Source organism: Rothia mucilaginosa, from assembly GCF_001061665.1.
Classification (GTDB): Bacteria; Actinomycetota; Actinomycetes; order Actinomycetales; family Micrococcaceae; genus Rothia; species Rothia mucilaginosa_A.
In genome coordinates this window covers 264,191-321,861 of the sequence record NZ_JVSP01000002.1, presented here as the reverse complement: position 1 = coordinate 321,861, position 57,671 = coordinate 264,191, and the positions used below count along the sequence as shown (strand labels likewise).

Here is a 57,671-nt window from a genome sequence, read left to right as displayed (position 1 = left end):
AGCCGCGATGAATTCGCCGCTTACCTGGACTCCGCCCGCATTACCGGCGAGGTGGCAACCCCCCGCGAAAACAACCTGGACCATATTCAGGGTTTCCTTGACGGCAACGAGCACCTCGAGTTTGGCGTGCAGTGGACCCGCGATTGGGACTACGACTCTGTGTTTGAGGTGATGGTTCGCCGCGCCGGTCTGAACCCCGACCGCTCCCACACACACGGCCAGGACACGATCGGTGCGGAGCAGTGCATCAGCGCCCTGGAGGAGTACGCCCGTATCTTCGGTGATGCGGTGCGCTCCGGCTCCCGTATCCTGTTTGCGACCGGTCACCCGGCGGGACTCTTCCCAATTTATGCGGTGCTGGCCGCGGCGGCCCGTGCCGCGGGTGCCGAGGTCCTTCAGATTGAGGAGGGCGAGCGTTTTCTGGACGGCGATGTCCGCCAGATTATGGACGTCGTGATGTTCGAGCAGTACGGCAATCTGCAGCACACGCACTTCCCCGGCCCGATGCGCATCGCCCTGGATCAGTTGCAGGCCCGCGGCGTGGTCCCCGATCTGGTGGTTTCCGATCACGGCATGGCCGGCTACGCCTCGTCGACTCGCAAGCTGCTGACGATTGGTATCGCCGATTGTAACGATCCGGGCCTGTTCGTGGCCGCGGAGCAGGGGGATCTGCCGGTGTGCGTGCCGATGGACGATAACGTCCCGCCGCGCCGTTACGAGCCGATGATTGATTTCATCCTAGACCGCGCGGGCCTCGAGCGCCCCTAGTAGGTTCTCGCCGTTTTCATCATGGTTTACCCCGCTGATCGGGCTGCCGTGTGTAACTCGATACCCCGGATTCGCAGGTTCCCGCCTCGCGAGGTCCGGGGTATCGTTTATTGTCACTATTCCTCGTACCCGACCTACCGCGGACGGGCTTTTACGCTGTTCTGAGACCCCCCGGAAAGATGCACGCGGGTGCCAAATATAGCGCCCATCATTCGGTTATCTCCTAGTCGAGAAAGCTTATACATCTTTCACCCTCTGTGATTGATTTCATCACTATAGGCGACAGATATCGCTATCGTTCTTCGGGACGGAAGACCCATAAACCCGTAGAATAGTTTACGGAACACGTTATTGTGCTTCTTGCTCGATATAACGCTCCATTAGGCGCCTCACCAGCGCCTTTACCGTAATCCCTGCCATTGTTTACTCAGCACGGTTACTGTTCACTCATTCAACAGACAAAGATAAGAATACGGCTCCTTGCACCGATATTTAGGGGTAAATGTGCCTATTCGCCGCTCTCTGTCCGCAGCACAGGACAAATTTCCGGGGAAGATTACACCGTTGAAAGTACAAGATCGTCTCAAAAAAATGTGGGGTGCGGACTTCGTTGTTAAGCGAAGCTGGCACCCAAAGGTTCAGCGTGCCCTCTACCTGGGTGATTTTGCATCCATCACCCTGGCGGTTCTCGCTGCCCACCTTATTCGCTTCGGCCTAGAAAACGCAGACCTGCCCTACGTGAATGTCTGGCCCATTAACGTTCTGGACGGCCGAGTGCCCGCTCTGGATTACATTTTCCTGGGCGTCGGCATGATTCTCGGCTGGTGGGTTATCCTCCAGCTCAATGGCTCTCGTAGCCTGCGCATCATGGGCTTCGGCACCGAGGAGTACCGCCTCATCACTCGCGGTACTACCTATTTCTTCTGCGGGCTTATTATTCTGGCGTTCTTCCTCAAGGTTGACGTCACCCGCATGTACTTGCTGATTGCTTACCCGCTGGGCCTTCTCTTCCTGCTCATCGAACGTTGGATGATTCGTCAGGGCCTGGTGCGTTCCCGTATCCGCGGTCGCGCGCTAACCCGCGTCATGATTATTTCCGATGTGACGACCGGTCAGCACCTGTATAAGAACCTGGAGGGCGTGGTTGCTTCCGGCCTCTCCCCCGCAGCGTTCTATCTGCCCGGTTTCACCCCCGGCACCACCGTGGCCGGCGCTCCGATTCCGGTGCTCGGTTACAGCACCTCCCCGGCCGATATTATGGATGCTATCCGCGAGAACGATATTCACATGGTTGCTGTTACGAATGGTCACCACTTGAGCCCGGATCAGGTTCGCCTGCTGGGTTGGAAGCTCGCGGACGCCCACATCTCACTGATTATGGCTCCCGCTACGACCGATATCGCCGGCCCCCGTATGCACATGCAGCCGCTGAACGGCCTGCCGCTGGTGCACGTGTCGACCCCGCGCATCACCGGCTTGTCGGCCTTCTTCAAGCGCTCCGTGGACGTCATTGCTTCGGGCCTGGGTCTGATTCTGCTGTCCCCGCTGTTCCTGGTGGTTGCTCTGCTGGTTAAGCGTGATGGTGGCCCGGTCTTCTTCCTGCAGAGTCGTGTGGGTCTGAACGGTGAGCTGTTCAAGATGGTGAAGTTCCGTTCCATGCGCACCGATGCGGAAGAGGTTAAGAAGCGTCTCATGGCGCAAAACGAGGGTAACGGCGTGCTCTTCAAGATGAAGGATGACCCGCGTATTACCCCTATTGGTAAGTTCATCCGCAAGTACTCGATTGACGAGCTGCCCCAGCTGTGGAACGTGTTCATCGGCGATATGTCGCTGGTGGGCCCCCGCCCGCCGCTGGTGGAAGAGGTCGAGCAGTACGAGGACATTGCGTACCGTCGCCTGCTGGTGAAGCCCGGTATTACGGGCCTGTGGCAGGTGTCGGGTCGTAGCGACCTCTCTTGGGAAGAGTCGGTTCGCCTGGACCTCTACTACGTTGAGAACTGGTCGCTGACCGGCGACTTCATCATTCTCCTGCGCACCGTTCGTGCGGTCTTTGCGAAGGAGGGCGCGTACTAAGATACGCCGGGGTTTTCCCACCGGCGTGTATGCCGCTCTAGAAAGGTTGTCCCGGCACAGGCATCTCGAGCATCGCACGCCGATACGTAAATGCGTCGAAGGGGCGTGAACCCGTTGGGTTCACGCCCCTTCTGCGTTTATCTGCCGTATTCATGCTGCGATTGAAAGCCTCAATCGTTTAGGCAGTGGGCCGCGCGGGAGATTCTTTCCCTAATCCGCGAGGAGTCGTGCGATTACCTCCGGCAACATCTGAGCCACTCGAGTGGCAGGTGCGGGCCCATCCAGGGGGTCTGCGGTATTTCCGGTGACGCTGGCTCGGGCGGCCTGACCGTGCAGGTAGACGGCGAGGGCGCCCACTGCAGAGTAGGTGCACACCTCGATGGGCTCGTCGCCGGCGTTGAGCACTGCAATGGTTTGGGCCAGCAGAGCGCCGTAGATACCGGTTAGGGTATCTCCGCTACCGGCGGTGGCCAGCCAGGGGGTTCCGCCGGCCACGCTGTAGGTGGCGCCGTTGGGGGCCGCGATAATCGTGTATCCGCCCTTGAGCATGACGGTTGCGCCGGAGAGCTCGGAGGCGGCACGCGCCCAGCGGAAGGGTTCAGCGTCGATATCGCGGCGGCTGGGCACGATGGCATCCCCCAGATGAGCTTCCCAATCGCTGGGAGCAACCTCGTGCACGATGCGCAGGAAGCGTTCAAGCTCGCCGGCGTGCGGGGTCAGAATCTTGTGGGGTCCGAGGCGCTTACCGGTGGCCAGGTATTCAGCGGCCAGGTCGCAGGCACCTGCATCCAGGATGGCCGGCTCCGGCGCGTGCAGTAGGTAGCGGTTCTTATCCAGCGAGTCGTGGCCGGATCCGGAGCCACCGGCCCATACGGTCACCCGCTGCACTGCGGGGGTTCCGGAGAAGTAGACGGCCTCGGGGTTGTGGGCAATCATGAGCTGGCGTAGCTCGTGGGAGTTCGCGCCAAAACGTACCATACCCACGCCGCAATTGAGCGCGGCGCGCACGCTCATCAGGGCCGCCCCCGGGTACTCGAGGCTTCCGGTGAGCATACCGAGCACCCCGCGGGTGTACTTATGAGAGTGGGCGTTGGGGACCTCGAGGGTATCGCGGAAGTCTTGTCGTTCCATGACGCGCATGGCGGGCTTGAAGCGGTTGAGGGCTTCCGGCACACCCAGGGTGTAGAGCTTAACGTCGCCGGCGTGCTCGCTGTGAACGGTTCCGAGCGGTAGCTTACGGCCGATGAAGGTGACGGTGCGGTCAGCGCGCAGAACGGGTTCGTGAACGGTCCCTCGGTTGTTGTCGATACCAGAGGGGGTGTCAACGGCAAGCACTCGGCCGAGGCGGCCCTTCTTCTGGGTTGCGCACAGGGTACGCAGGAACTCCCCCGCTTCTCCTCGCACGGCCCCGCTCGAGCCAGTTCCGAGGATGCCGTCAATGATGAGGTCGTATTCCTTCACCTGTTCCAGGGCTTTGGCGGGGTCGAGCACCCGCGTGCCTTCGCCGCCCTCACGGGCGATAAGCTCTAGGTTCTTTTCGCTGGGTTCGAAGACCACGGCGTCCACACGGTGCCCGTTAGCGCTCAGCCGAGCGCCGGCGTAAACGGTGTCAGATCCGTTGTTGCCCGGGCCAACGAGCAGGAGTACGGAGGCTCCCTGTCGGCCATCGAGCAGGCCAATGGCTTCGGTAGCGACCGCGTCGGCGGCACGCTGCATGAGGTAGCCGTCGTAGTCGGGTGCCTCGATGTAGAGCTTTTCCGCTTCGCGAATCTGGGATGCGGTGTAGATAAGCTTCATTGCTGTCTCCTTAGTGGCGGCGGATGGACCGGGGTGTCGCGGGGCGCGGCGGGTGGGACCTGCGGCTAAACGATGGCGCGAAGAATCCTCTTCTACCCCTCGTCAGCGGAGGTTTCGGTGATGACGCTGAGCCGGTAGCTTTCGGGGTTGAACTTCCGCAGGTGCTCCAGCTCGGCGTCGCTCAGATACTCTGCGGTAGCGATGGCAATAGCCATGGGCTCATCGTGGGTGAGTGAAAGGTGGATGCGGTTAATCCCGAGCTTTCGAGCGCGGTCGGCGATAGTACCGCGAATGATGAGGTAGGGCTGCCCGCTTTCGGCGGTGGCGACCTCGCAGTCCTGCCAGTTGAGCCCGGCGGGCGCTCCGAGAACCTTGGCGACGGCTTCCTTGGCGGCGAATCGCACAGCTTGGGAACGCACGTTACGGCTTCGCTCGTTGGGGGTGAAAATGCGGCGTACGAAGGCCGGCGTTTCGGTGATGATCCGTTCGAAACGCTCAATATTGACGGTATCTACGCCGATTCCCATGATCATGAGGTACACCTTCCCTTGGCGGGTACTACGGCCGCGGTCGTTGCGGCTTCTCTTGTTTTAAGTCTAGCGAGCTTCCACGCTTCTGTACGGCTAAGCGTCAAATATGACGCGTTTCAAATCTCCTGATGTTCCTGTTCGGTTGCTCTGTGCGTTGTCTTGTACTCGTCTTTCGGATAAACGCAAAGGGCGGTGGTTGAGTTCCCTAGGGAACTCAACCACCGCCCAAGCGTTACAGCGTTCGAACCGTGTGATTACTCCACGGTCACTGACTTTGCGAGGTTACGCGGCTGGTCAACGTCCAGGCCCTTGGCTTCAGCCAGTGCGCATGCGAAGATCTGCAGGGGCACGGTTGCCAGCAGGGGCTGCAGCAGCGAGGGGCATGCCGGGACGGTGATGAGGCGGTCTGCGTAGGGCTTGACTGCCTCGTCGCCTTCCTCAGCAATGACGATGGTGAAGGCGCCACGAGCGCGCACCTCCTGGATGTTGGAGACGACCTTGCCGTGCAGGGAGTCGCGTCCGCTTGCGGAGGGAACCACAATAATCACGGGCTGACCCTCGTCAATCAGAGCGATCGGGCCGTGCTTGAGCTCGCCAGCGGCGAAGCCTTCAGCGTGGATGTAGGTGATCTCCTTGAGCTTGAGTGCACCCTCCATAGCAACGGGGAAGCCCACGTGGCGGCCGAGGAAGATGACGGAGGAGGCATCCTTCATCTCGACGCCCAGTTCCTTAACCGGTGCGTCGTTGTCGATGACCTTCTGAATCTTCTCGGGCATCTGCTGCAGCTCAGAGAGGATCGAAGCAATCTCGTCCTTGTACTTGTTGCCGCGCAACTGTGCCAGGTACAGGCCGAGCAGGTATGCTGCGGTAATCTGTGCCAGGAACGCCTTGGTCGAGGCCACTGCGATTTCGGGGCCGGCGTGGGTGTACAGCGCGGCGTCGGATTCGCGGGGCAGGGTCGAACCGTGGGTGTTGCAGATGGAGATAACCTTTGCGCCCTGTTCGCGTGCGTGGCGCACGGCCATCAGGGTGTCCATGGTTTCGCCAGACTGCGAGAGGGCCACAATCAGGGTCTTCTCGTTCACGATCGGGTCGCGGTAGCGGAACTCGTGGGCGAGCTCAACCTCGGTGGGGATACGGCACCAGTGTTCGATGGCGTAGCGTGCCACCTGGCCCGCGTATGCGGCGGTACCGCAAGCAACCACGATGATCTTGTCAATCGAGCGCAGCACCGAGTCGTCGATGTTCAGCTCGTCGAGGGTCAGATTACCATTCTCGTCGAGGCGGCCCATGAGGGTCTGCTCAACGGCGGTCGGCTGCTCGTGGATTTCCTTCTCCATGAAGGAGTTGTAGCCGCCCTTTTCGGCTGCGGCTGCGTCCCACTCGATGTGGAAGGGCTTACCCTCTGCGGGATTGCCCTCGAAGTCGATAATCGAGTAGTCGGTTGCGGTGATGGTCACGATCTGGTCCTGACCCATCTCCACGGCTTCCTTGGTGTAGTCGATGAACGCGGAGACGTCCGAACCGAGGAAGTTCTCGTTGCGGCCCAGGCCAATCACCAGCGGAGAGTTGCGGCGGGTTGCCACAACACGGTCCGGGTGGTCGGCGTGGATAGCCAGGATGGTGAAGGCACCCTCGAGGCGGTTGGAGGCGATACGCACGGCCTCGGTGAGGTCACCGGTACCGAGCTTGTTGTAGATGCTTGCGATAGTTGCGGCGGCTACCTCAGTGTCAGTCTGAGAAGTGAACTCCACGCCCTCGGCGAGCAGCTCAGCACGCAGTTCTGCAAAGTTTTCGATAATACCGTTGTGGACGACGGCGAGGCGGCCGTTGTCAACAACGTGGGGGTGAGCGTTGACGTCGGTGGGTCCACCGTGGGTTGCCCAACGGGTGTGACCGATACCAATCTGGGATTCCGGCAGGGGGTGTTCCTTAACCTCGTTCTCGAGGTTCAGGAGCTTGCCTGCCTTCTTACGGAATTCGATACCGTCGGGGCACACCAGTGCCACGCCGGCAGAGTCGTAGCCGCGGTATTCCTGGCGGCGCAGACCTTCGAGGACCACATCGTATGCGTTGTGGTCAAACTTGTTACCGTCCGGAGCAGTGTCCAGACCTACATATCCTACGATTCCACACATGCTATAAGTTTATCTCATGGTCCAGGTTATCCGCGCAGGGTGAAAATCTGTTATTCGTCACGCTGGGAGCCATTTTTCTAACGCATCTTTTATTCTCTTTTGCTGCGTCCTCCCTTATTTCTTTACGCTTCTCTTTTGCCGGGTTTTATCCGATTGTATTTTCCCCGTGGACGTAAAGTTCGTACACTTGTATAAATGAGCTCCGCACCGTATTTTTCCGGCGATGACCGCTTTATGCGTCTCGACCGCTCTCGCTGGTCGCACCTGGCCGATGAGATTTCCGTTCCCCTCAGCGCAGAGGAGATTGAGTCCCTGCGCGGCCTGGGCGAAACAGTTGACCTCGAGGAGGTTCGGCGTATCTATCTACCTATTTCACGTCTTCTGAACCTCTACGTCACCGCGGCGTCTTCCCTAAACCACATGACGAACGATTTTCTGCATCTGTCCCAGCGCAGGGTACCGTTTATTATCGGCGTGGCGGGCTCGGTCGCCGTGGGAAAATCAACCACGGCACGCATCCTACAAGCGCTTTTGAGCCGCTGGCCCTCCACTCCAAACGTTCAGCTGGTGACGACGGACGGATTTCTATACCCCAAGGCGGAGTTGCAGCGACGCGGCATCATGCACCGCAAGGGATTCCCGGAGTCCTACGATCGTCGAGCCCTGCTGGAGTTCGTTTCTAGGGTCAAGGCGGGCGCTGAGCGTGTCACGGCACCGAAGTATTCGCATCTGTACTACGACATCATCCCCGACGAGCGCATTGAGGTAACCGCCCCGGATGTCCTTATCCTCGAGGGTCTGAATGTCCTGGCTCCTTCGCACGCGGAGGGCCCCGAAACCTCCGATCTGACCCTCAGCGATTTCTTTGATTTTTCCATTTACGTGGATGCGCGCACCGAGGATATTGAGCGCTGGTACGTCGACCGTTTTCTGGCCTTGCGTTCTTCCGCTTTTACGAATCCCGAGTCTTATTTCAAGCGATATGCCGAGCTTAATGATGAGCAGGCCGTTGAGGTAGCAACGGGTATTTGGAAAAGCGTGAACGAGCCAAACCTCGTACAAAATATATTGCCCACCCGTGCTCGCGCCCACCTTATTCTTCAGAAAGGTCCGGAGCATACGGTGGATCAGGTTCTTTTGCGCAAGAATTAGTCCACCCCGCCTAACACAATACGTACGAATAGTTATCTTCAGGAGCTACCGTGGGACCGCACCCGCATCATCACCACTCTTCGCCTTTTCACAACAGCATCATGACCCGCCGCGCCGCTCTGAGCGTGGCGTTGGGGTCTGCCGGTGCGGCCCTGCTGGCCGCCTGTGGCACCCGGGGCTCCGAGGGCTCTTCTGCGTCTTCTACGGGTTCTTCCCCTGCCTCGTCGCCGAGCGTTTCTCCCCTTGCCTCTTCTGCACCTGCTGAAGGCTCCGCTACCCCAACCGAGAGCGCCACGCTGTCGGATTCTCCGAGCGCAACGCCGAGCGGTTCTCCGTCAGAATCGCAGACTGCCTCTGCCTCTCTGGCGGCTGCTCGTCCGAGCGTGGAGTCATCGCCCGAGTCTTTGCGTTGCATGGTGAATAAGATGCGCCCCTTCGCCCAGATAGATTGGGAGCCGAACGACCTCGTGGATTTCGAGGGTCAACAATTGCGGGCAGAGGCCGCGCGGGCCGCGCGCACCATGATGGATGCGGCCAAGGCCGAGGGCGTCACCCTCACGGTCTCGAGCGCGTACCGCTCCTACGCGGTGCAGCAACAGACCTATCAGCACTGGGTTTCGGTCAACGGCCAGCGGTTGGCGGATCAGCTTTCGGCCCGTCCCGGTTATTCGGAGCACCAGACGGGCCTTGCCATCGATTTTTCTTCCCCCGAGGGTTGCCGTCTGGAGGAGTGTTACCGCGATACGCTGGCTGGTCAGTGGTTGGTGAAGAATGCTCCGCGTTACGGATATATTTTGCGTTTCCCTGATGGTCGTCAGTCGGTGACCGGTTATCGTTTTGAGCCGTGGCATTACCGTTATGTGGGTGTGCAGATTGCTCAGGAGTATGTGTCTTCGGGTGCGAAGACTTTTGAGGAGTTTATCGGTACGGGTGCGGCACCCAATTATGCAAGTGCGAGCTAGGGTCTGGGCTAATCTTTCGGCTTTGGTCGGTGCGCCAAGTGGTGATGCGTGTCGTATTTCTGGCTTCCGTGTCAGAAATAAATAGGCACAGTAGATGCATATTTTTTCGCGTACACGCCGCGTAAATCCGCGATTTTTCGCAGGTTTCAGAGATTTTTACTCACCTTTATGTGACCTAGACCTTAAGTATTGGGTACCACAGAACCACTGTGAAGAAAAACACATGCTTTACAACGAAAATTTTCTCAGAATATGGCATTTTCTGAGGCGAAAAGGCGCTATTCTATATCTCATGCTTAAGGGTTTTAAAGATTTTGTAATCCGCGGTAACGTCATCGATCTCGCAGTTGGTCTGATTATGGGTACCGCCTTCACCGCTGTGGTGACCTCGCTTGTCCAGGCCGTCCTGATGCCGGCTATCTCCATGCTGGTTGGCTCCCCCAACTTCGACAACTTCCTGGTCTTCGGCCAGATCAAGGTTGGCGTGTTCCTGACCGCTATTGTCAACTTCATCCTGATTGCAGTTGCTGTGTACTTCGCAGTTGTTGTGCCCACTCAGAAGCTGACTGAACTCGCGCTGGCTAAGAAGAAGGCTGAAGACGAGGCTATTGAAAAGGAAGAGACCGAGCTTGACCTCCTGAAGGAGATCCGCGACGCTCTGGCAAAGAAGTAATTTCTCTGCTCTCTACCACTAATTTTTTAGACCCCCGTATCCCCTGTGGATACGGGGGTTTTCCGTATCCTCGTCCCCCCTCCCCCGCCCAAGATAACGAAGAAGGGCTGGGAAGGTGTTACCTTCCCAGCCCTTTCTCTATCCTCCATTCCGGTCTTCGCGCCGGAAGAGAATACGTTTAGAGTGCCAGTTCCTTAGCCACGACGTCAGCCAGCTGCTGAGCAACCTCATCGGCCTGTTCCTGGGTTGCAGCTTCAACCATCACGCGAACCAGAGGCTCGGTGCCGGATGCACGCAGCAGCACGCGGCCGCTCTCACCCAGTACGCCTTCAGCCTCGCTCACGGCGGTGGCGAGTGCCTCGTTGGTCTTGACCGCCGCACGGTCAACGCCCTTGACGTTGATCAGGCGCTGCGGGGTGGGCTGCATGCGGGCTGCCAGCTCGGAAAGAGTCTGGCCGCTACGAGCCACCTCTGCGGCCAGCTGAATACCGGTCAGCACGCCGTCACCGGTGGTGGCGTAGTCGCTCATGATGACGTGGCCGGACTGCTCGCCGCCCAGGTTGTAGCCGTGCTCGCGCATCGACTCGAGGACGTAGCGGTCACCCACGGCGGTGCGCTCAAGGTTAATGCCGTGCTCGCGCAGGTACAGTTCCAGGCCCAGGCTACTCATCACGGTTGCAACCAGGGTGTCCTTGGCGAGCTTGCCTTCGCGCTTGGCGGCAACGGCAAGAATTGCCATAATCTGGTCGCCATCCACCAGGTTGCCCTTCTCGTCCACTGCCTGGCAGCGGTCGGAGTCGCCGTCGTGCGCAATACCGAGGTTCGCGCTGTGCTCAACCACGGCTGCCTGCAGCTTCTCGGGGTGGGTGGAGCCCACGCCGTCGTTGATGTTGGTACCGTCGGGATTAACAGCCAGGGCAATGACCTCGGCGCCCAGTGCTTCAAAAGCAGCCGGAGATGCCGCGTAGGCCGCACCGTTTGCGCAGTCCAGAACAATCTTCTGACCGGCCAGGGGCTTGTCCTCAGAGAGGGTAGAGACCAGGTGCTTCACGTAGGCCTCGGTACCGTTTTCCAGGGGCTTGACGGTGCCCACAGCGCCACCGGTCGGGTAGCGGAAGGCCTTCTCGCGGTAGACGCGCTCGATAGCGTCCTCAACGGAGTCCTCCAGCTTCTGACCGCCACGGGCCAGGAACTTAATGCCGTTGTCCGCTGCGGGATTGTGCGATGCAGAAATCATCACGCCGAAGTCGGCACCGGTGTGCGCCACCAGGTAGGCTGCTGCGGGGGTGGGGACGATACCGGCATCCAGCACGTCAACGCCTGCGCTAGCGAAACCAGCCTTCATCGCAGAGACGATAAAGTCTGCAGAGGATCGGGAGTCATTTGCAATCACGGCACGGGGACGTACGCCCTCTTCTACCGTGTCAAAACCCAGCACAATAGAGGCCGCCTGAGCGAGCTCCATAGCGAGGGCGGGGGTAATTACATCGTTTGCCAGACCGCGTACGCCGTCGGTTCCAAAAAGTCGTTCAGTCACCCTTTTATTTTACGATGCGCGTAAGTTTCTCCGCGCCCATACACCGCATTTTTTCGAGATGAGATAGTGATTTTCAGTGCGTTCGTAGTTGCTTCTCAGCCCCAAACTAGAGCGGAAGTTCCTTTCGTCATCTCGATAGATGCTTAAGAGCTACTTCCTCTCCTCGCACAACAGAATGTCCGTTCACGACCCATAAGGGAACGGGAACGGACATTCTATGTGCAGTATGGTACGGATTGCGGCTAAAGGCTTTCCCGAAGGTTCGCACCGATGAGGGCAACACCTCAGCCTTTTAGACCGATGTGCCGGTTACTTGACGACGGGGAAGCCGTCGGGCGAGTCGCCAGACTCATCCTCAAAAACGTCGGATGCGGAGCGAACGATCAGCGAGTCGAGCTCGCCCACGACTGCCTCGTCCTTGGAGGGGTAGTCGAACTGGGAGAGCACGTAACGCATTGCTTCCAGACGTGCGCGCTTCTTGTCGTTGGACTTGATAACGGTCCAGGGGGCGTCACCGGTGTGGGTGTAGAAGAACATTGCTTCCTTTGCCGCGGTGTAGTCGTCCCACTTGTCCAGGGATGCCAGGTCGGTGGGGGAAAGCTTCCACTGGCGAACCGGGTCGGTACGGCGGGAGGTGAAGCGTGCGAGCTGCTCTTCGCGGGTGACGGAGAACCAGAACTTGATGATGTGGATACCGGAGTTCACCAGCATGCGCTCCAGGTCCGGAACTTCGCGCATAAACTCGAAGTACTGTGCCTGGGTGCAGTAACCCATCACGCGCTCAACACCGGCACGGTTGTACCAGGAGCGGTCCATCAGGACGATTTCGCCGCCGGAGGGCAGGTGCTTGATGTAACGCTGGAAGTACCACTGGGTCTGCTCGATGTCGGTCGGCTTCTCCAGCGCCACAACGCGAGCGCCACGGGGGTTCAGGTGCTCGGTGAAGCGCTTGATGGAGCCGCCCTTACCTGCTGCGTCGCGGCCTTCGAAGATAATCAGAATCTTTTGACCGGTGGACTTCGCCCAGAGCTGCAGCTTCAGCAGCTCAATCTGCAGGGCGCGCTTTTCCTTCTCGTATGCCTTACGGCTGAGCTTGGTGTCGTAGGGGTAGCCCTTCTTCCATGCCTGCGAGGTTTCGTCGTCCTTCTTGTCCTTGCCGAGGGCGCGGGTAAGGGAAGCCATTTCGTCCAGCTCTGCCGAGTAGTCCTCGACAACGGAGGTGCGGCGTGCCTGGGGCTTCAGGGCTTCCTTGATGGCTTGTTTCTTCTCAGAACCGGTGTGTGCGTGTGCGCCTTCAGCGGCATGGTGGTGGGATTCAGTCTGAGGAGCCTCCACTGCCTTCTCTTCGGGCTGGGTGGAGGGATTCTGCTCTGCCATGAGTACTCTTTTCTTCCTGTCTGCTTTGACTCTTTAACTCTACCGGTGTGCTCTTCGATGAACAAACGTAACAGTTAGGGGCACCCTATACCCTAGAGAGGAAATCGTCCGAGAGCTCTCGGTGGAGCAGACGAGACCCCAGTTCCTCCCCCAGTTCTCAGAGTTCAATCCGGGTACGCAAAACGCCCCGCTCTCTAGGGAGAGACGGGGCGTAACGCTTCGTGAAAACCAGCGATTAACGCTTGGAGAACTGCGAAGCCTTGCGTGCCTTCTTAAGACCAGCCTTCTTACGCTCAATGACGCGTGCGTCACGGGTCAGGTAGCCAGCCTTCTTCAGTGCGGGGCGGTTGTTCTCGCGGTCGATCTCGTTCAGTGCACGAGCGATACCCAGGCGCAGAGCACCTGCCTGGCCGGAGGGGCCACCACCGTTGATGCGTGCGATGACGTCGTATGCGCCCTCAAGCTCGAGGAGCTTGAAGGGCTGGTTGACGTCCTGCTGGTGCAGCTTGTTGGGGAAGTAGTCGTCCAGGCTACGGCCGTTGATGGTCCAGTTGCCGGAACCGGGCACAACGCGAACGCGTGCCACTGCTTCCTTGCGGCGACCAACTGCTGCGCCTGCAACAGTCAGGGCCGGGCGTGCTGCCTTAGCCGCTGCGGGAGCAGCGGACTCCGAGGTGTAGCTGGTCAGCTCTTCCTCGACTACGATCAGCTCTTCGTTCTGAGCCACGATTTCTCCTATTGTTTCTCGTAGGCCCGAATTACTGGGCGACCTGGTTGAATTCGTAGGTCTTGGGCTGCTGTGCCGCGTGCGGGTGCTCGGGGCCAGCGTAGACCTTCAGCTTCTTGAGCTGCTGTGCAGCAAGCTTGTTCTTGGGCAGCATGCCCTTGACAGCCTTCTCAACCGCGCGAACGGGGTTGGTCTCAAGCAGCTCTGCGTAGTTCACGGACTTCAGACCGCCGGGGTAACCCGAGTGGCGGTATGCACGCTTCTGCTCGAGCTTTGCACCGGTCAGGGCGACCTTCTCAGCGTTCACGATGATAACGAAGTCACCGGTGTCAACGTGGGGAGCAAAAGTCGGCTTGTGCTTACCGCGCAGCAGGATAGCGGTCTGGCTTGCGAGGCGGCCGAGAACAACGTCGGTGGCGTCAATGACGTGCCACTGGCGCTCGACTTCGCCGGGCTTAGGAGTATAAGTGCGCAAAATATTGGCCTTTGTCTCGAAATGTACATACGGCGCTTAGTTGGGTATCGCGCCTTTTACTTACGTGCATGACGAACACCCGGGTGAGGACCGAGCTGCCGCCCGTTCTGCCCGTACTCTAGACCGCCTTAACGTCCTGCAACTAGACAGCGGTTAGAGCGCGCTCGGGTAGAACACGCACAACATATCAAGACTATACAGGACGGGACGGCCTTAATCCACCGCCTTCACCTTAAAAATCGGGGTTTTTGGCTTAAAACACGTTTTAAATTCCATCCGTGTAATTCGAATGGAGGAGCTTAGGGCCCGGCGGCCAGGTGAAGGTCCCTCTCCCTCTCTTTCCCTCCCCTGCGTTGAACGTCATTGCTAGGTCAGCTCACTTTCCTCACGACGAGAGCGAGCCCTCTCTGCCTGCGTTCCGTAAAGCTCGGGATGCGGGTAGTAAATCTCCGCCAGAGCCAAGGCATGCGGAGGTGCCAGAGTCAGCGATGCCTCGCGCCCGGGATTCTCAATCCGCTCACGCAGCCAAGCCGCATCGCGCCTACCCGTACCGTACAGTACCAGGGCGCCAACGAGGGAACGCACCATGTGGTGGCAAAAAGCGTCGGCAACTACCCGCACCTCGATGATCCCGCTATCGTTGCGGCTAAAGCTCAGCTCCCGTAGCTCACGAATCGTGGTCGCGCCCTCGCGCGGTTTGCAGAAAGAAAGGAAATCTCGCAGGCCCAGTAGCTGGGTTGCGGCCTCGTTGAGCTGCCTACAATCCAGCGGCTCGGCAACAGCCCAGGTGTAGGTGCGGTGCAGGGGGTTCACGCCGTTAGCGCTCCCGTCAGCAATGCGGTACACGTAGCAGCGGCCCGTGGCTGAAAAACGTGCGTCAAATTCGAAAGGCACCTCGCTTACCGAGTGCACCTGAATCGCCCCCTGCAGAATACCGGCCAGGTTTTTTGGAAGGCCGAGGCGTTCCTCCGCGTCGTAGAGGCAACGCCTCAGAGCACCCTGCAGGCGGCGTGCCAGCGCGGGGGCAGGGTCGTCATCCCCGGTACGTCCCTTCAGACGATCCCAATCAGCCTCGGTCAAGTCGCAGTGTACGGTCTGCTCCTCGGCATGCACTCCGGCGTCAGTACGACCTGCAACCACCACACGATGCGGGCTACGCAGAATAAGCTCCAGCGCGCTCTCGAGCACACCCTGTACAGTAACCAGGTGTGGCTGAGCCGCCCAGCCGCTGAAGAGCGAACCGTCGTAGGCACAATCAATGCGCACGCGATGTGCAGCCACCAGGGGCCTTTCGACGGAACTATTTTCGGGTACGCCCTCTGATACGTTGAGCATAAATGCCTTTCGACGGTCGGTACGTTCGTGGAAGTAGCTCCATGATGCTTCGGTCAGATGTAGATACGCCGACCCGCCGCCCGCAGAAGCGGACGGCGGATCGGCAATATTTAGGCTAGGCCTACGTCAGAGGAATCCGAATTACTCGGACACCTTCTGAGCTGCTGCGCCACCGGCGGGGGCGTAACCTGCAGCCTCTGCAGACTCAGCGGAGTCGAACCAGATCTCAGCCTTGGTGCTGGAGTACCAGCGGGAACCGGGCACGTGGTACTTCATGGAGTCGGCGTTACCCTTAACCTCGAAGCCCTCGGGAGCCTCGCCGGACTCCAGGGGTGCGTGGGAACCGGCGGGCTGACCCTCAGCAGCCTCAGCCTTGGGGGCCTCAGCCTTGGGAGCCTCTGCTGCCTTCTCAGCAACCTTGGTTGCCTCGGCAACGGCGCCCTTGGATGCTACGGGCTCCATCACGAGCTCGATGACAGCCATGGGAGCGTTGTCACCCTTGCGGTTACCGATCTTGATGATGCGGGTGTAACCACCGGGGCGCTCTGCCATTGCGGGAGCAATGACGGTGAAGAGCTCGTGCACGACGGACTTGTCGGCAATCGAACGCAGCACGCGACGGCGAGCAGCCAGGTCGCCCTTCTTACCGAAGGTGATGAAGCGCTCAGCCACCGGACGCAGGCGCTTTGCCTTGGTCAGGGTGGTGGTGATGCGCTTGTGCTGGAACAGCTGCGCCGACAGGTTGTTGAGCATGTGGCGCTCGTGGGTCGGGGAACCGCCGAGGCGGGGACCCTTAGTGGGAGTAGGCATAGTTATTTCTCCATAGTTGCGTTCCCTAACGCCCCAGCAGCGGAGCCTCTTAGGGAATCAAGTTTGACTGATCCCGGGAGAACCGGGTGAACTATTCGGCCGAAATTATTCGCCGGAACCGTCTTCGTCATCAAGCGGGCGTGCGGCGGGCTCAAAGCCGGGAGGGGAATCCTTCAGGGCCAGGCCGAGCTCGGTGAGCTTTGCCTTAACCTCGTCAATGGACTTAGCACCGAAGTTACGGATGTCCATCAGGTCAGCTTCGCTGCGGGTCACGAGCTCACCCACGGTGTGGATGCCCTCGCGCTTGAGGCAGTTGTAGGAGCGGACGGACATGTTCAGGTCCTCGATCGGCAGGGCCAGATCGGCGGCCATGGACTCGTCGGCGGGCGACGGGCCAACTTCGATACCCTCAGCTGCAATGTTCAGCTCGCGGGCCAGGCCGAAGAGCTCGACCAGGGTGCTGCCTGCAGAAGCAACGGCGTCACGCGGTGCGATGGCTTCCTTGGTTTCGACGTCCAGGGTCAGGCTGTCGAAGTCGGTGCGCTGCTCAACACGGGTCGCGTTCACGCTGAAGGTAACCTTCAGAACCGGGGAGTAGATGGAGTCAACCGGGATACGGCCAATCTCGCCATCGCCGACCTTGTTCTGAGCTGCAGTCACGTAGCCGCGACCGCGCTCGATAACCAGCTCAGCGTTGAAGTTTGCCGAGGCGTTCAGGGTTGCCAGGTGCAGTTCCGGGTTGTGGATCTCCACGCCAGCGGGAACCTCGATGTCGCCTGCGGTCAGTTCACCTTCGCCCTGCTTGCGCAGGTAGGCCACGACGGGCTCGTCGTTCTCAGAAGAGATGGAGAGCTTCTTGATGTTCAAGATGATCTCGGTGACGTCCTCGGTCACGCCGGGAACGGTGCTGAACTCGTGCAGTACACCATCAATGCGGACGCTGGTAACAGCGGCGCCAGGGATGGAGGACAGCAGAGTACGGCGGAGGGAGTTACCCATGGTGTAGCCGAAACCGGGCTCCAGAGGCTCGATGGTGAAGCGCGAGCGGTTGGGCGCTACGACCTCTTCAGTCAGAGTGGGGCGCTGTGCAATGAGCACTTTGTTTCCTTTCGGTGAGCTCCGCTATATGAGCCCACAGGTTGGGGAAAACATATCTTAGGAAGCAGACGGGTGTCTGTGCTCTCCGGGTACGCTCCGTGGAGTGTACCCGTCGAGGGATTAGGCCGAAACCTAATTAGACGCGGCGACGCTTCGGAGGACGGCAACCGTTGTGTGCAACGGGGGTAACGTCCTGAATCGAACCGACCTCGAGGCCTGCAGCCTGCAGGGAACGGATTGCGGTTTCGCGACCGGAACCGGGGCCCTTGACGAAGACGTCGACCTTGCGGACGCCGTGCTCCTTGGCGCGGTTTGCAGCGGCCTCGGCAGCCAGCTGAGCGGCGTAGGGGGTGGACTTACGGGAGCCCTTGAAGCCCATGTCGCCAGCGGAGGACCAGGAAATCACTGCACCGGTGGGATCGGTGATGGAGACGATGGTGTTGTTGAAGGTCGACTTGATGTGAGCCTGACCAGCAACGATGTTCTTGCTAACCTTGCGGCGGTTGGTCTTACGAGCTGCCGCAGCGCGAGTCTTGGGAGGCATTTTTGATTCTCCTACAAAGGTTTACTAATACGTTGGTCGGGTAGAGATACCCAACAGAGCAACGTGTCTTACTTCTTCTTACCTGCGACGGTACGCTTCGGGCCCTTACGGGTACGTGCGTTGGTCTTGGTGCGCTGACCGTGAACCGGCAGGCCGCGGCGGTGGCGCAGGCCCTGGTAGGAGCCGATTTCGACCTTGCGGCGAATGTCAGCTGCAACCTCGCGGCGAAGATCACCTTCAACCTTGTAGTTGCCTTCGATGAAGTCACGAAGTGCCACGAGCTCCTGGTCGGTCAGGTCCTTGACGCGGGTGTCAGGGTTGACGCCGGTAGCAGCGAGGGTTTCGTGTGCACGGGTCTTACCCACGCCGTAGATGTAGGTGAGAGCAACTTCCACGCGCTTTTCGCGGGGAATATCAACTCCAGCGAGACGTGCCATACTGGCTTCTCCTTGTTGTTTTCCAGAGGTCTTTAGCATCACTGCCCGGGTTGTTCTGTCCCGGTCCCCGGCCTCTGAGTCCGGAGGTATCCGAAGTCGCCACATTGGACGCTACTTCGGAGCGGTGCCTATGACAATTCCGCCCGTAGGCGGTTATGAAGTCAGCTGCTAGGGATTAGCCCTGGCGCTGCTTGTGGCGCGGGTTTTCGCAGATCACCATGACCACACCGTGACGGCGGATCACCTTGCACTTATCGCAGATCGGCTTAACGCTCGGCTTGACCTTCATCGCATTCCTTTTGATTGCAACTTGATTACTGGCGAGATAAGAGGTTCCCTCACTTACGTTGGGGAACTATTTATCCCTTTGAACACGATTTAAACGCCGCCGGTGGGCGACGTTTATCTCGGGTTTACTTGTAACGGTAGACGATACGACCTCGGGAAAGGTCGTAGGGGCTCAGTTCCACTACCACTCGGTCCTCAGGCAGGATTCGAATATAGTGCTGACGCATCTTGCCCGAGATGTGTGCGAGAACCTTGTGGCCGTTGTCCAGCTCAACACGGAACATCGCGTTGGGCAGAGCTTCAACCACAGAGCCTTCGATCTCGATGACGCCGTCTTTCTTAGCCATATCCTCCGCTAACGTCGGTGCCCGGCGCAGTTGCGTCGGACAAATGTATCTTCTGTTTATGAGCTCACCGAGGTGAGGTGCAGGCGTTTTAAGGCGCACTTAACACCGGCATAAACAACCAACTCATAACTCTACGGCAAATCATCTTTAAAAACAACCGTGATATTTATGACATCTGGCACTTAACCCGCAATGCCAAGAGGTAAAGCATCCCGCATATCACGACTCCGCGGAAGACAGAAGGGCGGCCCCCTCACCCGGCTCATTCCCGAGCAAGTCCCCGAAAAACGCCTTGACATTTTTCAAGGAGGAGGGGCACCGCCCCGTCCACACGTCTGCTACTCTTCCTCTTCCTTAGCAGCAAGCTGGCCGCATGCACCGTCAATATCGGAACCGCGAGTATCGCGAATCGTCGTCGGAATACCGTGGGTACGCAGGCGCTCCACGAAGTTCTGCTCCACGCCCTTGCGAGAAGCCGTCCACTTCGAACCCGGGGTCGGGTTCAACGGAATCGGGTTCACGTGTACCCAACCGCGGCCGCGCTGCGCCAGTTTCTTGCCCAGCAGATCAGCGCGCCAGCCCTGATCGTTAATATCGCGAATCAGCGCGTACTCAATCGAGATGCGACGACCGGTCGTGCGGTAGTAGTCGTAGGCGGCGTCCAGAGTCTCGTCGACCTTCCAGCGCTGGTTAATCGGAATCAGCTCGTCACGCAGCTCATCATCCGGCGCGTGCAGAGACAGCGCCAGAGTGATGGGCAGCTTCTCCATCTCGAACTTGCGGATACCCGGCACCAGGCCCACGGTCGACATGGTCAGACCGCGCGCCGAGATACCCAGGCCCTCCGGAGCCGGATCAATCAGGCGGTGAATGGCGCCCATCGTCGACTTGTAGTTAGCGAGCGCCTCACCCATACCCATGAACACGATATTGGAAACGCGCAACGGACGGGTGTCTTCGCTACCGCCCTCGGCCTCCTCAAGGCCCTTCATCTGCTTCAGGTAGCGGGCGCCGGCCACCACCTGCTCCACAATTTCGGCGGTGGAGAGGTTACGGGTCAGGCCCTGCTGGCCGGTGGCGCAGAAGGGGCAGTTCATGCCGCATCCGGCCTGCGAGGAGATGCACATGGTCACGCGGTTGTCGTAGCGCATAATGACCGACTCAATCAGGGCACCGTCAAAGAGGCGGTGCACGACCTTGATGGTATCCCCACCGTCTGCTTCCAGCGTGCGTACCGGAGTCAGCAGTCGGGGCATGGCCTGCGCGACCATCTGCTCGCGTTCCTTGGCGGGCAGATCCGTCATCTCGGCGGGGTCGGTCACCAAACGCTCAAAGTAGTGCTTCGATAGCTGGGACGCACGGAAGGGCTGGTAACCCAGTTCCTTCAGAAATTCACGGCGGCCGGCCATGTCGAAATCCGCAATATGCTTCGGCGGTTTCGTGCGGCGCGGGGCCTTGAGGGTAATCTGCCCGGGCTTGGGGCGGGTGGTGGAGATTTCGACCGGTACCTTCGTCGAGGTAGGCTCGGTTTTCTCGCACCCGGTAAGAGTTTCGCTCATGGAGCTTCTTCCTGTGTGGTTGATGCTTGGGATGCGTCGCGTGGGCTACTTCCCACTGGCGACTGTATTAGGCGGGGATGGACACGGGGGTGATGCCGAAACGGGCCAGCTCGCTTGCGCCACCGTCTTCTGCAGTCAGAACCCAGATACCTTCGCTGTGCACGGCAACCGAGTGTTCCCACTGGCAGGCATCGGATCCGTCAACGGTCACAACAGTCCAATCATCAGAAAGGACCTTAGTTTCAATGGACCCGGTGACAAGCATCGGCTCAATAGCGAAAGCCATACCGGGCTTAATTCGGGGGCCCAAGTCGCGCACGGCGTAGTTCAGCACATCCGGAGCCATGTGCATCTGCGAACCGATACCGTGGCCCACGTAGTCTTCAATAATGCCGTACTTATCGCCGTATTCTTCGGTAACGTATGCTTCGATAGCCAGGCCGATTTCACCGACCTTCTTTGCCGTGGCCAGTGCGGCGATACCGTGCCACATGGCTTCGCGGGTAACGGCGGACAGCTCGGCGCGGGCTTCGCTCGCGTTGCCGATCAGTACGGTGCGTGCAGAATCGCCGTGCCACTGACGGTTGGTGGCGGGGTCAATCACATATGCGCCACCGTCAATCGAAAGGATATCGCCGTCCTTCAGAACATAGTCGCCGGGGATTCCGTGCACCACCTCGTAGTTGACGGAGGTGCATACGGTAGCCGGGTAGTCGTAGTACCCGTAGAAGTTGGAGGTTCCTCCCAGTTCCAGCATGGTGCGCTCGAAGGCCGCGTTCACCTCGGCCGTAGTCACGCCGGGGCGCGCGGCAGCGACAGCCGCATCGAGGGCGCGGCTGGTGATGACTCCGGCACGGGCCATCTGCTGAAGCTGTGCGTTGGTTTTGATTTCGACTCGTGCCACGATACGGCTCCTTCTGGGTTGGGGGGGGCTACACGCCCAAGCTTAGAACTCTACAGACAGCACTGTACCCCCGCAAGTCTTTGTGATGCATCAGGCACCACAATCGCGGGGGTACAGCAGAGGGTTACTTCAGTGCGTCGAGGATGCGCTCGGTCACCTCGGCGATTTCGCCCAGGCCGTTCACTTCCTTGACGATACCGCGCTCACGGTAAATCGCGATCAGCGGTGCGGTCTCTTCCTCATAGACCTTCAGGCGGTGACGGATGACCTCTTCGTTGTCATCGGTGCGACCCTGCTCAGCGGCGCGGTTGAGCAGACGCTCGACCAGCTCGTCGTTGTCGGCCACCAGCAGCAGAACGCGGTCGATCTTCTCGCCCTTGGCTTCCAGGATGGAGTCGAGCTCGTGCACCTGTGCGGTGTTGCGGGGGTAGCCATCCAGCAGGAATCCGTTGGAGACGTCGCCCTCATCGAGGCGGGCACGCACCATGTTGTTGGTGACAGAGTCGGGAACCAGGTTGCCGGAGTCGATGTACGACTTCGCTTCCTTACCGAGCTCGGTCTCTTCCTTAATGTTCTTGCGGAAGATATCGCCAGTGGAGATGGCGGGAATCTTCAGCGCTTCAGCAATCTTGACGGCCTGGGTGCCCTTACCGGCACCGGGAGGGCCAACGATGAGCAGACGGTTCATCGGAGCAATCCTTCGTAGTTTCGTTGTTGGAGCTGGGCGTTAATCTGCTTGAGAGTATCAAGACCAACACCCACCACGATCAGCAGCGACGCGCCGCCGAACGGGAAGTTCTGGTTTGCGTTGAACAGAATCAGCGCAACGAGGGGAATCATGGAGATGACGCCCAGGTACAGCGCACCGGGCAGGGTGATGCGGTTAAGCACGTAGCTGAGGTAACGCTCGGTCGGCTTGCCCGCACGAATACCGGGGATGAAACCGCCGTACTTCTTCATGTTGTCCGCGACCTCAACCGGATCAAAGGTAACCGCCACGTAGAAGTAGGCGAAGCCAATAATCATGAAGAAGTAGAGAACGATGTACAGCGGGTGATCGCCACGCACCAGGTATGCGTTAATCCAGTTCACCCAGTCCGGCGGGGTTGAGCCGTCGGTAGGGGTGTTGAACTGAGCCAGCAGACCGGGCAGGGTCAACAGGGAGGAGGCAAAAATCAGCGGAATCACACCGGCCATATTGACCTTCAGCGGAATGTAGGTGCTGGTTCCGCCAATGGTGCGACGACCAATCATACGCTTGGCGTACTGCACGGGGATACGGCGAACCGATTGCTCCACGTACACCACGGCAAGCATCACGACGAGGCCGATACCGCAGACCGCTGCGAAAATACCCCAACCGTGGGTCCTCTGGATGGAGCCCAAAGCATTCGGGAAGGAGGAGGCGATAGAGGTGAAAATCAGCAAGGACATACCGTTGCCCACGCCGCGCTCGGTAATCTGCTCGCCCATCCACATGATGACGGTGGTACCGGCGCACAGGGTGACGATGATGAGCAGAATGTGCATCACGTCGTCCTGGGGGATGATGCCGGGGCAGTTACCCAGCAGAACGCCGGAGCGCGCCATCGAGACGATGGTGGTAGCGTTCAGCAGTGCGAGAGCGATGGTGAGGTAACGGGTGTACTGCGTTAGCTTTGCCTGACCCTGGGCACCCTCTTCATGCAGCTCCTGGAATCGCGGGATGACCACGCGCAGCAGCTGAATGATAATGGATGCAGTAATGTACGGCATCACGCCGAGGGCAAAGATTGACAGCTGCAGCAGGGCGCCACCGCTGAAGAGGTTCACAATATCGTAGACTCCGCCACTGGTAGTGTTGGATTCAAGACACTGTTGCACGTTTCCATAGGAAACACCCGGTGCGGGGATAAAGGTACCCAAACGGTACAGCACAATCATTGCCAGGGTAAACAGCAGCTTACGCCGCAAATCGGCAGTCTTAAAGACTCGCCCCACTGCGCTCAGCACATGTCCTCCTGTAAATCTATGGGGCGCCCCTCCCCTCAAAGAGTTTTAGGGCGCAGTAAACACATCTTCCAGTCTATCGTGTTTGGGCGGATGAAAGATAACTTCTCACGAGAATATGTATGTTTTATATTCTTCTAGCGTGATTTTTACCTCTCACGCACTGTCAAAGGGCCTTCAAACAACCTATCCATATATACCAAAACAGATATATAGAACCGTCAGAATAACTTTTCACGCAAAAGCCCCCGCTCGAATCATCCGAGCGGGGGCTTTCAGTAGCTAAGACTACTTAACGGTTACGGAACCGCCAGCGGCCTCGATCTTCTCGATAGCGGAAGCCGATGCCTTGTCGACAACAACGTTCACCTTGACGGAGATTTCGCCGTTGCCCAGAACCTTCACGAGCTCGTTCTTGCGAACGGCGCCCTTGGCAACCAGTGCCTCAACGGTGACATCGCCACCGTTGGGGAACAGCTCCTGGATGCGGTCCAGGTTAACAACCTGGTACTCGGTGCGGAAGGGGTTCTTGAAACCGCGCAGCTTCGGCAGGCGCATGTGCAGCGGCAGCTGGCCGCCTTCGAAGCCTGCACGAACCTGGTAGCGTGCCTTGGTACCCTTGGTACCGCGACCTGCGGTCTTACCCTTGGAGCCTTCACCGCGGCCAACGCGGGTCTTTGCCTTGTGGGCACCCGGTGCCGGGCGCAGATCGTGAATCTTGATAGCTTCTGCCATCTTTACTTGACCTCCTCAACCTTCACCAGGTGAGCAACGGTGTTAACCATGCCAACGGTGACGGGGTCAGCAGTGCGAACAACCTTGTTACCGGGGCGCTTGAGGCCCAGGGAACGGAGGGTTTCACGCATGTTCTGCTTCTGACCAACATAGGACTTGACCTGGGTGATTTCTAGCTTTGCGTCGCTGGGCTGAATACGCTTGGCCATTACTACGCACCTGCCTTCTCAGACTTGGTGTTGCGCAGGTAGCTGGGGATAACCTCGTCGGTGGGCAGGCCACGGCGGGCTGCCACTGCCAGGGGCTCCTCAAGCTGCTTGAGTGCTGCAACGGTTGCGTGAACGATGTTGATCTGGTTCGAGGAACCGAGCGACTTGGACAGCACATCGTGAATGCCTGCGCACTCGAGTACTGCACGCACGGGGCCACCTGCGATAACACCGGTACCAGCGGTTGCCGGACGGAGCATCACAACGCCTGCAGCTGCCTCACCCTGCACGCGGTGCGGGATGGTGCGGTTCTCGATGCGGGGAACGCGGAAGAAGTTCTTCTTTGCTTCCTCGACACCCTTGGAGATTGCTGCGGGGACTTCCTTAGCCTTACCGTAGCCAACGCCGACCAGGCCGTTACCGTCACCAACGACGACCAGTGCGGTGAAGCTGAAGCGACGACCACCCTTGACGACCTTGGAAACGCGGTTGATGGTCACAACGCGCTCGATGTACTTGTCCTTCTCCTCCTCGCGAGCGCGGTTGTTGCGGCGCTCGCCACGGCCACGACGCTCGCCGCGGTTGTTGCGGCGCTCCTCGCGCTGGTTGGAGGTCTCAGCGGTTTCAGCTACTACTGCTTCGCTCACCTGAGTTTCCTTTACGTTCTGCTCGCTCATTAGAGTGCAAGACCCCCTTCGCGTGCACCGTCAGCAACGGCTGCAACACGGCCGTGGTACTTGTTACCACCGCGGTCGAACACGACTGCCTCAACACCTGCTGCCTTGGCGCGCTCTGCAACGAGCTCACCAACGCGCTTTGCCTTAGCGGTCTTGTCCAGGTCAGCTGCACGCAGCTCTGCTTCCATGGTGGAAGCGGATGCCAGGGTCACGCCCTTGACATCGTCGATAACCTGAACGAACATGTGACGGGTCGAACGGGTGACGCACAGGCGCGGACGCGCAGCGGTACCCGAAACGTACTTGCGGATGCGAGCGTGACGACGTGCACGCTGCGCTGCCTTCGACTTGATAGCCATGTTTACTTACCAGCCTTTCCGACCTTGCGGCGGATGTGCTCACCTGCGTAGCGAACACCCTTGCCCTTGTAGGGATCGGGCTTACGCAGACCACGAATGTTTGCTGCAACCTGACCAACGAGCTGCTTGTCGATACCCGACACGGTCAGCTTGTTAGCACCCTCCACTGCGAAGGTAATACCCTCGGGAGCGGTGATGTTGATCGGGTGGGAGTAGCCCAGAGCGAACTCCAGGTCGTTACCCTTCGGGGTCACACGGTAACCGGTACCGACGATTTCCAGCTTCTTCTCGAAGCCGGAGGTCACGCCGATGATCAGGTTCTGAATCAGGGTACGAGTCAGACCGTGCAGCGAGCGAGACAGGCGCTCGTCGTTGGGACGAGACACGACGATCTCGTTGTCGTTCAGAGCGACAGTGATGGGGGAAGCAACCTTGTGGGAGAGCTCGCCCTTTGCGCCCTTAACGGTGACCAGGTTGCCATCGACCTTAACCTCAACGCCGGCGGGAACCGAGATGGGGAGACGTCCAATACGTGACATTATTCTCTTCCTTTCTCTTCTAACCGACTACCAGATGTAAGCGATGACTTCGCCGCCCACACCCTTCTTCGCAGCCTGCTTGTCAGTCAGCAGACCCGAAGAGGTGGACAGGATTGCGATGCCGAGGCCACCCAGAACCTGGGGCAGGTTGGTGGACTTTGCGTAGGTACGCAGGCCCGGCTTGGAAATACGACGCACGCCAGCGATGGAACGCTCGCGGGACGGACCGTACTTGAGGACGAGGGTCAGGGTCTTGCCGACCTTTGCATCCTCAACCTTAACGTCGGCGATGTAACCCTCAGCCTTCAGGATCTCGGCGATGCGAGACTTCAGCTTGGAGTAGGGCATGGATACGGTGTCGTGGTATGCGGAGTTTGCGTTGCGCAAACGGGTCAGCATATCTGCGACCGGATCAGTCATAGTCATTGTGGGCTTGTGCCCTTCCTCGTTGTGGTTTCCCTACCCCGCGGTAACGGGGTCTGGACCTACAACGTAGTCGTTACTTGGTCTTGAACGGGAAGCCCAGTGCCTTCAGAATGGCACGGCCCTCGTCGTCGGTCTTCGCGGAGGTCACCACGGTAATGTCCATACCACGCACGCGGTCGATCGAGTCCTGATCGATTTCGTGGAACATGGACTGCTCGGTCAGACCGAAGGTGTAGTTACCGTTACCGTCGAACTGGCGATCCGAGAGGCCGCGGAAGTCGCGGATTCGGGGCAGTGCCAGGGTGACGAGGCGGTCCAGGAATTCCCACATGCGGTCGCCACGCAGGGTGACGTGTGCACCGATGGGCATACCTTCGCGCAGCTTGAACTGTGCGATGGACTTCTTAGCGCGGGTAACAATCGGCTTCTGACCGGTGATTGCGGTGAGATCGCGAATAGCGCCATCCATGAGCTTTGCGTCGCGAGCTGCCTCGCCAACACCCATGTTTACGACGACCTTAACGATCTTCGGGGTCTGCATGACGTTCTCGTACTTGAACTCTTCCTGCAGAGCGGGAACGACGACCTCAGCGTACTTGGTCTTGAAGCGGGGGGTGATCTTGGTTTCGGTCATTAGATGTCCTTACCCGAACGCTTAGCAACGCGCACGCGAACGGTGCGCTCCTTGCCGTCACGCTCTACAGTCTCGAGGCGGAAACCAACACGGGTCGGCTTCTTGGTCTCGGGGTCAACAATCGCAACGTTGGAAACGTGGATCGGTGCCTCAACCTTCTGAATGCCGCCTGCTGCGCCGGTCAGGGGGTTAGCCTTGGTGTGCTTGGTGACGACCTTAACGCCCTCAACAACCACGCGGTTTTCTTTGGGGAGAACCTTCAGAACCTTGCCCTGCTTGCCCTTATCTGCACCGGAAATAACCTGAACCAGGTCGCCGGACTTGATCTTAGCCATGAATTAGAGCACCTCCGGAGCCAGCGAAACGATCTTCATGAACTTCTTGTCGCGAAGCTCACGACCCACGGGGCCGAAGATACGGGTACCACGGGGATCACCATCAGTGTTCTTCAGGATCACTGCGGAGTTCTCGTCGAACTTGATGTAGGAGCCGTCGGGACGACGGGTTTCCTTCTTGGTGCGGACGACGACTGCCTTGACAACGTCACCCTTCTTTACGGTACCGCCGGGGATTGCATCCTTGACGGTTGCGACAATGATGTCGCCGATGCCTGCGTAGCGACGCGAGGAACCACCGAGAACACGGATGGTCAGGATTTCCTTCGCACCAGTGTTGTCGGCGACCTTCAGTCGCGACTCCTGCTGAATCATATTTCTCCTGTCGTCTCGCCGGTTCCGACTCACTTGAGGCGTGAGCCAGCCTTGCGGAACATTTTTACGGGATTGGTTGACGCCCCGGGCCCCAGCTCTAGGGAAGGGGTTAGCGGAAACGCCTGGGGCAAACCCATGCCAGAAGCATTTGGACCCGCGTGAAGCGGGCGTATCCACCCGTAATTAGCGGCATTATGCACTGGCACGAGAAGCCCGTGGTTGCGCGACTATTTGGATACAGCCGCACAGTCTTAATACTCTACAGGAACCACTCGGGCATTGCAAGGGTTTCACAAACATGATTACCGTCTCTTCTGCGCCTGTCTTACCCCAGTCTTACCGCATCATTGCAGACATCTTCCGCCCATGCATCGGGCCTAGAGGGGGTGAGCTCCTTATTAGACAGTTAAAGCAGGAGGCCCCTTCGTGTAGTTCCTGACGCATAAGAAACTGAAGGGGCCTCGAGAAATCTACCGCGCAATGTGTCAAACAAAGGTGGTAGATATTTATATTTTACTACTTTTTGATATATCCCGTGACAGGCTTGCCGAGGATACTTTAAATACATCGCGCATCCGGCCTATTTTCTACGCATCGCGAGCGCTATTCGCGCTAGCATCTCGGCCTCTTCCCACTGGAAAACACGGGCTGCCGCCCAAGGTTCAACGAGCCAGAGCCCTCTGAGTCCTCCGACTATTCCACCGTAACACGCACACGAGCCAACCCATCGCGAACGATAGAGTTCAGTTCTTCTCCGGGGCGTGATTCGTTCTTCGACTCGTAATACTGACCGCTACAAGCATCCAGCACGTAGGGTACGATAGCCGCGGGATAGTCTCCGGCCTTGTCGATAGCGATTACCGAGCCGTCGGAGAGCAGCACCTGATGATTGATGCGGGTAGGAGCTACTTGAATCGTCTCAACAACTTCTCGGGTCAAAGAGTTGATCACCGTGATGGTGCCACCACCGGCGATGGAGGGCTCTCCCTTACCGCCAAAGTCCGCGACGTAGAGCAGATGACGCTTCGAATCGAAGAGAATATCGGTGGGCATCCGGCCAAAGGGAATATAAGCCAGCTGTTCGCCCTCCAGGCTCAGAATGTACAGGCCGGAGTTCTTGCTTTCAGCTCCCTGTGCCGAAATATAAAGCTCCCCGCGGGCGGGGTCAATCTCCGCGCCGTGTACCATAACGGAGGTTTCAGCATCCTGACCACCCCGCACGGGAAAAACATTAACCCGCTCCCAGGTCTTCAGATCGATAACCCAGATTTCGTCCTTGATAATATTCGGGACATACAGCAGGCCGCTTTCCTCATCGGCGATGGGACCGAGTAGCATTGCGGGACCAAAATCCCGCAGGGGGCTGACGGTGCGCTCCCCCTTATCGTTAGCAGTAGAAATAACCTGGTAACCGCCGGCACCGGTCACGAGTACAGATCCGTCAGGAGCCACATAGAGCTCGCGCGGGGTGAGCATCTCAATATCCTCGGAGCGTGAATCCCACACGAGCGAAAGGTCATCCTGAGAGTACGCGGTGACCGTTTGGGTTCGGGTTCCTCCGGTCCATACCAGACCGCGTTGATTGTCGAGGGCCACCCCATAGGCGGCCTGAATTTGGTAGAGGCCTTCCTGGCCAGGGTTATGGTCCTCGACCACGGGCAGATACGCGGTGAGTTCAGTCTCCAAGGTGTGGGCATTCAGGCGTGCAAGAGTGGCGCACAGGGTGCCATGGGTCTTGGTGTGGTTGAAGCTACCGGTCACGAAGAGAACATCCCGTTCGGGGTTGTAAGCAACCTGATATTGCCCGGCTAGTCCGGGCTGTCGCTCCACGATCTGGCGAGCACCTGAGACTCCCTGCTGTGTTTCGTTATTCGACTGGGACATTCTTCCTCCGAAGGTCTGTGTGTAGGGGGAACAGATATGTGCAGCTCAAGTACCACAGCCGCAAGATGAGAGGCAGCATGGGTCTTATACCTCGCAATGTTGCTCTACATCATACGCTGTGGAGGACGTGACCGCGGGGATAAACGACCTCGGGTCGTCTGCGGCCCGGTGAGCCCACGCATTTCCAAAGGTTTCCGAAAACCATGGCCTTGCGGGGAACCCAAGCTTGAGAGCCACCTCTTCTACATCGGCTGTAGCCACAGAAGAACGGTGGGGAATCCGGCAGTGATTTCGTAACATTTCTTCAGATAACGGCCCGGGATATCGAGTTTCTGCAAAAATCGGCCAAAAAGTTTAGAAATTTAGGGTGATTTTTTCAAAAACCAAGTTTTTTGCCAAAAACTCCCGCTGAAGGTGCGAAATTTAGCGAGATGTACCATAATAGAAGAGACGCATGCGTCAAACAAGAGGTTCGGTCCTTATCGGACAGATTTCTTGGGTCCCTTTTTCCTCGCTAATCCGTTTGTCTAGGGACCGAACCTCGCTTTGACCATTAAGCCCGCACTTCGGTGCGGGTTTTCTTTTTGCCCGAGACATTCCTCCAGGCATAGCCCAGGGGCGGCTCCCTTCATAAGGAAGGGAACCGCCCCTGGGCTATTTTACGGTTTACGCAAACCGATTATGGAAGCATGCTCCTCCTCCCCAGAACAGCGCTGGGAAGACCGCATGGCTTCATCGACGTTTATGCCTTGCGGCGACGAGCCACCAGAATACCGGCACCCGCGACCAGAGCCAGGGCACCCAGGCCAGATGCAATCAAGACGCCGGAGGCACCGGTGTTAGCCAGCGAAGACTTCGAGGACTTCGAAGAGTTCGAGCCGTTAGAAGAAGAGGTGTTCTGCGACGAAGAAGCGGAGGTCTTCGAAGCGCTGTTGCCCTTCTCCTGGGCCGAGGGCTTCAGGGAATCTGCAGGAGCCTTGGACTGGTCCTTGGCCTGATCCTTCGACTCGGCCGGTGCGGAGGACTCAGGAGCCGAGGGGTTCACGGGGGCGTCCTTAGCTTCATCCTTCTTCGGCTGGTTTTCGGTCGTGAAGGTGTACTCGACGGCCATGCCGCCACGTGCGTTATCGTTCTCGGTCAGGGAGCCGGAGAGCAGATAAATAGCTACCTTATCACCGGTCTTGAGCTCTTCCTTCAGGTTGGAGTTGGCAACGGTCGGACGATCGATAGTCGCGGTGAAGTTACCGTTCTCGTCGGCCTTGATGTAGGCCCACACGCCCGAGCTGTTAGCTTCTGCACCCTCCAGCTTCGGCTCTTCCTTGGCTGAGATGGTGCCCTTGTTCAGCTTGACTGCGATAACCGATCCCTTGCCGTCCTTGGTCTTGAAGCCTTCACCGCGGAAGGTCAGCTTCTCGCCTTCCCAAGTCTTGGGGAAGTAAACCTTAGCGCCATCCTTGTACTCGTGTACAACCTCGTTCGAAGTGGCCGAATCGCTCGGTGCGGGGGTGGAGGGCTCAGGCTTAGCCGAATCACTCGGGGCCGGAGTAGTCGGCTCAGGCTTAGCCGAATCACTCGGGGCGGGGGTAGGCTCATCGTTCTTGGCGGTGGTCAGCGGAGTACCCGCAGGGTACTGAGTGGTCACACCGGAAGGAGCAGCAGCAACCTTGGAGGTTTCGACGGTTGCGCAGGTGGTGTCTGCGGCCTTCTGCTCGGTGACGGTTGCCTTCAGGGCCTCACCACCACGCGGGGTGTCGTTCTCAACCATCGAACCGGAGAGCAGAGCCACGGAAATCTGGTCACCGGTATTCAGATCGTCCTTCAGGCTGGAGTTAGCGGTGGTGGGGTAGGGCAGCTCGGCGGTGAAGTTACCGTTCTCATCGGCCTGAATGTAGGCCCACACGCCCGCGCTGTTGCCTTCCTTGCCGTTGAGCTTCGGCTCTTCCTTAGCGCTGATCTTACCCTTGTTCAGTTTGACGGCAACAACGGAGCCCTTGCCGTCCTGGGTCTTGAAGCCCTCACCGCGCAGCTTCAGGGTCTCGCCCTTGGTCCAATCCTTGGTGGTGTACAGCTTGGCGCCGTCGGTGTAGGTCTTCACCAGTTCCTCAGAAGAGGCCTGCGAGGCAGACTTTGCGGTGGTCTCGATGGTGGTATTGAGCTTCACCATGACACCGGGAGTAATCGGGCTGTCGGCGTTGTCCTTGCCCTTGGGTTCGGTGCTGGAGGTTCGGTATTCACCGGTAGCCGGGTCGATGGTGTAGTTGGTCTCGATCGGGGAGGCGTCCTCGGTGCTTCGAGCCAAGGCGTAGGCCGAGCCATCGGGAGTAACCAGCACGTCATTTGCGCCGCTAGTAGCGCCGGTGGAGACTTCGGAGACAACGGTGCCGGTACGCGCATCAATCACGCCCACGTTGCCGGTACCGTAATCGGTAACGTAGAGCAGGTCACGAGCTTCGTCAGAGGTGATGGCAAGAGCCTGCTTACCGAAGGGAATGGACTTCTTATATGCGCCGGTCTCCAGATCGTAGACGGTCACACCGGAGTTGGCCCCGGTCTTTCGGTCGCCCTGAGAGCTTACGTAGATTTCCTTCAGGGACTTGTCGATAGTGACGTCCGAGGCGTTCAGAGCGATATCTGCGCTGTCCTTGTGCAGCTCAATGGTCTTCTCAACCTCGAGAGTCTTGCCATTAATTACCTTCAGGGTGCCTGCGCTCAGGGTAGGGACGTAGACCTTGCCATCAGCGGAGTCTACGTGCATGTTCATTGCGGTGTCAGGTTCGCCCTTGGCATTGGTGAATTCGATCTTCTTGACCAGGGTGTGCTGGGTGGTGTCGAAGACGCTAATGCCGCCGGAGCCGGAAACAAAAGCTTTACCGGTTGCGGAGTCGATGCGCACCTCACGAGGATGATCAACTTCGCCTTCTGCGCTGGTCCAGATCACCTTCTTGGTCGAGGGATCCACCACGGATACGGTGCTGTTACGAGTCTGAGCCACCCACACGTAACCGGTAGCCTCGTCATAGCCGACACCGTAGGGGGATGCAATCTGCTTACCCGAGGGTTCGGTGGCTCCGCGAGGGGTGAAGTCCACGGTCGGGAACTGGTAGACCGATGCAAGGCTCGGTGTGGAGGAGACATTCCAGGAGCCCAAACCGCCGGTCAGGATCGGAGGACGGCCGGAGGAGAAGGAAGTGAACAGGGTAGAGGTAGCCGGTGCGTAAGCCAGCTGGTACTGGCCGGGCAGACCCTGATACTGGGTAGCGCTTACGCTAAAATGACGGCACTCGTCATTAGAGTTCTGTGCGCGGGATGCTGCGGGCAGGGAGGAATTGCCGTTAGCCGCAAAAGATGCGGGAATCATGGTCATCGATCCTGCGACGACGGAGAGGGCGCTGGCAACGGCGAGCAGCTTGCGTGAGGGCTTGGGTGAAGAAGTCATGGTAATCCTCGATGATGTGTTGATGATACTTCTCCAAAGGTCGTGCAACCTCCGGATTAGGTGCTCGACTACCCCTAATATATAGGCAAGGCATAGCTAAGCACTTATAGAGTCGATGATAAACACCTTCTCAGGAGGTTTTCAACCTATTTTCAGCTCTGTCTAAGTCTTCCCCCAGTACCTGTTGCCCATCTACTGCCCGTAAAATCTGCCTTTTCCCATATTTATCCAGGTCAGATCATTATTTATGCTCTACAGAAAGCCGGCCCCGGCAAAAGTACTGTTTCTATATATGACGACCAATCTCCAAATATGACGTTCTTTAGCTCGCGATGTTTCTCATCCCGGGGTATAACAATGGCCCCTCCCCCACAGTTGTGGGGAAGGGGCCATTATTGCTCTAGCAGATGATTCTGCGGAAAGGCTTACTTAGCCTTCTCCAGAATCTCCACGACGCGCCAACGCTTGGAAGCGGACAGCGGACGGGTCTCTGCAATCAGAACGAGGTCACCGATGCCTGCAGTGTTCTGCTCATCGTGTGCCTTGATCTTGGAGCTACGGCGAACAACCTTGCCGTACAGAGCGTGCTTCACGTGGTCCTCGACCTCGACGACAACGGTCTTGTCCATCTTGTCGGAGACAACGTAGCCGCGGCGGGTCTTACGGTAGCCGCGCTCTTCGTTCTTTACTTCACTCACTTGGACTCACCTTCAGTTGCGGGACGAATACCGAGCTCGCGCTCACGCAGCACGGTGTAGATACGTGCGATGTCGCGCTTAATAGTGCGGCGACGACCTGCATTAGCCTGACCGGTGACTTCTTGGAAGCGGATGTTGAAGAGTTCCTTCTTCGCTTCGCTCAGCTTTGCAGCCAGATCCTCGTTAGAGAGTGCTGCGAGCTTCTCGATGCTCAGGTCCTTGGAGCCTACTGCCATCTCGCTTATTCACCACCTTCACGGCGACGCACAATACGTGCCTTCATCGGGAGCTTGTGGATTGCCAGGCGCATTGCCTCGCGAGCCACCTCTTCGGACACACCGGCGAGTTCAAACATGACTCGACCCGGCTTGACATTTGCGACCCACCACTCGGGCGAACCCTTACCGGAACCCATACGGGTTTCGGCGGGCTTCTTGGTCAGGGGGCGGTCCGGGTAAATGTTGATCCAGACCTTACCGCCACGCTTGATGTGACGGGTCATTGCGATACGTGCAGCCTCAATCTGACGGTTGGTCACGTATGCGGGGGTCAGGGCCTGGATGCCCCACTCACCGAAGCTAACCTCGGTGCCGCCCTTTGCGAGACCACTACGCTTGGGGTGGTGCTGCTTACGGTACTTTACTCGACGGGGAATAAGCATTTATGCCTCACCGTTCTCTGCAGTCTTGGCCTCGACCTTTGCCGAAGCGTTCTCGTTGCGGCGCTCGCGACGAGGACCACGGTTGCCCTGGCGGCGGCGGTCACCATCGCGGCGGTTGCCACGGCGGTTGTTTGCTGCCTGCTGAGCTGCCAGCTCCTTGTCGGTCAGGTCGCCCTTGTAGATCCAGACCTTCACACCGATGCGGCCGAAGGTGGTCTTGGCCTCGAAGAAGCCGTAGTCGATGTTCGCGCGCAGGGTGTGCAGGGGCACACGGCCTTCGCGGTAGAACTCGGAACGGGACATTTCAGCGCCACCCAGACGGCCGGAGCACTGGATACGGATACCCTTTGCGCCTGCACGCTGTGCGGACTGGATTGCCTTCTTCATTGCACGGCGGAATGCAACACGCGATGCGAGCTGCTCTGCGATGCTCTGTGCAACCAGCTGAGCGGAGAGGTCGGGGTTAGCAACCTCGAGGATGTTCAGCTGAATCTGCTTGCCGGTGAGCTTCTCGAGCTCGCCGCGGATGCGGTCTGCTTCTGCGCCACGACGGCCAATCACGATACCGGGACGAGCGGTGTGGATGTCCACACGCACGCGGTCACGGGTACGCTCGATCTCGACCTTTGCAACGCCTGCGCGATCCAGGTTCTTTGCCAGCAGCTCGCGGATCTTCACGTCCTCACGGACGAAGTCTGCGTAACGCTCGCCGGGCTTGTTGGAATCAGCGAACCACTTGGAGACGTGGTCAGTGGTGATGCCCAGTCGGAAACCGTTCGGGTGAATTTTCTGACCCATTTAGCGGTCCTCCTCCTTCTCCGGGGTAGCAACTACCACGGTGATGTGGCTGGTGCGCTTGTTGATTCGGTATGCACGACCCTGAGCGCGGGGCTGAATGCGCTTCATGGTCGGGCCCTCGTTCACGAATGCTTCGCTGATGAACAGCTCTTCCTCGCGGAAGGGCAGACCCTGCTGGGTTGCCTTCTGACGAGCGTTAGCTACTGCCGAAGCAACGATCTTGTATACCGGTTCCGAAGCTGCCTGGGGGGCAAACTTCAGAATCGCCAGAGCCTCTTCCGCCTGCTTACCACGGATCAGGTTGACGACACGGCGGGCCTTCATAGGCGTAACGCGAACGAAACGCGCTGATGCCTTGGCTTCCATTGCCTATCTCTCTTTCGTCTATTGCCGAAAGGGAAACGTTAGCTTATCGGTATGAACCGATTAGCGACGCTTGCCCTTACGGTCGTCCTTCACATGGCTGCGGAAAGTGCGGGTCGGAGCAAACTCACCGAGCTTGTGACCAACCATCGACTCGGTGATGAACACCGGCACGTGCTTGCGACCGTCGTACACTGCGATGGTGTGACCGAGCATGTCGGGGATAATCATCGAGCGACGCGACCAAGTCTTAATTACGTTCTTGGTGCCCTTCTCGTTCTGAGCTGCAACCTTCAGGTAGAGGTGCTGATCAACGAAAGGGCCCTTCTTCAAACTACGAGGCATGTTTCAGGCTCCTTAGCGCTTCTTGCCAGTACGACGGCGACGAACGATGAGCTTGTCGCTTTCCTTGTTGGGACGGCGGGTACGACCCTCGGGCTTACCGTTGGGGTTAACCGGGTGACGACCACCGGAGGTCTTACCTTCACCACCACCGTGCGGGTGGTCAACCGGGTTCATAACCACACCACGGACGGTCGGGCGGATGCCCTTCCAGCGGTTGCGGCCAGCCTTACCCCAGTTGATGTTGGACTGCTCGGCGTTGCCGACCTCGCCCACGGTTGCGCGGCAGCGAACATCCACGTTGCGGATTTCGCCGGAGGGCAGACGGAGCTGGCCGTACTTGCCTTCCTTAGCAACCAGCTGGACAGAAGCACCAGCGGAACGTGCCAGCTTTGCGCCGCCACCGGGGCGGAGCTCGACGCAGTGAATCACGGTACCAACCGGGATGTTGCGCAGGGGCAGGTTGTTGCCGGGCTTGATGTCAGCTGCGGGACCGGACTCGACGATGTCGCCCTGAGCGAGCTTGTTCGGAGCGATGATGTAACGCTTGGAACCATCGACGTAGTGCAGCAGTGCGATGCGTGCGGTACGGTTGGGATCGTACTCGATGTGTGCAACGCGTGCGTTCACGCCGTCCTTGTCGTGACGACGGAAGTCGATCAGACGGTACTGGCGCTTGTGGCCGCCACCCTTGTGACGGGTGGTGATGCGGCCGGTGTTGTTACGGCCGCCGGTCTTGTGAAGCGGACGAAGCAGGGACTTCTCCGGGGTGGAGCGGGTGATCTCTGCGAAATCAGCAACGCTCGAACCGCGGCGACCCGGGGTCGTCGGCTTGTACTTACGAATACCCATTTAGATATTTCTTCCTTCGTTAAAGTGGTCTCCGCGGGGCTTATGCCTGCGGACCGCCGAAGATGTCGATGGTGCCTTCCTTGAGGGTCACAATCGCACGCTTGGTGTTCTTGCGAGCGCCCCAACCGAAACGGGTGCGCTTGCGCTTGCCCTGACGGTTGATGGTGTTGACGGAAGCAACCTTGACGTCAAAGATCTTCTCGATGGCCTGCTTGATTTCCAGCTTGTTGGAATCGGTAGCGACCTCGAAGGTGTACTTACCTTCGTCGAGCTGACCGTAGCTCTTCTCGGAAACGACGGGAGCAATGATCACGTCGTATACAGACTTGGTGGAAACGCTCATTACTTAGCGCCCTCCTTCTTCTGAGCTGCAGCAACGAATGCGTCGAATGCTGCCTTGGTGAAGACCACGTCGTCCGAAACCAGCACATCGTAGGTGTTGAGCTGGTCGACGTACAGAACGTGGACATTCTCCAGGTTACGTGCGGACAGAGCCACAACGTCCTCTGCACGAGCAATCACAAGAAGGATGTTCTTGCGCTCGGTGATAGCTGCGAATGCAGCCTTTGCAGCCTTGGTCGAGGGGGTCTCACCGGAGATGAAGTTCTCGACAACGTGGACGCGGTCGTGACGAGCGCGGTCAGAGAGAGCACCGCGCAATGCAGCGGCGATCATCTTCTTGGGGGTGCGCTGTGCGTAGTTACGCGGGGTCGGACCGTGAACAACGCCACCGCCAGTCATGTGCGGTGCACGGATGGAGCCCTGACGTGCGTTACCGGTACCCTTCTGCTTGAAGGGCTTACGGCCTGCACCGGAAACCTCGCCGCGGTTCTTAGCCTTGTGGGTGCCCTGACGTGCTGCTGCGAGCTGTGCAACGACAACCTGGTGCAGCAGGGGCACGGATGCCTGCGCGTCGAAAATCTCTGCGGGCAGGTCTACCTTAAGGGTCTTAACAGCCATGATGTATTAGGCTCCCTTCACAGCGGTACGAACCAGAACAACGCCGCCCTTGGGACCGGGGATTGCGCCCTTGATCAGCAGGACATTGTTCTCTGCGTCCACACCCTGGATAGTCAGGTTCAAGGTAGTGTGACGTGCTGCGCCCATACGGCCAGCCATGCGCATACCCTTGAACACGCGTGCGGGGTAGGATGCGCCACCGATGGAACCGGGCTTGCGGTGGTTCTTGTGCTGACCGTGAGACGCGCCAACACCCTTGAAGCCGTGACGCTTCATAACACCTGCGAAGCCCTTACCCTTGGTCTTGCCAACGACGTCGACCTTCTGGCCTGCTTCGAAGAGCTCAACGGTCAGTTCCTGACCGAGGGAATACTCAGAAGCATCTGCGGTACGCAGCTCGACAATGTGACGACGGGGGGTAACACCGGCCTTCTCGAAGTGACCAGCCAGGGGCTTGGTAACCTTGCGAGAGTCGATTGCACCGAAACCAATCTGAACAGCTTCGTAGCCGTCAGTCTCCTGGTTACGGATCTGGGTAACAACGTTAGAATCAGCCTTGACGACGGTGACGGGCACAAACTTGCCGTCCTCGTCCCAGACCTGGGTCATGCCGAGCTTGGTGCCCAGCAGGCCCTTCACCTGGCGCTCGAATTTGTTAGTCATTAGATGCGATCCTCTACAGCTTGATCTCGATGTTTACGTCTGCCGGCAGGTCGAGACGCATGAGGGCATCAACAGCCTTGGGGGTCGGATCAACAACGTCGATCAGACGCTTGTGCGTACGCATCTCGAAGTGCTCGCGGCTGTCCTTGTACTTGTGGGGAGAACGAATAACACAGTAGACGTTCTTCTCGGTCGGCAGCGGCACGGGGCCAACTACAGTTGCGCCTGCGCCCTTGACCGTTTCGACGATTTTCCGTGCCGAAGAATCGATGACCTCGTGGTCATAGGACTTCAGACGGATGCGGATTTTCTGTCCCGCCATCTGTCGGACTCTCTTTCTTGATGTATTCCCTGTATCGGAGCTTTTGCTCCTTTGTTATAGCGCTTAAGGAACGCGATATATTCATCACGTGCGCCACCCAGAACGGACTGAATCCGGCCTTGCCGGGTTCCTCACCCCGCCTGAGTACCGACCCCCGAACTCGGGCGTGTCGTCTATATTCTAGACAAACTCGTCCCGTCATCCTTCGGACCGGGTCATACGTGGGCCTATCTGATACAGATAGACACTTTGACAACGTCGTCAATTCTCTCAAATATTCGGGGGTTCTCGCAATGCCAACGTTCATTAAGTGGTTAAGAACACTTAAAAGACCTTCCTGCCCCTCTCCGTAACCAGACATCATCGCCCGGTGTGTCCTTCACAGAGACTTCTAAACCTACTTTCAGTATTTTCCATGCAGTTTATACCCCGAAATATAGCTTTCAAGCCTAGTAGTACTCGTATGGTAGAAGTACCACTTAGCCTAAGGAGAAATCATGTCTCAGCCGACACAACCTCACCGGGCACCCAGTCACACGCACTCCCCCATCAACCAACCCTATAACGAGCAAGCACCGTTCCCTCCCTCCCCTGCACCGTCGCAGGTCACCCGCGGAGAAATGTACTCTCATCAAACACCGCATCCTCAGCGGATGAATGAGGACCTCTTCCTCAATATTGTTCTGTACATCGGTTCGCTTCTGCTCATTGGAGCTGCTGCCCTTTTCATTACTTCGGTGACTTCCTCGACCGACGAGACGGCGCTGATTCGCGTCCTCGCGTTAGCGCTGGGGGCCGTTGTCTTTTACGGTGCGGGCCTGTTGACCTACCGTTTCGTGAAGCGTCTGCGCATCGCTTCCTATTCCTTTACGGCGACCGGCTTGGCTTTCATCCCCCTCACGGGTATTGCCACGTATATCCTCGGTATCTGGGATCAGGGCCGTTTCATCTGGCTTATCACTTCTCTGATTGGTACCGCCGCAATTATTGGAGCATGTACTCTGATGCGTAACCGTGTCATGGGTTATCTCCTAATTTCTTTCTTTATTTCAGATTCGTTGGCCGCCACGAGGGTGGTTGAGCTCCCCTTCGTTTGGTACTTCATTGTCCTCACGGTCGTAGCGATTGTCTTGGGACTCGTACTTCACTTTGTTCCCGAAGCCGCTCCACGGGGTATCCGCGAAGGTCTCGTTGATTCATCACGAATTTTTGTTCCGGTCACCGCGGCGTCCATTTTCTTCTTTACCTATGAGATGTCCTCTCTGGACATGGGTATCGCCTTCACGGTGATGTCTGTCCACGCTATCCTCTTCCTGTGCATGGAGGGGAAGATCGACTACTTTGTTCAGGCACGAATCTACCCGCTTATTGCTGTCCTGGCATTTGCTGATGGGTTGAACCAAATTGTCTGGACTCCCTCGATTTTTGCGATTACCGTACTCGTCACCAACATTGTTTCTGTGTACGTCTTCGTCCCCCGCGTGCGCACTATGGCTAATGCGCAACTCCCCACTCAGCATCAAGAGGCTACGGTATCCAAGATTCCTTGGAGCTCTTCTGCTGCTCAGTTGCCTCGCGAGAAGTTCGAGTGGCTTCCTACCTACGACGCAGGCTTCGGTCTCATCCTCCTTTCTTGTGCGTTTGTAGCCGCCCTCGCCATAGCTTCCCCCTATGTAGAAAGCGGCTGGGCCGAGCTTCTACCGTACGTGCAGACCCCCCACACGATCTTCCCCGCTTCCTGGGGTATCGGTATCTTCTATCTGATCAGCTGCCTGACCTACCGTAAGGCTCTTCGGCCGATGGCGTTGCTGGCCTTCTCGGCACTTCTCCCCTGCATCGCCCTCTTGATCAATATCGCGAATGGGAACACCCAGGGCGATTTCTACCTCTTCTTTGGCGCATCTACCATCATCTACATTTTGAGCCGCAGCGACATCAAACTACGCTTTGCAGGATCCATGATGAGTACCCTCGGGTATGCGCTAGGTTTCTTCCTGCTTGCGACGACCCTCTTCCCTGATATGCAGCCCATCGAGATGCGTCTGGTCTTCGCACTCGTATTTGCACTTGCGGGCCTGCTCATCTTCGCTCTTCCCTCCGCTGAGATTCAGGGGATCCCGGGTCTACGGAGAACCCCCGAGGGGCTGGCTTACCTGTTCCTTGGTTCTCTGTCGTTGCTCGCCTCGATGTTCGTGGACATTACCGTCAAGACGATTGCCCAGCATTTCTGGGCCTACTTCGGTATGTTCTCCGCAGCGCTTCTTCTACTCAGCCTTTTGGCTATTCTGCTGTTGGGGCGTATCTTCGGCATTTCAAACCGCGACGATATGCGCTACACCCTGCTGGTTCTGACGCGTATTGGTCTCTATGGGCTTCTTCTGATCGGCTTGGTCGGGACCCTGTACTACCGTAGCGCCCTCGCCACGGTGATAACAGGTACCTTGGATATCGCCGGGTACACGCTGTGGGTCGCTGTTCTCCCGACTTTGATCACCGTGCTATACGCGGCGCTCGGTCTTATGTTGCCCCCTCGTTCAGCAATCCGCACCGAGATTCTGACTGTTTCTCGTCTGCCTATCTGCTGGTCGCTATTGCTTCTGTCCATGAATAACGATGTGAAGACGATGGTCGTCCATTTCTTCTTCGTTGCTCTAATGGCTGCACAAACCCTGTACAGTGTTCTCCTCTATGCCCGCACTCGCCGCATTGCCGAGCTATACATCGCGACGGGAGTCTTTACGGTGGCGGCCTGCTACAGCGCTTTCACCGGCGGCCTGCTATATCTTGAGGATCCCCTTCTCTCCGTCGGTGCTCCGGCTCTGCTGATTGCTGTCTGGGGTGTTGGCGTTGCTCTGAAGGTTCCGTACCTACAGCCCGGTGCTTCTCTGAGCGTGAGCACGTTCTGTATCACTGCTCTCTGGAATGTCTCCGGGGTTCCGGCTCCTTCGGACCACGCCGAGTTCTTCGGCTACTCCGCACTTCTGGCTGTCGTTATTCTGTGGGTGTTGAAGGTCCTCATCCCCCGAGAGAATCCCGTTCTGCATCCTAACGTACGTCCTTCCATAGTCGTCCAGGCGGGATCTAGGAACGTTGTTCTTCCGATGCACGGTCCCCTGCCTGCACCCACCTCGCAGTTTGCGCCCCGCCTCCCCCTGGCTCAGGGTATTTTTGGTCCGATCAACTATCTGCTGATGGTGCCCGCACTGGGCGTACTCTATTTCGCCACGCTAATGGGCCTGCTAAGCTCCACTCACGTAGAGCTCAACGCCCTCCTATGGGGTCTAAGCACGCTGTGTCTGATGTCCGTATGCCGAGTGGAGCAGGTACCTACCATCGCAACGACGGCTTTCTGCCTCTCTATCTCCCGGCTGATGCTGCATTATTCTGATGCACCTCGCATCGTCCTGGTGCTGGAGATTGCCCTCTTGATTGTTCTCGCCATCGCTGCGGTTGATGTTTTCAAGAATTTGGCAGCGCATCGTCCCGTCAATGAACAGGTGTCGTCTACTCTCCTGTACTGCGCTCTGGGTCTTCAGGCGCTCCTGACGCTGGTTCTTTGGAGAATTCCGACCGGGGGCCCTGACGTTATCCTCCTCGTACTGGGCATTGGCCTGACCCTCTTGGCCGGTCTTGTACTCCCCAAGGCGTGGGCATACGTATCGGCCGTACTGGTGACGGTGGATCTTGCCATTTCGCTCAATGGTCTCAACCCGCTCTTCCTGCTCATCATCTCGGTGATTCTTATTGCCGGCGTCATTTGGAGGCTCCTTGCCCGTCAAAGTGGCCACCAGGATGACAGCGGCGTCCCGTCGACTCCGGTGGAGCAGACTCCGGTTTCTCAAGCTACCGCTCTTCCCCCGGCCGAGGGATATGTTGGGCAGTCTCCCAGCGGGCAGGCACCACAATCGGTGAATAGCCAGTCTATTCCGCCGGCGCAGACCCCGCCTCTCGGTGGCGGCTACTCCGTTCCTGAAGGGGACGGGCGTTCGGCGTAGTGACGTTGCCTCGCTAACGCCCTGAGAAGTCACGGTAAGCCGTGTTTTCCAAGGCGCCCCACCTTCAAGCGGCCCTCAGCTTCATACGGCTGAGGGCTGCTTCTTTGTCGCTTCCGCCATCCCCCATTGCGACGAGGAACAACTAGCAAGGTCTGCGGTCACAGGGCAGAACGTTTCCGAAGCCCCGCGCACTTTCGTGGCCTGTCCTCCGCCCCGTTGCTCTTCTTCTAGATTTTCTTCCCCCGTATTTTTCTGCGTGGTCCCTTCTAAATGCTCGGGTACCGTGAGGGGTTATCCGGCCCTGTCCTGCGCTGGTCGGCCTACGATTTTGTCTAGGTGCTATGGCAAGACCACTACGAGACCGGTTCTGGGCATAACAAAAGGACCCCCGCAAAACTGCGGGGGTCCTTAAGTATCGCTACCTGGTGGAGGGGAAAACCCTCCGGCAGGTCACCAGCGAATTGTCGTAAAGTTTACGGCAATTACTTGATGATCTTGGTAACGCGACCCGAACCAACGGTGCGGCCACCCTCACGGATAGCGAAGCCGAGGCCCTCTTCCATTGCGATGGGCTGAATCAGGTCAACGGTCATCTCGGTGTTGTCACCGGGCATAACCATCTCGGTGCCCTCGGGGAGGGTGATAACGCCGGTCACGTCAGTGGTACGGAAGTAGAACTGAGGACGGTAGTTGGAGTAGAAGGGGTTGTGACGGCCACCCTCATCCTTGGAGAGGATGTAGACGTTTGCCTCGAACTCGGTGTGGGGGGTGATGGAGCCCGGCTCCACGACAACCTGACCACGCTCAACATCGTCGCGCTTCAGACCACGCAGCAGCAGACCACAGTTCTCGCCTGCCCATGCCTCGTCGAGCTGCTTGTGGAACATCTCGATACCGGTAACGGTGGTCTTCTGGATCGGGCGGATACCAACGATCTCGACCTCGGAGTTCAGCTTCAGGGTACCGCGCTCTGCACGGCCGGTCACCACGGTGCCACGACCGGTGATGGTGAAGACGTCCTCGATGGGCATGAGGAAGGGCTTGTCCTTCTCACGCACGGGGTCCGGGATGTAGGTGTCGACTGCGTCCATGAGCTCCTCGATCTTAGCAACCCACTCGGGATCGCCTTCGAGAGCCTTCAGTGCGGAAACGCGAATGACAGGGGCGTTGTCGCCGTCGAACTCCTGCGAGGAGAGGAGGTCACGGACCTCCATCTCGACGAGGTCGAGGAGCTCTTCGTCGTCAACCATGTCTGCCTTGTTCAGTGCAACCAGCAGGGTGGGGACGCCAACCTGGCGAGCGAGCAGAACGTGCTCGCGGGTCTGTGCCATGGGGCCGTCGGTAGCAGCAACCACGAGGATTGCGCCGTCCATCTGAGCCGCACCGGTAATCATGTTCTTGACGTAGTCAGCGTGGCCGGGAGCGTCAACGTGTGCGTAGTGGCGCTTCTCGGTCTGGTACTCAATGTGAGCAATGTTAATGGTAATACCGCGCTGGCGCTCCTCGGGAGCGGAGTCGATCATGCCGAAGTCGCGCTTCTCGTTCAGGTCCGGGTACTTGTCAGCCAGAACCTTGGAGATTGCTGCGGTCAGGGTGGTCTTACCGTGGTCAACGTGACCAATGGTACCGACGTTAACGTGAGGCTTGGAGCGCTCGAACTTAGCCTTAGCCAAGAGTGTTCCTCCTAGAACGATTGAAAACATGCACGCGGATCTTCACTCCGGCGCATCCCGTTATAAAACGGTCTAGCGTCTACAATAGCGGATTACGCCGCAGAGATGAAACTGTCCATGCTCTCAATGATGGATTTAATGGAAAAATTTCGCTGTGGGCCACGGGTTTTACCCCGTGGCCCACGGGTGAGTCGCGAGAATTACTCGCCGCGGCTCTTCTGGATGATCTCGTCAGCGACGTTCTTGGGAACCTCGCCGTAGCTATCGAATGCCATCGAGAACACTGCACGACCCTGGGTCTTGCCACGCAGGTCGCCAATGTAACCGAACATTTCGGTCAGGGGCACGATAGCCTTGATGATCTTAACGCCGGATGCGTCCTCCATGGAACGAACCTGGCCACGGCGGGAGTTCAGGTCGCCGATCACGTCGCCCATGTACTCCTCGGGGGTACGAACCTCAACGTCCATCAGCGGCTCGAGCAGGACCGGGTTAGCGCGCTTAGCGCCTTCCTTGAAGACCATCGAACCAGCGATCTTGAACGCCATTTCGGAGGAGTCGACGTCGTGGTAAGCGCCGTCGAGCAGGGTTGCCTTCACGCCCACCATCGGGTAGCCAGCGAGGACACCGAACTTCATGGCGTCCTGGATACCAGCGTCGACCGAGGGGATGTACTCGCGAGGCACGCGGCCACCGGTGACCTTGTCCTCGAACAGGTACAGCTCTTCGCCATCCAGGGGCAGGGGCTCGAAGGAGACCTGCACCTTTGCGAACTGACCGGAACCACCGGTCTGCTTCTTGTGGGTGTAGTCGACCTTCTCGACTGCCTTCTTGATGGTCTCGCGGTATGCAACCTGAGGCTTACCAACGTTAGCCTCGACCTTGAACTCACGCTTCATACGGTCGACGATGATGTCCAGGTGCAGCTCACCCATACCACCGATTTCGGTCTGACCGGTTTCTTCGTTCAGCGAAACGGTGAAGGTGGGGTCCTCAGCGGAGAGCTTCTGGATAGCGGTGGACATCTTCTCCTGGTCGCCCTTGGTCTTGGGCTCAATAGCCACGAAGATCACGGGGTCGGGGAAGGTCATCGACTCGAGAACAATCGGGTGTGCGGGGTCGCACAGGGTGTCACCGGTGGTAGTGTCCTTCAGACCGATTGCTGCGTAAATGTGACCTGCGGTGATCTCCTCAACAGGGTTCTCCTTGTTGGAGTGCATCTGGAAGAGCTTACCGATACGCTCCTTCTTACCCTTGGTGGAGTTCAGAACCTGCTGGCCCTGAGCTGCCACACCGGAGTACACGCGGGTGTAGGTCAGCTGACCGTAGAACGGGTGAGCTGCGACCTTGAATGCCAGCGCTGCGAAGGGCTCGTCAGCGGATGCCTTACGGGTCAGCTTCTCTTCCTCGTTGGAGGGGTTGGAGCCGACGACGTCCGGAACGTCCAGCGGGGAGGGCAGGTAATCAATCACGGCGTCCAGCATGGGCTGAACACCGCGGTTCTTGAATGCAGAACCGCAGAGAACGGGGAATGCCTCGCCTGCGATCACGAGCTGGCGGATACCAGCCTTGATCTCGGGGATGGTCAGCTCGCCCTCTTCGAGGTACTTCTCCATGAGCTCTTCGCTGGACTCGGCAACAGCCTCCACCAGCTCGGAGCGGTACTGCTCAGCCTTCTCAACCAGGTCAGCAGGAATGTCCTGAACCTCGTAGGAGGCACCCATGGTCACGTCGCCCTTGGCGTCGCCGGGCCACACATATGCCTTCATCTCGAGCAGGTCGACAACGCCGATGAAGTCGCTCTCAGCACCGATGGGGAGCTGGAGGACCAGCGGGCGAGCGCCCAGGCGGTCGATAATGGTCTGAACGGTGAAGTAGAAGTCAGCACCCATCTTGTCCATCTTGTTGACGAAGCAGATACGGGGGACATCGTACTTGTCAGCCTGGCGCCAAACGGTCTCAGACTGGGGCTCAACACCTTCCTTGCCGTCGAACACAGCAACTGCGCCGTCGAGGACGCGCAGGGAGCGCTCAACCTCAACGGTGAAGTCGACGTGACCGGGGGTGTCGATAATGTTGATCTGGTTGCCCTTCCAGAAGCAGGTGGTTGCTGCGGAGGTAATGGTGATACCTCGCTCCTGCTCCTGAGCCATCCAGTCCATGGTGGAAGCGCCGTCGTGGGTCTCACCGATCTTGTGGTTAATACCGGTGTAGAACAGAATGCGCTCAGTGGTGGTGGTCTTACCGGCGTCGATGTGCGCCATAATACCGATGTTGCGGACCTTGCTAAGGTCGGTGAACACGTCAAGTGCCACGTTATTCTCCCTAAATGAGATACTCCGAAAGCCTGCCGACTCGAATCGACTCGGCAGGCTCTAAACGGAGAATTACCAGCGGTAGTGTGCGAAGGCCTTGTTGGACTCGGCCATCTTGTGAGTGTCCTCGCGACGCTTCACAGCGGCACCGAGACCGTTGGACGCATCCAGGATCTCGTTCATCAGACGCTCAGTCATGGTCTTCTCGCGGCGCTGCTTGGAGAAGCCAACGAGCCAGCGAAGAGCCAGAGCGGTGGAACGGCCGGGGCGAACCTCAACCGGAACCTGGTAGGTTGCACCGCCAACGCGGCGGGAGCGAACCTCGAGAGAAGGCTTGATGTTGTCCATAGCCTTCTTCAGGGTTGCGACCGGATCGGAACCGGTCTTCTTCTCGACGCCCTCGAGGGCACCGTAGACGATGCGCTCTGCGACGGACTTCTTACCGTCCAGCAGAACCTTGTTGATCAGCTGAGTGACCAGCGCAGAACCGTAAACAGGATCGTTTACGAGGGGACGCTTGGGAGCGGGACCCTTACGAGGCATTACTTCTTCTCCTTCTTAGCGCCGTAGCGGGAGCGAGCCTGGCCGCGACCCTTAACACCCTGGGTATCCAGAGCGCCACGAACGATCTTGTAGCGAACACCGGGGAGGTCCTTCACACGACCACCGCGAACGAGCACAATCGAGTGCTCCTGCAGGTTGTGGCCCTCACCGGGGATGTATGCGGTAACCTCGACGCCGCCGTTGAGCTTGACACGAGCGACCTTACGCAGTGCCGAGTTCGGCTTCTTCGGGGTGGTGGTGTACACACGGGTGCACACGCCACGCTTCATGGGGTTGCCCTTCAGTGCGGGCGCCTTGGTCTTAACGACCTTGGGAGTCCGGCCCTTACGGACCAGCTGCTGAATAGTAGGCACGTTTTCTCCGTTGCTTGATCGGGTTTCTCGTTGGAGAAGCCCGTATAAACTTACTGGCCCCCATCGCAGTGGATGGGTGCTCTCGGTTATCAGAAACGCTCGGGTGCACTGGGCACTCCGGTTGGTTTCTATAGGTTCCTCAACTCTCGGCGAGTTCTGTTTCCTTTTCATCTTTCATCCGAAGACGAAAAAGTTTTTGGGCACACGTAAAAATGGCATTTAGGCGTCAGCAAAAAGCAACGCCAAAGGACGGTATCCATACTGCCATTGATTCGTTTGCCCGTATCCTCGGAAAGTCCCGAGGGAACCCACCAAGGGTGGATCCAGTACACCGAGCTCAAGTACTTCGCATAAGACTATACAGGTTAAACTCGGCTTAATCTAGCGGGGCTGCACGGATTTTCCACTTTTAAGCAGATATGAAGGCAGTTTCCGGTGATTTACACCACTTAAATTACATGCTTGCAATTCTGTCCTTGTCGACTCCCACGGCATCACCCCGACACCCCGTTATACGAATATACGAAAAGTCGCCAAGAACCCGAGTTCTTGGCGACTTCTCATGTACCGGCAAAGGCGCAAGCGTCGCCCAATCCCGTTGCTGTCAGTATTTAGACAACCTGGAACTGGCGAGTCTGACCTTCAAAGTTGGTCTTCGCACCCGTAATCTTCTTTGCGGTGCCGAAATAACGAATGCGGTACTGGCCCTTTGGGGTATTCAAGGGAACCTTCCAACGAACCGTCACCTGCGAGGCGGCAATACCCATGCGCTTCCACTCGTAGAAAGTATCCGGGTTGTTATCGCCCGTGTAGTACTTCCACGTATTGCCCTCTCGACGCTCAATCACGAAGTAGCTACCGTCGTGATGAATATTGTTATTCGGGTGAGCGCCGACAAAGCGCGCGGAAACCTCCTGCCGACCGGCAATAGCGTCCTGCGGCTGCTGAGTGACCTGCCCATATCGCGTGCCAAACATCGGGCTGTCATAGACGACCTTACCCTGCAGGCTGGCCACCGGGCGACGATCCTGCGGACGATCGCCGATACTCAGAGAAGTACCGTTCTTCAGGGAGGTACCCACTTCGTTAATCGTCTGGCGGAAAGCGCTGGAGGTATAACGACCAAAGAGGGTTGCGCCGCCCTCATACTGCTGCGAATCGTACTCCTCGGGGGTCGTCACGTAGTGGTCATAGGCGTTGGTGTACCCCTGCAGAATAATATGCGACTCGGGCACACCGAAGAGCTTAGCGGCGTCCTGACGATACTGCACGCCCACCGCGCCGGTAAATTCGCCCGGCATACCCAGCAGATAGTAGTCACCAAAGCGCATAATCTGGACGGGGAACTTCTCCTGAATGATCGTTCCATTTTTAGCAGAGAAGAGGATACCCTTCGGTTTCTGACAGCTAATCTGAGCGGAGCTCGGAGTAAAAGCAAGGAATCCCAAAATCGAGGGACGTCCGGAACCTTCCTTATACACATCCCAGCCGCCACCGCCATCTTCGGTCGAGCCGGCACCAAAAGCGGTGCCCAAGAATCCCTGACAGGTGCGCTCATTACGGCCGGTTCCGGTGTACTTCGCGTCAACGTTCATACCTGAGAAGTTGAAGTAGGAGATTCGCGAATCCAGGCCGGTGCCCACCGGGTTACCCGCGCTCTTGAGCTGGGCGCGCACGGCATCTGCCTGCTTCTGCCCCTGAATCTTCAGGTTCTGATGGTCATCCTTGGTGGGCCCCTGACCCGGCTTGAGCCACGTATTCGGAGAAACATCACCGGCATTAGCATTTGCAAACGCCGCAACGAAACCATCACCGCTACCCGTGACGTTACGGTCAATGCCGTGATCCTGATTCTCCAACAGATACTCGGCGTAACCCTTGTTATCGCTTGAAATCAGGGTATTCTTCGAGGTCAGAGAAGTCGGGTGCAACGCGTACCAGTTCAGCACCGCACGAGTCTTACCGTTACGTTCCAGACGCAGGGTCATGTTAGTCGGGTCGGTACCGTTCGGAAGCTTGGAACGCAACTCCTGCGAATCTCGGTTATAAGCCTCGCGCGAACGGTTCACACCCACACCCGTGAGCTTAGAGGTCGAGACCGTCAGGTTGCCCGGGGCCAGATCCTTCGTTGCCTGACGCACGGCCTTCATGGTTCCCTCAACCTGGGCGTTAAAGGTGTCCTGGTGGAATCCCAGGGTTGTGATGTTGTACAGGCTCTGATGGGTAATGCCGCCCGGGGTAGCATGCGTATGAGTTGCGGTAATCATGATGTTCGATTCCGAGTATTCAGATCCATACTCGGCGCGGATACGCTTGACCAGCTCATCTCGGAGAGACTGCCAGCCGGTGAGAGCATCCAACACCACGATGAGGTTACGCTGACCGCTGGCACGGTCAACAGCAATAAAGGCGCGAGCATACTGACGGGTATGCACGCCACTACCCTTCTGGGAGGTCTCACCATAGCCCATGAAACCGACCTCGCCGGGTTCACCGGTGATATCGGCTGCGCCGGCACCCACGAGGTAGGGCGTGGCTTGGGAGGCTTGAGCTGCGGGGGCCGCCCCGGCCATCTGACCGGAAGGCAAAATTGCGGAGGCGGCAATCAGGCAGGCGGCGCCCACACGTGCCAGAGATCGCTTGGGCATGCCAAGTCGTGAAAACAGAGAGTTCTTGGCCTTCATCGCCGACGAGGACGCAAATACCTGCTGGAATGAGGGACACGGAGTGATACCGGAAGTATGCAGGGTGAAGATATTTCTCCCCGATCCGGAAGTGACTGGAGTGATATGCATGCCTTCAAGAGTAAATCCAAGTCAGAGCGTTTTCCAATCACCCAAGCATCCTAATATACAAGAATATATATTCTTTATATTGCTCAACAAAAACGAATGAATGGTCTATAAAGGGGTGTTTACTCTAGTAAACCCAGCAAATCTAACCGCTCTCCCCCACCGCAAAAATTTGCAATCAAGAGAATTTTTCTCTCTGTGTAAATTTCTGTTTCCACTGAGATTCTCCCAAAATATTTTGGAGAAACAACGAACGCAACGCGCACCCATATCAAATCTTAAAGATAGGATTCACAAAAACCTCAACCACTGCCATAACCATCATGATTAGAAAAGCCTGGGTTCCTTCTCTCTCATACCCCACCCACACGCGAATATGCAAAAGCGCGGATACCCGAGAGAAATCTCGAGTATCCGCGCTTTTATGAATGCTTAGGCTTCAGACCTAGCGAGCAGCAGGAAGCTTAGAGCTCCAGGCCACGGCCGTACTCATCCAGCGAAACGGCACGGAAACCGCCGTTGTTACCGTAGGAGTACACCTCGCTATCGATTTGGAAAGCACTCGGGTAACCGCCGCCGAAGGTGTCCAGAGACTGCAGACGCTCAGCGGTAGCCTGAGCGCTCGGCTCAACCTCAATATCGTTGTAACGTGCCAGACCGGTACCGGCAGGAACCAGCTTACCGATAATCACGTTCTCCTTCAGGCCGAGCAGCGGGTCGGTCTTCGCCTCCATAGCTGCCTGAGTCAGGACGCGGGTGGTCTCCTGGAAGGAGGCCGCCGACAGCCAGGACTCGGTAGCCAGCGAAGCCTTGGTAATACCCATCATCTCGGGACGACCAGCAGCAGGCTTCTTGCCCTCGAGCAGAGCCTTGCGGTTTGCGGTCTGGAAGACAATGTTATCGACCAGCTCACCAGGCAGAAGGTCGGTGTCACCGGACTCAATCACGGTCACGCGACGCAGCATCTGGCGGACAATAACCTCGACGTGCTTGTCGTGGATTTCCACACCCTGCGACTTGTACACGCCCTGAACCTCGCTCACCAGGTGCTTCTGAGCCTCACGAGGACCGCGGATACGCAGAACCTCCTTCGGATCAACAGAACCGGTAGCCAGCTGGTCGCCGACGTGGACGTAATCACCATTCTGCAGCTTAGAAGCCGCACGGCGCAGAATGGTGTAGGACTGGGGTTCAGAACCGTCGTCCGGGGTCACCACAATCTTGTAGGACTTCTCGGTATCCTCAATGGTCACGCGACCGGACACCTCAGAAATCGGGGCGACACCCTTGGGGGTACGGGCCTCGAACAGCTCCTGAATACGGGGCAGACCCTGGGTAATATCGTCTGCCGACGCCACACCACCGGTGTGGAAGGTACGCATGGTCAGCTGGGTACCGGGCTCACCAATCGACTGAGCCGCAATAATACCAACGGCCTCACCAATGTCCACCAGCACGTTCGAAGCCATCGAACGGCCGTAGCACAGTGCGCACACGCCGATAGCCGATTCACAGGTCAGAACCGAGCGGACACGCAGCTCCTTCACACCAGCCTTGAACAGCTTCTCGATGAGCTCATCGGAAACGTCAGCGCCAGCCTCAGCCAAAACGTTGCCGGCTTCGTCCTTCACGTCCACCGCGAGGGTACGACCGTGAATCGAAGTCTCAACGTCCGGGTGCAGGTTGCCGTCGGCGTCAACCAGCGGGAGCATCAGACCGCGGCGGGTGCCACAGTCATGCTCACGCACGATAACGTCCTGCGACACATCCACCAGACGACGGGTCAGGTAACCCGAGTTAGCGGTACGCAGTGCGGTATCAGCCAGACCCTTACGTGCACCGTGGGTTGCGATGAAGTACTCCAGAACCGACAGGCCCTCACGGTAGGAGGACTTAATCGGGCGAGGCATAATCTCACCCTTCGGGTTCGACACCAGACCACGAATACCCGCAATCTGACGGACCTGCATCCAGTTACCACGTGCACCAGAGGTCACCATACGGTAAATGGTGTTCAGACCGCCGTGAGAGCTCAGGTTCTCGCGCATAGCCTCTGCCACCACGTCGGTAGCCTCGGTCCAAACCTTAATCAGCTCCTGACGACGCTCTTCGTCATCGATGGTACCAATCTCGAAGTCGTCCTCAATTGCAGCAGCCTGCTTCTCGTAGCGCTCCATAATTGCCGGCTTCTCGGAGGGAGTAGCAATATCGGAAACAGCCACGGTCACGCCCGAACGGGATGCCCAGTAGAAACCCGCGTTCTTCAGGTTATCCAGGGCACGAGCCACAACATCCATCGGGTAACGCTCAGCCAGATCGTTAATCAGGCTACCCAGACCCTTCTTGTCTGCCACACCGGTGAACCAGGGGTAGTCCTTCGGCAGAGCCTGGTTGAACAGGACCTGGCCAACGGTGCAGTCCAGCAACACGGGGTCGCCGGGCTTGTAGCCCTCGGGAGCTTCCCAACCTTCGGGAGCAACGAACTGGTCGCCGTCCAGCAGGATCTTCACCTTGGTGTACAGCTCAATCTCGTGACGATCCATCGCCATCAGAGCCTCAGAAACCGATGAGAAAGCGTGGCCCTCGTTCTTCTGACCATCGCGAGGAGTGGTCAGGTGGTACAGACCGATGATCATATCCTGCGAAGGAACGGCCACGGGACGGCCATCCGACGGCTTCAGGATGTTGTTCGAGGACAGCATGAGGATACGAGCCTCAGCCTGGGCCTCGGGAGACAACGGCAGGTGAACTGCCATCTGATCACCATCGAAGTCAGCGTTGAACGCGGAGCAAACCAGCGGGTGCAGCTGGATAGCCTTACCCTCAACCAGCTTCGGCTCAAATGCCTGAATACCGAGGCGGTGCAGGGTAGGTGCACGGTTCAGCAGCACGGGGTGCTCGGCGATAACCTCTTCCAGAACGTCCCAAACCTGCGGGCGGAAACGCTCAACCATGCGCTTAGCGCTCTTAATGTTCTGAGCGTGGCTCAGCTCCACCAGACGCTTCATGACGAAGGGCTTGAAGAGCTCCAGCGCCATCTGCTTGGGCAGACCACACTGGTGCATCTGCAGCTGCGGACCAACCACAATCACGGAACGACCGGAGTAGTCCACGCGCTTACCCAGCAGGTTCTGACGGAAACGACCCTGCTTACCCTTGAGCATGTCCGACAGAGACTTCAGGGGACGGTTGCCGGGGCCGGTCACCGGACGGCCACGACGGCCGTTGTCGAAGAGCGAGTCCACAGCTTCCTGCAGCATACGCTTCTCGTTGTTCACGATGATCTCGGGAGCGCCCAGCTCCAGCAGACGCTTCAGACGGTTGTTACGGTTGATCACACGACGGTACAGGTCGTTCAGGTCGGAGGTCGCAAAGCGGCCACCGTCCAGCTGAACCATCGGGCGCAGCTCCGGCGGGATGACCGGAACAACGTCCAGAACCATACCCAGCGGGGAGTTGTTGGTGGTTAGGAAGGCGTTAACAACCTTCAGACGCTTCAGGGCACGGGTCTTCTTCTGGCCCTTACCGGTCTGAATGATCTCCTTGAGAGCCTCGGCCTCAGCTTCCAGGTCGAAAGACTCCAGACGCTTCTTGATAGCCTCGGCGCCCATGGCACCCTCAAAGTACATGCCGTACTTGTCCACCATGGAACGGTACAGAGCTTCGTTACCCTCGAGGTCAGCGACCTTCAGGGACTTGAAACGCTCCCACACGTTCTCCAGGTGAGCAACCTCGCGCTCGTAGCGCTTACGCACGGAGGCAAGCTGACGCTCAGCGTTATCGCGCAGCTTGCGCTTCTCAGCAGCCTTACCGCCCTCTGCCTCGATACGAGCCAGTTCGGACTCAACCTCACGGCTAATAGCGTTCACATCGGCGTTCAGAGCAGCCTCAAGCTCCTGCTTCTCACGGTCGTGAGCAGCCTGCAGCATCGGCAGATCCTCGTGACGAGCATCCTCGTCAACGCTGGTAATCATGTACGCAGCGAAGTAAATGACCTTCTCCAGGTCCTTCGGAGCCAGATCCAGCAGGTAGCCCAGACGGGAAGGAACACCCTTGAAGTACCAAATGTGGGTCACGGGAGCGGCCAGCTCAATGTGGCCCATGCGCTCGCGACGCACCTTGGAACGGGTCACCTCAACGCCACAGCGCTCACACACAATGCCCTTGAAGCGCACGCGCTTGTACTTACCGCAGTAGCACTCCCAGTCCTTGGTGGGGCCGAAGATACGCTCGTCGAAGAGACCGTCCTTCTCGGGCTTCAGGGTACGGTAGTTGATGGTCTCGGGCTTCTTAACCTCACCAAAGGACCAACGACGGATGTCGTCGGCGGTGGCGAGGCCAATTCGCATCAAACCAAGCGAAGATTCGTTGGACATATCGGTCCTAATCTCTTTCTGTAAGTTTCTGAAGACTTGGGTTTGCGGGTGGGAACCCCACAACGCATGCGAGCGCATGCGGGGTTCTCCACCCTAGAAGGAGGCGGTGCTTATGCCTCGTCGACCGAGCTGGGCTCGTCGTGGGTCAGGCTCACGCCCATATCTTCTGCTGCCCGGAAGCCTTCTTCCTCCGAGTCGCTCATCTCGATAATCTTGCCGTCGGTGGAGAGCACCTCGACGTTCAGGCACAGAGACTGCATTTCCTTGATAAGAACCTTGAAGGATTCGGGGATACCCGGCTCAGGGATGTTCTCGCCCTTCACGATAGCCTCGTAAACCTTCACACGGCCCGCCACGTCATCGGACTTGACGGTCAGGATTTCCTGCAGGGTGTATGCGGCGCCGTATGCTTCCAGCGCCCACACTTCCATCTCACCGAAGCGCTGACCGCCGAACTGCGCCTTACCACCCAGGGGCTGCTGGGTAATCATCGAGTACGGACCGGTGGAACGAGCGTGAATCTTGTCATCCACCAGGTGGTGCAGCTTCAGGATGTACTGGTAACCAACCGAAATCGGATCCGGGAACGGCTCACCGGAACGGCCGTCAATCAGACGTGCCTTACCGGAACGGTTGATCAGACGGTCACCATCGCGGTTCGGGTTCGAGTGGTCCATAAGGTCGAACAGTTCGTCCTCGTGGGCACCGTCGAACACCGGGGTTGCCAGGCGGGTCGGGCCGGATTCCTTCGGGAAGTTCGGCATGTGCTTAAGCCACTCGGGCTCGCCCTCAATCTTCCAACCCTGCTTAGCCAGCCAACCGGTGTGGACTTCCAGAACCTGACCAATGTTCATACGACCGGGCACGCCCAGCGGGTTCAGGATGACGTCCACGGGGGTACCGTCTTCCAGGAAGGGCATATCCTCGATCGGCAGGATCTTGGAAATAACACCCTTGTTACCGTGGCGGCCTGCAAGCTTGTCGCCGTCGGTAATCTTACGCTTCTGAGCCACGTAAACGCGGACCAGCTGGTTCACGCCCGGGGGCAGATCGTCTTCGTCGTTGTTCTCGCGGTCGAAGATGCGGATGCCGATGACGGTACCGGACTCACCGTGAGGAACCTTCAGAGAGGTGTCGCGAACCTCGCGGGACTTCTCACCGAAGATTGCGCGCAGCAGGCGCTCCTCGGGGGTCAGCTCGGTCTCACCCTTGGGGGTGACCTTACCGACGAGGATGTCGCCAGCCTCAACCTCGGCACCGATGTGGATGATGCCGCGCTCGTCCAGAGCCGAGAGAACATCCTCGGACACGTTCGGGATGTCGCGGGTAATCTCCTCGGGGCCCAGCTTGGTGTCGCGGGCGTCAATCTCGTGCTCCTCGATGTGAATCGAGGTCAGCACGTCCTCAGAAACCATGCGCTGGGAGAGGATGATCGCATCCTCGTAGTTCAGGCCTTCCCACGGCATGTATGCCACGAGCAGGTTCTTACCCAGTGCCAGCTCGCCACCGTCGGTGGAGGGGCCATCAGCGATAACGTCGCGGTACTCGACGCGCTGGCCTTCCTTCACCACTACGCGCTGGTTGTAGCAGTTACCCGGGTTCGAGCGGGAGAACTTCATGATCGGGTAGGTGGAGACAGAGCCGTCGTCGTTACGGACGATAACGGTCTTAGCGTCCACGGAGGAAACCACACCGGGCTTCTTCGCGAGCACGGAGTCACCGGAGTCCAGTGCTGCGTACTTCTCCATACCGGTACCAACCACGGGAGCCTCAGACTCCAGCAGGGGCACAGCCTGACGCTGCATGTTAGCACCCATCAGTGCTCGGTTAGCGTCGTCGTGCTCCAGGTAAGGAATCAGGGCGGTAGCAACAGACACCATCTGGCGCGGGGAGACGTCCATGTACTGAACGGCGCCGGGAGCAACCAGAACAGCTTCGCCAGAACCATCGCCTGCACGGCAGAGAACCTCGTTCTCAGCGAAGGTGCGGTCCGGGTTCAGAGGCGCGTTTGCCTGCGCGATAACAACAGACTTCTCGTCGTCAGCGGTCAGGTAGCGGACCTCATCGGTCACGCGACCATCGGTCACCACGCGGTAGGGGGTCTCGATGAAACCGAAGGAGTTGATGCGACCGTAGGTTGCCAGCGAACCAATCAGACCAATGTTCGGGCCTTCAGGGGTTTCGATGGGGCACATGCGGCCGTAGTGCGAGGGGTGCACGTCTCGCACTTCCATGCCTGCGCGGTCTCGGGACAGACCACCAGGGCCCAGAGCGGACAGACGACGCTTGTGGGTCAGACCTGCCAGCGGGTTGTTCTGGTCCATGAACTGGGACAGCTGAGAGGTACCGAAGAACTCCTTGATAGCTGCCACGACGGGGCGGATGTTCACCAGGGACTGCGGGGTGATAGCCTCAACGTCCTGGGTGGTCATGCGCTCGCGGACCACACGCTCCATACGGGACAGACCGGTACGGATCTGGTTCTCAATCAGCTCGCCCACGGTGCGGATACGGCGGTTACCGAAGTGGTCGATATCGTCGATGTCGACCTTCAGGGAGATTTCCTTGCCGTCGCGTACGCCCGGGATGCTGGTCTCGCCAGCGTGCAGAGCGCAGAGGTAACGGATCATCTGGGCGATGTCGTCCTGGCTGAGCACGGAGGCCTCGGGGGAATCCAGGGGAACGTCCACGCCAAGCTTACGGTTCAGCTTGTAACGGCCGACCTTGGCCAGGTCGTAGCGGCGCGGGGTGAAGTACATGTTGTCCAGCAGAGCCTGGGCAGCCTCAACCGTCGGGGGCTCACCCGGGCGCAGCT

At 58.3% G+C, this 57,671-nt stretch carries 53 protein-coding genes (2 of these 53 running past the window's edge); 6 read left to right on the top strand and 47 right to left on the bottom strand.

The features are described from left to right. Both ADJ95_RS01720 and ADJ95_RS01715 read left to right on the top strand, forming a co-directional pair. A protein-coding gene (locus ADJ95_RS01720; protein ID WP_049331959.1) for a phosphatase crosses the window boundary here: on the top strand, window positions 1-768 show its 3' portion. It extends 15 nt beyond the left edge of the window; the window shows 768 of its 783 coding nt (coding positions 16-783); its start codon lies off the left edge, out of view; its stop codon occupies window positions 766-768. Window positions 769-1,359: 591 nt separating this feature from the next. After that, a complete protein-coding gene (locus ADJ95_RS01715) occupies window positions 1,360-2,841 on the top strand; it encodes a sugar transferase (protein ID WP_049331958.1) in 1,482 nt (493 codons plus the stop codon). Window positions 2,842-3,051: 210 nt separating this feature from the next. Here ADJ95_RS01715 and ADJ95_RS01710 read toward each other — a convergent pair whose 3' ends face one another. The 3 genes from ADJ95_RS01710 to glmS all read right to left on the bottom strand — a co-directional run bounded on the left by ADJ95_RS01710 (window position 3,052) and on the right by glmS (window position 7,306). Then, window positions 3,052-4,638 (bottom strand): bifunctional ADP-dependent NAD(P)H-hydrate dehydratase/NAD(P)H-hydrate epimerase, encoded by a 1,587-nt coding sequence (locus ADJ95_RS01710; protein ID WP_049331955.1) that lies wholly within the window; start codon window positions 4,636-4,638, stop codon window positions 3,052-3,054. Between the two features lie 92 nt (window positions 4,639-4,730). Continuing rightward, window positions 4,731-5,171, bottom strand: a complete 441-nt coding sequence (locus tag ADJ95_RS01705; RefSeq protein WP_049331954.1) for a holo-ACP synthase — start codon at window positions 5,169-5,171, stop codon at window positions 4,731-4,733. Between the two features lie 251 nt (window positions 5,172-5,422). Further along, the gene (gene glmS / locus ADJ95_RS01700) at window positions 5,423-7,306 is read right to left on the bottom strand and encodes a glutamine--fructose-6-phosphate transaminase (isomerizing) (protein WP_049331952.1); all 1,884 of its coding nucleotides are present in this window, start codon (window positions 7,304-7,306) and stop codon (window positions 5,423-5,425) included. 195 nt (window positions 7,307-7,501) lie between these two features. Between glmS and coaA the strand changes: the two genes are divergently transcribed. From coaA to mscL, 3 genes are all read left to right on the top strand, one after another. Beyond that, window positions 7,502-8,458, top strand: coding sequence for a type I pantothenate kinase (gene coaA, locus ADJ95_RS01695; protein ID WP_049331950.1), 957 nt, complete (start codon window positions 7,502-7,504; stop codon window positions 8,456-8,458). Between the two features lie 50 nt (window positions 8,459-8,508). Then, on the top strand, window positions 8,509-9,420 hold the full coding sequence (locus ADJ95_RS01690) for a M15 family metallopeptidase (RefSeq protein WP_049331948.1): 912 nt from the start codon (window positions 8,509-8,511) through the stop codon (window positions 9,418-9,420). A 292-nt stretch (window positions 9,421-9,712) separates the two neighbouring features. Then, window positions 9,713-10,093 (top strand): large conductance mechanosensitive channel protein MscL, encoded by a 381-nt coding sequence (gene mscL, locus ADJ95_RS01685; protein ID WP_049331947.1) that lies wholly within the window; start codon window positions 9,713-9,715, stop codon window positions 10,091-10,093. 178 nt (window positions 10,094-10,271) lie between these two features. Here mscL and glmM read toward each other — a convergent pair whose 3' ends face one another. The 37 genes from glmM to rpsJ all read right to left on the bottom strand — a co-directional run bounded on the left by glmM (window position 10,272) and on the right by rpsJ (window position 38,788). Beyond that, entirely contained in the window at window positions 10,272-11,630 is a 1,359-nt protein-coding gene (glmM, locus tag ADJ95_RS01680; RefSeq protein ID WP_049331945.1) for a phosphoglucosamine mutase, read from the bottom strand. 309 nt (window positions 11,631-11,939) lie between these two features. Beyond that, window positions 11,940-13,007: a polyphosphate kinase 2 gene (ppk2, locus tag ADJ95_RS01675; protein WP_049331943.1), complete on the bottom strand. Its 1,068-nt coding sequence runs from the start codon at window positions 13,005-13,007 to the stop codon at window positions 11,940-11,942. A 235-nt stretch (window positions 13,008-13,242) separates the two neighbouring features. Further along, window positions 13,243-13,734, bottom strand: coding sequence for a 30S ribosomal protein S9 (gene rpsI / locus ADJ95_RS01670; protein WP_049331941.1), 492 nt, complete (start codon window positions 13,732-13,734; stop codon window positions 13,243-13,245). Window positions 13,735-13,765: 31 nt separating this feature from the next. Continuing rightward, on the bottom strand, window positions 13,766-14,209 hold the full coding sequence (rplM, locus tag ADJ95_RS01665) for a 50S ribosomal protein L13 (protein WP_005505035.1): 444 nt from the start codon (window positions 14,207-14,209) through the stop codon (window positions 13,766-13,768). A gap of 366 nt (window positions 14,210-14,575) precedes the next feature. Continuing rightward, window positions 14,576-15,544, bottom strand: coding sequence for a tRNA pseudouridine(38-40) synthase TruA (gene truA, locus ADJ95_RS01660; RefSeq protein ID WP_049331939.1), 969 nt, complete (start codon window positions 15,542-15,544; stop codon window positions 14,576-14,578). A gap of 141 nt (window positions 15,545-15,685) precedes the next feature. Continuing rightward, a complete protein-coding gene (rplQ, locus tag ADJ95_RS01655) occupies window positions 15,686-16,354 on the bottom strand; it encodes a 50S ribosomal protein L17 (RefSeq protein WP_049331938.1) in 669 nt (222 codons plus the stop codon). Window positions 16,355-16,459: 105 nt separating this feature from the next. Then, the gene (locus tag ADJ95_RS01650) at window positions 16,460-17,452 is read right to left on the bottom strand and encodes a DNA-directed RNA polymerase subunit alpha (RefSeq protein ID WP_049331936.1); all 993 of its coding nucleotides are present in this window, start codon (window positions 17,450-17,452) and stop codon (window positions 16,460-16,462) included. Between the two features lie 136 nt (window positions 17,453-17,588). Further along, window positions 17,589-17,996 carry a 30S ribosomal protein S11 gene (rpsK, locus tag ADJ95_RS01645; RefSeq protein ID WP_005505028.1) on the bottom strand — a complete coding sequence of 136 codons (408 nt, stop codon included), beginning with the start codon at window positions 17,994-17,996 and terminating at the stop codon, window positions 17,589-17,591. A 68-nt stretch (window positions 17,997-18,064) separates the two neighbouring features. Continuing rightward, window positions 18,065-18,433, bottom strand: a complete 369-nt coding sequence (rpsM, locus tag ADJ95_RS01640; RefSeq protein WP_005505026.1) for a 30S ribosomal protein S13 — start codon at window positions 18,431-18,433, stop codon at window positions 18,065-18,067. 175 nt (window positions 18,434-18,608) lie between these two features. Beyond that, window positions 18,609-18,722, bottom strand: coding sequence for a 50S ribosomal protein L36 (rpmJ, locus tag ADJ95_RS01635; RefSeq protein WP_004005257.1), 114 nt, complete (start codon window positions 18,720-18,722; stop codon window positions 18,609-18,611). Between the two features lie 124 nt (window positions 18,723-18,846). Next, window positions 18,847-19,068 (bottom strand): translation initiation factor IF-1, encoded by a 222-nt coding sequence (gene infA, locus ADJ95_RS01630; protein WP_005505018.1) that lies wholly within the window; start codon window positions 19,066-19,068, stop codon window positions 18,847-18,849. 338 nt (window positions 19,069-19,406) lie between these two features. Further along, complete coding sequence (rlmN, locus tag ADJ95_RS01625) at window positions 19,407-20,627, bottom strand: 23S rRNA (adenine(2503)-C(2))-methyltransferase RlmN (protein WP_049331934.1); 1,221 nt, start codon at window positions 20,625-20,627, stop codon at window positions 19,407-19,409. A 67-nt stretch (window positions 20,628-20,694) separates the two neighbouring features. Continuing rightward, entirely contained in the window at window positions 20,695-21,531 is an 837-nt protein-coding gene (map, locus tag ADJ95_RS01620; protein ID WP_080974911.1) for a type I methionyl aminopeptidase, read from the bottom strand. 124 nt (window positions 21,532-21,655) lie between these two features. Then, window positions 21,656-22,219: an adenylate kinase gene (locus ADJ95_RS01615; RefSeq protein ID WP_049331931.1), complete on the bottom strand. Its 564-nt coding sequence runs from the start codon at window positions 22,217-22,219 to the stop codon at window positions 21,656-21,658. Next, window positions 22,216-23,523 (bottom strand): preprotein translocase subunit SecY, encoded by a 1,308-nt coding sequence (secY, locus tag ADJ95_RS01610; RefSeq protein ID WP_049331929.1) that lies wholly within the window; start codon window positions 23,521-23,523, stop codon window positions 22,216-22,218. The genes ADJ95_RS01615 and secY overlap by 4 nt, the downstream gene beginning before the upstream one ends. A gap of 285 nt (window positions 23,524-23,808) precedes the next feature. Continuing rightward, the gene (gene rplO, locus ADJ95_RS01605) at window positions 23,809-24,255 is read right to left on the bottom strand and encodes a 50S ribosomal protein L15 (protein WP_005505008.1); all 447 of its coding nucleotides are present in this window, start codon (window positions 24,253-24,255) and stop codon (window positions 23,809-23,811) included. A gap of 2 nt (window positions 24,256-24,257) precedes the next feature. Continuing rightward, the gene (rpmD, locus tag ADJ95_RS01600) at window positions 24,258-24,464 is read right to left on the bottom strand and encodes a 50S ribosomal protein L30 (RefSeq protein ID WP_049331928.1); all 207 of its coding nucleotides are present in this window, start codon (window positions 24,462-24,464) and stop codon (window positions 24,258-24,260) included. Window positions 24,465-24,466: 2 nt separating this feature from the next. After that, the gene (gene rpsE, locus ADJ95_RS01595; protein ID WP_192830492.1) at window positions 24,467-25,111 is read right to left on the bottom strand and encodes a 30S ribosomal protein S5; all 645 of its coding nucleotides are present in this window, start codon (window positions 25,109-25,111) and stop codon (window positions 24,467-24,469) included. A 29-nt stretch (window positions 25,112-25,140) separates the two neighbouring features. Next, the gene (gene rplR / locus ADJ95_RS01590; protein ID WP_005505006.1) at window positions 25,141-25,500 is read right to left on the bottom strand and encodes a 50S ribosomal protein L18; all 360 of its coding nucleotides are present in this window, start codon (window positions 25,498-25,500) and stop codon (window positions 25,141-25,143) included. A 2-nt stretch (window positions 25,501-25,502) separates the two neighbouring features. After that, window positions 25,503-26,039: a 50S ribosomal protein L6 gene (gene rplF / locus ADJ95_RS01585; RefSeq protein WP_049331926.1), complete on the bottom strand. Its 537-nt coding sequence runs from the start codon at window positions 26,037-26,039 to the stop codon at window positions 25,503-25,505. 27 nt (window positions 26,040-26,066) lie between these two features. Beyond that, entirely contained in the window at window positions 26,067-26,465 is a 399-nt protein-coding gene (rpsH, locus tag ADJ95_RS01580) for a 30S ribosomal protein S8 (protein WP_049331925.1), read from the bottom strand. Between the two features lie 73 nt (window positions 26,466-26,538). Further along, window positions 26,539-27,099 (bottom strand): 50S ribosomal protein L5, encoded by a 561-nt coding sequence (gene rplE / locus ADJ95_RS01575; RefSeq protein WP_049331923.1) that lies wholly within the window; start codon window positions 27,097-27,099, stop codon window positions 26,539-26,541. Next, window positions 27,099-27,434, bottom strand: a complete 336-nt coding sequence (rplX, locus tag ADJ95_RS01570) for a 50S ribosomal protein L24 (protein WP_049331921.1) — start codon at window positions 27,432-27,434, stop codon at window positions 27,099-27,101. The genes rplE and rplX overlap by 1 nt, the downstream gene beginning before the upstream one ends. 3 nt (window positions 27,435-27,437) lie before the next feature. Then, the gene (gene rplN / locus ADJ95_RS01565; RefSeq protein WP_005504986.1) at window positions 27,438-27,809 is read right to left on the bottom strand and encodes a 50S ribosomal protein L14; all 372 of its coding nucleotides are present in this window, start codon (window positions 27,807-27,809) and stop codon (window positions 27,438-27,440) included. Window positions 27,810-28,502: 693 nt separating this feature from the next. Continuing rightward, complete coding sequence (locus ADJ95_RS01560; protein WP_049331920.1) at window positions 28,503-29,693, bottom strand: YncE family protein; 1,191 nt, start codon at window positions 29,691-29,693, stop codon at window positions 28,503-28,505. A 742-nt stretch (window positions 29,694-30,435) separates the two neighbouring features. Then, window positions 30,436-33,129 carry a YncE family protein gene (locus tag ADJ95_RS09555; RefSeq protein ID WP_049331918.1) on the bottom strand — a complete coding sequence of 898 codons (2,694 nt, stop codon included), beginning with the start codon at window positions 33,127-33,129 and terminating at the stop codon, window positions 30,436-30,438. Window positions 33,130-33,554: 425 nt separating this feature from the next. Continuing rightward, complete coding sequence (rpsQ, locus tag ADJ95_RS01550) at window positions 33,555-33,827, bottom strand: 30S ribosomal protein S17 (RefSeq protein ID WP_049331917.1); 273 nt, start codon at window positions 33,825-33,827, stop codon at window positions 33,555-33,557. Beyond that, window positions 33,824-34,063 carry a 50S ribosomal protein L29 gene (gene rpmC / locus ADJ95_RS01545; RefSeq protein WP_049331915.1) on the bottom strand — a complete coding sequence of 80 codons (240 nt, stop codon included), beginning with the start codon at window positions 34,061-34,063 and terminating at the stop codon, window positions 33,824-33,826. Before rpmC ends, rpsQ begins: the two co-directional genes overlap by 4 nt. 5 nt (window positions 34,064-34,068) lie before the next feature. After that, window positions 34,069-34,488, bottom strand: coding sequence for a 50S ribosomal protein L16 (rplP, locus tag ADJ95_RS01540; RefSeq protein WP_049331913.1), 420 nt, complete (start codon window positions 34,486-34,488; stop codon window positions 34,069-34,071). Further along, window positions 34,489-35,286 carry a 30S ribosomal protein S3 gene (gene rpsC / locus ADJ95_RS01535; RefSeq protein ID WP_049331911.1) on the bottom strand — a complete coding sequence of 266 codons (798 nt, stop codon included), beginning with the start codon at window positions 35,284-35,286 and terminating at the stop codon, window positions 34,489-34,491. Beyond that, window positions 35,287-35,652: a 50S ribosomal protein L22 gene (rplV, locus tag ADJ95_RS01530; protein WP_005504964.1), complete on the bottom strand. Its 366-nt coding sequence runs from the start codon at window positions 35,650-35,652 to the stop codon at window positions 35,287-35,289. It abuts the gene before it with no gap. A 60-nt stretch (window positions 35,653-35,712) separates the two neighbouring features. Beyond that, window positions 35,713-35,994: a 30S ribosomal protein S19 gene (rpsS, locus tag ADJ95_RS01525; RefSeq protein WP_004005282.1), complete on the bottom strand. Its 282-nt coding sequence runs from the start codon at window positions 35,992-35,994 to the stop codon at window positions 35,713-35,715. A 12-nt stretch (window positions 35,995-36,006) separates the two neighbouring features. Further along, window positions 36,007-36,843, bottom strand: a complete 837-nt coding sequence (gene rplB / locus ADJ95_RS01520; RefSeq protein WP_049331908.1) for a 50S ribosomal protein L2 — start codon at window positions 36,841-36,843, stop codon at window positions 36,007-36,009. Window positions 36,844-36,883: 40 nt separating this feature from the next. Continuing rightward, complete coding sequence (gene rplW, locus ADJ95_RS01515; protein ID WP_005504959.1) at window positions 36,884-37,186, bottom strand: 50S ribosomal protein L23; 303 nt, start codon at window positions 37,184-37,186, stop codon at window positions 36,884-36,886. Next, window positions 37,186-37,803: a 50S ribosomal protein L4 gene (gene rplD, locus ADJ95_RS01510; RefSeq protein ID WP_049331907.1), complete on the bottom strand. Its 618-nt coding sequence runs from the start codon at window positions 37,801-37,803 to the stop codon at window positions 37,186-37,188. Before rplD ends, rplW begins: the two co-directional genes overlap by 1 nt. A 6-nt stretch (window positions 37,804-37,809) precedes the next feature. Further along, window positions 37,810-38,466, bottom strand: coding sequence for a 50S ribosomal protein L3 (gene rplC, locus ADJ95_RS01505; protein WP_005504955.1), 657 nt, complete (start codon window positions 38,464-38,466; stop codon window positions 37,810-37,812). 13 nt (window positions 38,467-38,479) lie between these two features. Beyond that, window positions 38,480-38,788, bottom strand: coding sequence for a 30S ribosomal protein S10 (gene rpsJ, locus ADJ95_RS01500; protein WP_004005287.1), 309 nt, complete (start codon window positions 38,786-38,788; stop codon window positions 38,480-38,482). Window positions 38,789-39,285: 497 nt separating this feature from the next. Here rpsJ and ADJ95_RS01495 point away from each other — a divergent pair, with 497 nt between their 5' ends. Continuing rightward, on the top strand, window positions 39,286-42,783 hold the full coding sequence (locus ADJ95_RS01495) for a Fe2+/Zn2+ uptake regulation protein (protein ID WP_152691679.1): 3,498 nt from the start codon (window positions 39,286-39,288) through the stop codon (window positions 42,781-42,783). 482 nt (window positions 42,784-43,265) lie between these two features. Here the strand turns inward: ADJ95_RS01495 and tuf are convergent, their stop codons facing one another. The 7 genes from tuf to rpoB form a co-directional block, all read right to left on the bottom strand. Further along, window positions 43,266-44,456, bottom strand: coding sequence for an elongation factor Tu (gene tuf, locus ADJ95_RS01490; RefSeq protein WP_049331906.1), 1,191 nt, complete (start codon window positions 44,454-44,456; stop codon window positions 43,266-43,268). 200 nt (window positions 44,457-44,656) lie between these two features. Continuing rightward, a complete protein-coding gene (fusA, locus tag ADJ95_RS01485; protein WP_049331904.1) occupies window positions 44,657-46,771 on the bottom strand; it encodes an elongation factor G in 2,115 nt (704 codons plus the stop codon). Window positions 46,772-46,843: 72 nt separating this feature from the next. After that, window positions 46,844-47,314: a 30S ribosomal protein S7 gene (rpsG, locus tag ADJ95_RS01480; protein ID WP_005504941.1), complete on the bottom strand. Its 471-nt coding sequence runs from the start codon at window positions 47,312-47,314 to the stop codon at window positions 46,844-46,846. Then, on the bottom strand, window positions 47,314-47,688 hold the full coding sequence (gene rpsL, locus ADJ95_RS01475; protein WP_005504939.1) for a 30S ribosomal protein S12: 375 nt from the start codon (window positions 47,686-47,688) through the stop codon (window positions 47,314-47,316). Before rpsL ends, rpsG begins: the two co-directional genes overlap by 1 nt. A gap of 611 nt (window positions 47,689-48,299) precedes the next feature. Further along, window positions 48,300-50,336, bottom strand: a complete 2,037-nt coding sequence (locus tag ADJ95_RS01470) for a neutral/alkaline non-lysosomal ceramidase N-terminal domain-containing protein (RefSeq protein ID WP_049331901.1) — start codon at window positions 50,334-50,336, stop codon at window positions 48,300-48,302. A gap of 608 nt (window positions 50,337-50,944) precedes the next feature. Further along, the gene (locus ADJ95_RS01465; protein WP_049331899.1) at window positions 50,945-54,856 is read right to left on the bottom strand and encodes a DNA-directed RNA polymerase subunit beta'; all 3,912 of its coding nucleotides are present in this window, start codon (window positions 54,854-54,856) and stop codon (window positions 50,945-50,947) included. 110 nt (window positions 54,857-54,966) lie between these two features. Beyond that, window positions 54,967-57,671 carry the 3' portion of a DNA-directed RNA polymerase subunit beta gene (gene rpoB / locus ADJ95_RS01460; protein WP_049331898.1) on the bottom strand. Its footprint extends 802 nt past the window's final position, so only the last 2,705 of its 3,507 coding nucleotides appear in the window; the start codon falls outside the window, past its right edge — the gene reads right to left on this strand; it ends in the stop codon at window positions 54,967-54,969.

Bases quoted from the DNA above. Each gene is read 5' to 3' on its own strand.
- rplP (WP_049331913.1), bottom strand. From the start codon at position 34,488: ATGCTTATTCCCCGTCGAGTAAAGTACCGTAAGCAGCACCACCCCAAG.
- rplO (WP_005505008.1), bottom strand. From the start codon at position 24,255: ATGGCAGAAGCTATCAAGATTCACGATCTGCGCCCGGCACCGGGTGCC.
- ADJ95_RS01560 (WP_049331920.1), bottom strand. From the start codon at position 29,693: ATGTCCCAGTCGAATAACGAAACACAGCAGGGAGTCTCAGGTGCTCGC.
- rpsG (WP_005504941.1), bottom strand. From the start codon at position 47,314: ATGCCTCGTAAGGGTCCCGCTCCCAAGCGTCCCCTCGTAAACGATCCT.
- rplV (WP_005504964.1), bottom strand. From the start codon at position 35,652: ATGGAAGCCAAGGCATCAGCGCGTTTCGTTCGCGTTACGCCTATGAAG.
- rplQ (WP_049331938.1), bottom strand. From the start codon at position 16,354: ATGCCTACTCCCACTAAGGGTCCCCGCCTCGGCGGTTCCCCGACCCAC.
- rpsJ (WP_004005287.1), bottom strand. From the start codon at position 38,788: ATGGCGGGACAGAAAATCCGCATCCGTCTGAAGTCCTATGACCACGAG.
- rpsC (WP_049331911.1), bottom strand. From the start codon at position 35,286: ATGGGTCAGAAAATTCACCCGAACGGTTTCCGACTGGGCATCACCACT.
- rplX (WP_049331921.1), bottom strand. From the start codon at position 27,434: ATGGCTAAGATCAAGTCCGGCGACCTGGTTCAGGTTATTTCCGGTGCA.
- coaA (WP_049331950.1), top strand. From the start codon at position 7,502: ATGAGCTCCGCACCGTATTTTTCCGGCGATGACCGCTTTATGCGTCTC.
- rpmD (WP_049331928.1), bottom strand. From the start codon at position 24,464: ATGGCCAAGCGTATTCAGCCCAGCGACGCAAAGCTAGAAATCACCCAG.
- ADJ95_RS01715 (WP_049331958.1), top strand. From the start codon at position 1,360: ATGTGGGGTGCGGACTTCGTTGTTAAGCGAAGCTGGCACCCAAAGGTT.
- rpmJ (WP_004005257.1), bottom strand. From the start codon at position 18,722: ATGAAGGTCAAGCCGAGCGTTAAGCCGATCTGCGATAAGTGCAAGGTG.
- ADJ95_RS01465 (WP_049331899.1), bottom strand. From the start codon at position 54,856: ATGTCCAACGAATCTTCGCTTGGTTTGATGCGAATTGGCCTCGCCACC.
- ADJ95_RS01495 (WP_152691679.1), top strand. From the start codon at position 39,286: ATGTCTCAGCCGACACAACCTCACCGGGCACCCAGTCACACGCACTCC.
- ADJ95_RS01705 (WP_049331954.1), bottom strand. From the start codon at position 5,171: ATGATCATGGGAATCGGCGTAGATACCGTCAATATTGAGCGTTTCGAA.
- ADJ95_RS01710 (WP_049331955.1), bottom strand. From the start codon at position 4,638: ATGAAGCTTATCTACACCGCATCCCAGATTCGCGAAGCGGAAAAGCTC.
- infA (WP_005505018.1), bottom strand. From the start codon at position 19,068: ATGGCTAAGAAAGACGGCGTCATCGAGATCGAAGGCTCTGTGGTTGAA.
- rplB (WP_049331908.1), bottom strand. From the start codon at position 36,843: ATGGGTATTCGTAAGTACAAGCCGACGACCCCGGGTCGCCGCGGTTCG.
- rpsK (WP_005505028.1), bottom strand. From the start codon at position 17,996: ATGCCTCCCAAGACTCGCGCTGCGGCAGCTCGTAAGACCAACCGCCGC.
- ADJ95_RS01470 (WP_049331901.1), bottom strand. From the start codon at position 50,336: ATGCCCAAGCGATCTCTGGCACGTGTGGGCGCCGCCTGCCTGATTGCC.
- rplD (WP_049331907.1), bottom strand. From the start codon at position 37,803: ATGGCTGTTAAGACCCTTAAGGTAGACCTGCCCGCAGAGATTTTCGAC.
- rpmC (WP_049331915.1), bottom strand. From the start codon at position 34,063: ATGGCAGTAGGCTCCAAGGACCTGAGCATCGAGAAGCTCGCAGCACTC.
- mscL (WP_049331947.1), top strand. From the start codon at position 9,713: ATGCTTAAGGGTTTTAAAGATTTTGTAATCCGCGGTAACGTCATCGAT.
- rplE (WP_049331923.1), bottom strand. From the start codon at position 27,099: ATGACCGAAACCAAGATCACCCCCCGCTTCAAGACCAAGTACGCTGAG.
- rplC (WP_005504955.1), bottom strand. From the start codon at position 38,466: ATGACTAACAAATTCGAGCGCCAGGTGAAGGGCCTGCTGGGCACCAAG.
- rplN (WP_005504986.1), bottom strand. From the start codon at position 27,809: ATGATTCAGCAGGAGTCGCGACTGAAGGTCGCCGACAACACTGGTGCG.
- truA (WP_049331939.1), bottom strand. From the start codon at position 15,544: ATGCTCAACGTATCAGAGGGCGTACCCGAAAATAGTTCCGTCGAAAGG.
- ADJ95_RS01615 (WP_049331931.1), bottom strand. From the start codon at position 22,219: ATGAACCGTCTGCTCATCGTTGGCCCTCCCGGTGCCGGTAAGGGCACC.
- ADJ95_RS09555 (WP_049331918.1), bottom strand. From the start codon at position 33,129: ATGACTTCTTCACCCAAGCCCTCACGCAAGCTGCTCGCCGTTGCCAGC.
- rplR (WP_005505006.1), bottom strand. From the start codon at position 25,500: ATGGCTATCAAGTCGAAGGCAGCGCAGCGTGCACGTCGTCACGCTCGC.
- rpsS (WP_004005282.1), bottom strand. From the start codon at position 35,994: ATGCCTCGTAGTTTGAAGAAGGGCCCTTTCGTTGATCAGCACCTCTAC.
- ppk2 (WP_049331943.1), bottom strand. From the start codon at position 13,007: ATGGCAGAGCAGAATCCCTCCACCCAGCCCGAAGAGAAGGCAGTGGAG.
- rplW (WP_005504959.1), bottom strand. From the start codon at position 37,186: ATGAGCGTTTCCACCAAGTCTGTATACGACGTGATCATTGCTCCCGTC.
- glmS (WP_049331952.1), bottom strand. From the start codon at position 7,306: ATGTGTGGAATCGTAGGATATGTAGGTCTGGACACTGCTCCGGACGGT.
- rpsM (WP_005505026.1), bottom strand. From the start codon at position 18,433: ATGGCACGTCTCGCTGGAGTTGATATTCCCCGCGAAAAGCGCGTGGAA.
- rpsH (WP_049331925.1), bottom strand. From the start codon at position 26,465: ATGACTATGACTGATCCGGTCGCAGATATGCTGACCCGTTTGCGCAAC.
- rplF (WP_049331926.1), bottom strand. From the start codon at position 26,039: ATGTCACGTATTGGACGTCTCCCCATCTCGGTTCCCGCCGGCGTTGAG.
- rlmN (WP_049331934.1), bottom strand. From the start codon at position 20,627: ATGAGCGAAACTCTTACCGGGTGCGAGAAAACCGAGCCTACCTCGACG.